We start from the raw sequence: 57,671 nt of genomic DNA, 5'->3' as shown, positions 1-57,671 counted from the left end.
TCTGTAATCGGTCCTGCTGGAACAATATCCGTGACTGCCGGTTTGCCCTCTGTAAGGGTGCCGGTTTTATCCAGGATCAGAACCTGAATTTTTTCCGCCTGCTCCAGCGCGACGGCATTTTTTACCAGCACGCCGGCTTGCGCACCGCGTCCTGCTCCCACCATGATCGCGGTTGGCGTAGCCAGCCCCAACGCGCAAGGGCAGGCGATGACCAGTACCGCCACAGCGTTGATGAGAGCAGGAACGAAATCACCTGCCAGCCACCACGTGATGATCAGCGTCAATATACTGATGATCACCACAACCGGCACAAATATGCCCGAAATGACGTCGGCCAATCGCTGGATCGGCGCCTTGGAGCCCTGCGCTTCTTCTACCAGATGAATGATTGCCGCAAGCTGGGTATGAGTCCCAACGCTGGTGGCGCGGCATTTGAGCAAACCCTGCTGATTCGTGGTTGCCGCGTAGACTTTCGCCCCCACCTGTTTTGCGGCAGGCAGGCTTTCGCCAGTCAGCATTGCCTCATTCACGTTGGAGGCGCCTTCGATGACAACGCCATCCACTGGCAGATTCTCACCTGGGCGCACGATAAAAATGTCGCCAACCTTGAGAGTACTTGCGTCTACCTCGACTATTTGTCCGTCGCGCTCTACCCGGGCGGTTTTAGGTTGCAGTTTGATGAGTTCTTCGATGGCGGCGGAAGTCTTGCCCTTGGCGCGCGCTTCCATCAGCTTGCCCAGCAGTACCAGCGTGATAATAGCCGCGCTTGCCTCGAAATAGACATGCTGATCCAGTGCCAGCAGCGTGACGACCGCACTGAAAAAGTACGCCATGCTGGTACCCAGCGCGATCAGCACGTCCATGTTGGCGCCACCGCCGCGCAACGCATTCCATGCCGCGATATAGAAGCGTTTGCCCACCCAGAACTGTACGGGGGTTGCTAGCAGCCATTGCAGCCAGCGCGGCAGGAACTCAGCATGATCGCCCCAGAACATGGGACCCATCTGCAGCATCAGCGGCAGGGTAAGCGCAGCTGAAACCCAGAACATGCGAAGTTCGGCATGGTACACCGCAAGCTTCCGGGCTTTTTCTTTGGCGCGACTGGCTTCACTAATTTCACTGGCGCCATAACCTGCCCTGGACACGGCAGCAATCACGTCATCCACTGACGCCGTACCAGGGCTGAAGCTGACGTGAGCTACCTCCGTGGCCAGGTTGACAGAAGCAGTGACTCCGGGAAGCTTGTCCAATGCCTTTTCTATACGCCCGCTGCATGCGGCGCAGGTCATTCCGCTGATTTGTAGTTGTACCGATTGCGGAACGACATGAAACCCGGCTTTCTCAATCGATCGGACCAACTCTTCAGGTGGAGTGGTAGATTCATCAAATTCCACGCGTGCCTTTTCGTTGGCAAAATTGACCACCGCACGAACGCCGGGCAGCTTATTCAGATTTTTTTCGATGCGCGCCGCACAGGCTGAACAGGTCATGCCTTCGATGGGCAGTTCGATTTGTTTAAGCGCAACCGAGTTCATGAATTTTCGTTATCTCGAAGATTAATAATATTTAGCTCAATTTCGCCCGCGATGCAGTCCATCCGACCACGCTTAGCGCTGACGGGTGGCGTCATTTGATTCAAGATAGTTATCCGCTGGCGTTATCTGCTGCCAGCGGGAGGATAGTGAGCTGAAGTCGCGTAGCCGGACCCGGTCAGTTTGAGTCCCCGGTCCGCCATCATCAGCCCCATCGCAATAACCAAAATGGCGGATGCGCGAACAAGCAGGTTGATTATGTCTCTTGATACAGAGCTTGCGATCAGACCAAAACTCAGGAGCGGTACCAGGGTGCCCAGACCAAAGAAGAACAGCATCGTAGCGCCTTCCTGCGCGCTACCGGTGCCGGCAGCCATGATGTACATGGCTTGCAAGGGACCGCAACCCAGCATTAAACCATTTAGAAGCCCGATGACCATGGGGCTGCGTCGCTGACGCAGTTCATTTGATACGCCTCGCACGAGAAATCGAGGTAAGCGCAAGGTGAAGTTACGTAAGATGGGAAACACATCCAGCATCTTCAGACCATAAACGATGACAAAAATGCTGGCTGCAAGCGTGCCAACGCCCCGCATATGCGGTGTAAAGGTCATAATGGAACCCAGCAAACCCAAACTGCCACCAATAAGCGTATAAGAAGCCGTTTTACCGGTGGCGTACATCAGATGAGCCATCGCCGTGGTGCCAGTGGAGCGCGGCTCAATGGCTTTCGCATAGCCCACTACAAAGCCTCCGCACATGCCGATACAGTGAAATCCGGTAAAAAATCCGATCGAAAACAGCATGGCATAACCGAGTTGAGTGTTCATTTCTCTCACCAAACCCGGAATCATGCTTTTGCCCCAGAACGTCACACCTCCCACCAACAACAGGAAGCACAAGAAAATCAGTCCGTTTCGTACATATTGACTTGAAGACTTGGATGCGCTTTCAAACTGATAGCCTTTTTCTTCAACTGCGCGGCGAATGCCGCTTTCTGCTATGGATTTGCTATCGAATTCGATATCGACAATTTGTTTGATATAGTCCGCTCGGACTTTTCGCACGCCGGGCAAGCAACCCACGGCGTTCTCGATGGTTTCCTCGCAGCCCGTGCAGTGCATGCCCTTAATTTTCAGATGTATCGACTTGGCAGCCACATATCACCCAACGTCTGTAGTAACAATATGAAATTGGAGGGAGTATTTAAGACAACCCGCATTGTCGAAACTATCGTATACCTGTATAGGGTATAAGTCAAGCATACCCCCAGGCTGTATACAGAATCAGTTCCGGTCAATGCACGAGGGCCCTTGATTCTCGCTGAACAAGGTCCCCTCGTGATTCAGGCCAGTACCGTTGCCTCTGCAAACAGAAAAAAGTTTTTATCCCATCCGATTACAGTCAAATCAAAAAGCTCAACCGAATAGCCCCCTTATGACTATACTTACCTATCTCCCTAGCAGTTAGCCCGGCTCCGGACGCGCAACCAGGAAGGAAAACATGATGACGCAGCCATACTCTCCATCCGTCAGTGTAGTGATTCCGACTTACCAGCAAGCAAGTTTCATCGGACGTGCGCTGGACAGCCTCCAGTCGCAAGTCCTGCCTGATTGGGAAGCAATAATTATCGACGACGGATCGCGGGATGCAACAGCGGAAGTGGTATCCACATACTTGAGCGACGGGCGCATCCGTTATTACCGGCGGGCAAAAAACCATGGGCTTGGACATGCCTTGAATGAAGCCATCTCCAAAGCGAAAGCGCCGCTTATCGCTTACTTGCCGAGCGATGATGTTTATTATCGGGATCATCTGCGCAATCTGAAGACATGCCTTGAGACGCAGACGGGAGCCGTATTGGCTTATTCCGGCGTATGCCACCATTACAACCGGCACACTGACGGCCAGATTCCCGGATTTCCCTTGCAACTGGTACAGTGCATGCATCGAAAAACTTCAGCTCGCTGGCTGGAGCGCAAAGAATTGGAATCGGATGACCTGGAACGGCTCTACTGGGGGCAACTGCGGCCCCTCGGCGTTTTTGCTCGCAGCAACAGCATCACCTGCGAATGGGTATCCCATCCGATGCAACGGCACAAGATCATGCAGGAGCCTGAAGGCGGCATTAATCCGTTTCGCTCGCATTACCGTGTCGACGAACCGATGCGCTTTCATACCTCGGTGGGCCATTCGATCGATGAGGCGAGCCACTATCGCACAATGCGCGAACGGCCGGATACGCCGGGAGCCAGCGATGGGCTGAAGATACTTCTGGTCGGTGAACTGGCGTACAACGCCGACCGCGTGCTTGCACTGGAAGAGCAGGGGCACAAGCTGTATGGCCTGTGGATGCAGAATCCAACCTGGTTCAACACGGTGGGACCCGTGCCTTTCGGGCATGTCGAGGATCTGCCGCGGGACAACTGGCGCGAAGCGATAAGGCAGGTCCAACCGGATGTCATCTACGCGTTGCTGAACTGGCAGGCAGTGCCGTTTGCACATGAGGTATTAATGGCAACTCCCGGCATTCCATTCGTCTGGCATTTCAAGGAGGGGCCATTCATTTGCCTGGAAAAGGGAACCTGGCCGCAACTGATCGACCTGCACCAGTGTTCCGATGGACAGATTTTCTCGAGCCCGGAAATGCGGGACTGGTTCGATACCATCGTTCCCGGCCTGTCGCTAAGCAAGCCGACCCATGTGCTGGACGGCGACTTGCCCAAGCGTGACTGGTTTGATCAGCTGCGCAGGCCACTGCGTTCCTCATTCGATAGTGACGGCGAAATTCATACCGTGTCGCCCGGCCGACCGATTGGCCTGCATCCGCATCATGTGACGGAGCTGGCCGCCCATGGCATTCATTTGCATTTTTACGGAGAGATAACGCATGGACTGTGGCTCCAGTGGATCGAAAAAATCCAGGCGCTGGCGCCCGGGTACCTGCATTTACATCCCAACGTAGACCAAAGCAGCTGGACTGCGGAATTTTCCCAATATGACGCGGGCTGGCTGCACCTCTTTGACAGCGGCAATAGAGGTGAAATCCGGAGGGTAAACTGGGACGACCTGAACTACCCGGCCCGGCTAAGTACCCTTGCGGCAGCCGGTCTGCCGATGCTTCAAAAGGCAAACGATGGCGCGCTCGTCGCCACGAAAACATTGTCGAAGCAGCTTGGTACCGGAATATTTTTTGATACGATGGATGAGCTTGCCGCCCAGCTACGGGACCGCGAAAAATTGAAAACTATCCGGGAGCGGGTTTGGCAGCAACGACACCTTTTCACGTTCGATCATCATGTGCCGGAACTGGTTAATTTCTTCCGTGGCGTAATAGGTTCAGCATCAAGGAAACCCGTGCGAGCAACAAGCGCGGCAGCGGAGTCGCCTCGCTTGCAAAGCCGCAAACTGGCAGAAATAAACAATACGTGAAAACACGGCGCCACTCGACTTCTGCCTGTTCTTTCCCGCCTCATTCAGCCATCCTTGTCCCTGGCGGCTCTATCTGTGTTCTACCGAACAGTAAAAATAGGGCTCATCTGTTAATCTGGGGTCCTGTTACATCATTACGCTAAAGGAGAACTGCGATGAATAAGGATCAGATTAAGGGTACTGCGAAAGATATCGCCGGAAAGGCCCAACAGGACATGGGCGAGTTGACAGGGAGCAAAGAACAGCAAGCCAAAGGGCTCGCCAAACAGGGGGAAGGCAAAATACAGAAAGGGGTTGGAGACGCCAAGGAATCGGTCAAAGACGCTGCCGACAAGCTCTAGAGCGTCGTTTGCCAGTTTCTTCTCCCCTCAAAACCCGCTCCGGCGGGTTTTTATTGCCTTGCTGTTCCATATTAAGTAGTAACACTTCCCTCCCCACTTCTACCACCAGGTCTCGCAAATACCGCACTAAAACTCGAATGTACTTTGTCCAGCAGGCAGCATTCCCCGAAATCAGTAGGCCTGACATCCAGCTCTACGACGGCCTTGGAAGAAGGAACCGCCCCCCTTTTGCAGCTTGAGACGCTAGCGTTTCTATTTCGAACGCCTTCACCATGTGCACGCATCCCATCTTTCAAGCCAATGTGTTTTTTGCCACTGATTTTGACGGGCTTATCTCCTGCGAGCTTTACTTGATTCACAATAAGAAATTATTTCGAGCGTTGTAGATCAAACATCATGATAAGTGCTTGTCAACCTGAGCTACAGCGGTTGTCATTTAGACCGCCCCCATTAAAGTTGTTTTTTTACTATTTCCCATCATGATTTATCTGATATTGGTCTGTTTTATCGTTCTCCTGGTTGTCGGGCCTTCCTACTGGGTGAAACATACGATGGAAAAATATAGTGAACCGGCTGATCGCTATTCATTCACGGGAGCACAACTCGCCCGCGATTTACTGGATCAGGCCAATTTGCAACATATCCGGGTGGAGGTAACCGAATCGGGCGACCACTATGACCCGTTGGAAAAAGTGGTCCGTCTCACACGGGACAAGTTTAACGGCCGTTCATTGACAGCCATAGCGGTTGCAGCGCATGAAGTCGGCCACGCGATCCAGGATCAGGATAACTATCCGCTTTTTGCCTTGCGTACCAGGCTGGTGCAATGGGTTGCGCCTGTGGAGAAACTGGGTGCCGGTATCCTGATGCTGACTCCTGTAATTATGACGATATTGCGATCTCCTGCGGCAGGATTGCTATTTCTTGTCGGCGGCATTCTGACACTGGGAAGTGCGACGCTTGTGCACGCGCTCACCTTGCCCATGGAATTGAATGCGAGTTTCGCCCGGGCTTTACCAATGCTGGAGCGGAAGCGTTATCTGATCGATGGGGATTTGCCGCACGCCCGACGTTTGCTAAATGCTGCGGCATGGACGTACGTTGCGGCTTCCTTGATGACACTCCTCAACATAGCGCGCTGGTGGGCGATTCTGCGCCGATGATGAAATTAAAATATGCAAAATGTGAACTTCAGAATGAGCGATCAGCCGAAGAATTCAATTTTTCTACCATAACTCCAGGGTTATATTTATCGGCAGGCCAGTTGGGGATGAGCGTCGCGGCAAACATGATGCACGCGCGCATCAGGCAAGCACAACGGGTCCAGATCGGCGAACACCGCATCGACCAGCGCAGCAGCTTCGGGCTAAGTGCTGCCCTAAGATCCCCAGGGACAGGCCACGTGGCCATCGGGCAAATCTTTTCCGCCCTGCCTGGCGATAGCAAGGGCTGATGAGAGGAATCTGCGTGGGTGCGAGGGTCGGGAAGCCAAGCGAGTTTCCGAGAGACCGAACCCGCGCTACTTCAGCGTCGGTGAAATCCTCTACACTTCCGGGGGCTCCAGGCTCAGGCCCGACATCACGACGATCTCCATCGGCGCAAGATGGCTGAGGCTGGATGCCCTTGCGATCACATCCTGTTCCTGCAGAAGCTGATACTGAAACACGTCCTCGTACATATCCTGAACCAGAAGGTTCACTACTCGCTTCGGCCACCCCATCATCCACCGGTTGGCGATCTCGATCCCGGTCTGCCCTGATTGCAATATCATTTCCCGGATCTGATCCGGGTATATATCAGGGTTGTATAGTAATTGCATTTTTTTCTCCTGATTCGTTTCAGGCGTTTTAACATACTGTGCCGGTTCTTGCTGAATGACATGTGGCCACTCCGTCATCGCATCTTCCACGAACCCCTGACTTCAATCGATCCATTTCCTCCCCGATGGCAGCAGAAGCCTCCTCCGTTTTCGGATTTCCGTCCGTAGCCGCGTCCTGGATAACCGTGCCGTTTGCGTTCCCCGCCATTAACAGCATGAGTAACTGTCTCCGGCTTGCCTCCAATACATAGCCCAGCGGTGCGCCCGGATGACTGGAAACTTCTACTATGATTGTCATATAGATTGATTAATTGCAACTATCAGTATTCGAAAACCGCCAACCCTGGGTTAGCCGGCCAAAACCCGCTCCTGACCAAGTGGGTTTTGCTTATCCCCAGATTGCGGCGCGACGCCCATGCTAGGGCCTTCACGGTTCGCCCAGAATACGATGTGCTCGGGGAAGCCAACGAGCAATTCTTTGTGAAAATAGCGATGTAAAAGATGGTGGGGATAATGGCTTGAAAAGTCTCTGACTCGCTCGATATATCCCGCGACGGTTCTCGTATAAATAACGTAGTTGGCCATACTTGCTCCTGGTTTTAGTGCTGGAGCGTCGAGTTTGACAACTGTTTGTTGCCGCACTGATGCAGAACCATGAATCTTTCGCGTACGTGACATTTTCGTGCTTTTATTGTGAGTCCATCCATAGTCGCGGATTTCTTACCCACGTGCATGGGTTTTTTTCTTGCCATCAGGAAATGAAACTCTCTCCCCTGCGTTCGCAACCACATGTATTGCAATGCTCGCGTTGCGATCATTTGTTGGTGATGCATTAAAGCTCGGTAGCCAACCTCATGGCGATACTCATCGCTATTCTTGCGGCAGGACCCAATGATGGTTTCGTTGTCACCAATGGTATTACGTGCGCTGAGACGGCTCACATGCAGCCAGAGCGGCGCAGCTTGGAATTTTTATGGGACGGTGGGTAAGCACGCGCAAAATGGTTATGATTACTGGGCTTCCTCCGCCATTTGCTACGAGCTTTCTCCATGCACATGTTTGCTTCCGCTGCTTGCTTATAACTGCTCTTCGAAGATGAGCGATAGATCGATTTGGATTGCTATTGGCCGCAATACCACCGCTATTATTGTGGCGTTCGTGTTCCGTTGCCTGTGAGGTACCTCAGCGCGATTTGTTCATTGGAAATCGTGTCTTATAGGCATAAGCAGTGGGTGTCTTCCGGAAAGCAAAATAACGACCATGCCCCTCTCCACGACTGATCTCCTTGCTTTGCTAGCTGCCATTCCATTGGCTGCACTGGGTGGAGAATTTTTTCTTAAGGGTGTGCTCGGCGTAGCGTCTTTGTGGCGCCTTCCTAAACTGCTGGTGGCCACTTCCCTGGCAGCTTTCGCAACCTCCAGCCCCGAACTGACTGTTTCGACCATGGCGGCAATAGCCGGCAGACCGGAAATTGGTCTGGGGGATGCATTGGGCAGCAACGTGGTAAATATCGCCTTGATTCTGGGGCTTGCACTACTGTTCGGGACACTACCCGCCCATCTCAACGAATTGCGCCGTGACTTCATCTTTGCCTTGGCTGTGCCCATCCTCCTGCTGGTACTTGCGGCCGACGGTACGTTGTCGCGTATAGAGGGAGCATTCTTGCTCATGCTATTCGCGTTCTGGCTGGTCTTGATTGCCAAGCAGGCGACCAAGCATCGTCGGGACACGACGAAGGCCGATACGGAATCACCAGGCAAGCCTACCCATGCTTGGCTCTTCCTTCTTGTGGGGTTAACGTGCCTGCTTCTGGCTGGGCATCTTTTTGTAACCGGCGCGAGCGGCATCGCCGCCGCACTGGGTATGCATAACTATGTGATTGGCGCGACAGTAGTAGCCATCGGCACCTCATTACCCGAGTTGGTGACCACACTACTCTCCCGCTGGCGTGGTCACGCCAATTTAGGATTGGGCATCTTACTGGGCAGCAACCTGTTCAATGGACTGGCGATCGTCGGCATCGCCGCCGTTATCCACCCTATCCAGGCACCCCCCAGAGAGGTCTCTGTTGCACTGGTAGTCGGTGTGCTGAGCGTGCTGCTGATCCTGCCGCGCAACGGTGTCATCTCGCGGCAACGAGGATTTTGCCTGTTAGCGGCCTACATGGCTTATGTGGTGGCGACTCTTACACGTTAACTGAGATATTTATACCAATGGTTGAGGATAGACTCGCCTAAGAAAACAGAAAATAAAGCATTGCCAAGCATGTTTGCGCATAAAAAAACTCAGGCTCGATCATTAAAATCTCCTTGATAATGAGCAATCCACCTCTCGGTAGTGAACAAAGCGAGCAACACAAGCCTGACTCATCAAAAATACGTGCATTTCTAGGGAAGCATTGACAAAAATATTCTATTGAGTGCGAAATACTCTACTTCGAAGCCTAAACCACCCTAACCCGACGGTTTTTTAGGGTCACTATCACAAAGAATTTACAGAAATTTAACGTTCTGTTCACCCCCAATCCGATACCTTGTATATGTGCTTTTTGCGCACGAAACCTTAAGGAAACGAATATCAACCGTGTGAGGGGTACATGGAAAAAAGCGACGGCAGGAAGGATAACGGGGCGGAAGAACATGTGACCAAACTATGGAACGAAGAGCTTGAGCGATCTTCTAAAATTTTAGCAAAAGTGATTCGAACGCAGCCCCCAGAAGTTGGTGAAGAACTTGCAAAGCTATTGCTGGCCCTTTCGAACGGGAATCTAATTCCAAAAGACCAGATCTGAACTACTACAACTAAAACCCGCTTCGGCGGGTTTTTATCGCCCTCACTCTACCGTCCCTGCGTCCAGAATCAGACGTTACCTTAATACAACAAGTAGCTCGCTATTCCAGTTTTTGTTTTCCCTCGCCCTCACCAGAGGGCTTTTTTGCGCCCCAATACCCACACCAGTTCTCCGATGTACTTTAGTCCAATACCGTCTTTCCCCTAGTTCATAACATAGTAAGTAGCGATGCGCGCACAGAATCCATGACACGCTTCATGTCGATGTGTTTATTCTGGAGCGAATATATCAAGTTATCGAGCTTTGAAGGCTCCGCAGCGTCCCAGGATGAATTGTTGCTGGGAGTCGTCGGGGGAGCCGGCAACATCTTAGGCGCTGCGATTAGTGCATTCTACGGGTTTGGAGTCTAGCTTTAAATCAAGCGGACGATTCCCCAGGTAAGTTGCCTGCCTTCATGTCACCTAAATAAAACAGATATGGAATCACTTCCTGTTCATCTCTTCAGAGATAGATTTGGTCCATTCCTGTTGCTAAATGAGCATGACCTGAAATACACCATACGAGAACAGCGCTCGGGTGTCTCGCTGGCTGCTTCGGGGATTATTGAGGTTCTGCTATCGCCATACATGTGGGGCGCCCTTTCAACAATAATTGTTGCATTCCTTAAATATCGAAGTAGCAGAAAAGTTATCATCACAACCATAGACGGCGACATCATTCAGGCGGAAGTGCTCAATCAGGAAGAGGTCGAGCGGCTGCTTAGGCGCGCGAAAAGCTGAACAAAGTCAGACGGATCATAGCAATACTCTGCACCCCACCGCCTCGTGCCGATTGCTCAACCTCTTCTGAATAAACGCCAGCCCTACCCTATCACCCCATAGCCAACCCTTCAATTATTGCCTCGATCGTATTTCGTTTGCCACCGAACAGATAAAACTCGTCAAAAGAGCATAATAAAAAATGTCAAATCAAAACGAGGAGAATCAAAATGACTCTCGGAACGATTCTTATAATTGTGCTGATACTTGCCCTGGTGGGTGCGATTCCAAGATGGGGTTACAGCAGCGGCTGGGGTTATGGACCGAGTGGCGGTATTGGATTGGTGCTGTTAATAGTGCTTATTTTGATTTTGTTGGGGTACATCTAGCTTGCTAAGTTGAAAGCGATGCATATTGCGTGTCAGCCGACCTGATTAATGTATGTTTTTCCATCTCATCGGTCATCTCTGCTATGGTAGGTCATGGGTCCCATCTAGGGTTCTATAGGCCGTGCCGCGAATCTCAATCACCACCGCTCCCGACACTTCAGGTCGTACCGAATTGCCCGATACCCGATATTGGCCCCGAAGTAACACAGCAACAACTTATACGCCCCTCGCCTTCCATGAATTCCGGAACCCAGCGCCTGGAATATCCTGCTCATCATCACTGTAACATTCTCAGGCTTTCATCATTCCCCCGAACCTCGCTGCAATCTATTCCCGGCAAGCCCGGATCCTCTAACGGTTCTGCTATTCCAAAGTTGATATATTGACCACGCAGGTCTGGGTCCATTTTTTTGTTTTTTGGACAGGAATATTGGGCGGACTATGCATGAGCGGATGGGGATTCACTCAATGGTATTATCAAATACAAAAGCCTAGTGACGAGCTGGCAAGAAAGAATTTGCCAAATTCTCGATTCCATAGGCCCAAAAGATCATCCCGTTTTAATGATAAGTAACCACGCTAATACCTGCCAATAATGAATCCCGATTCAAACCAAACCCAAATACGAGGATACCCCTGAGGGTCTAGAAATATACCTTCAGTGCCTGGCTTTCTATATTTTCCAGGCCGCCACAAAGCACAAAAAAATCACTGCCATCGAGAAAAATGTAATAAAGGCCGCCAAGTAATAAGCGGCCTTCTGCCGTCTGGACATACCTCTATAAGCCGTCTTGGGCGCTCCTCTTTTTCCTATTCCCATATCTCATGCTCCACAATACCCACGCTGAAACCTAGGTGTACCTTAGTCCAATACCACCGTTTCCTCCTGGTTCATAAGATAGCAAGCGGCAGCTCTTCAATGGCAGCCAATACTATCAATCCAACAACAAGAGGGAAAAATGGCGCTTTATAAGTACGTTCAACATTTAGATCAATCGCAGCATGCCAACTTCGATAAAGAGTACTCGCCTGGTGTAGCCGCGCCAGACCCGGGAATTTACAGATGCACAGGCTGTGGAGATGAGATAGGGATTGCGAAGGGCCACAACCTTCCTCCGCAAAACCACCACCAGCACTCCCCGTTCTCCGCCTCATTGATTCGGTGGAAGCTAGTAGTCTGCGCGGTAAGTATTAAGTAAGCTCTTTTTCGGCCTCAACGCTCGTTGGAGAATTATCTGCCATAAGATGAATTCGATAGTCGATTGGCGGATCAATCTCCCACCAGGTGGAGTAGGCGAAAAAATAGAGGGAGCGACTTTTGCAAGCGCTCCCGCTACCGCCATACGTTCTTCAGGCAATAACTCCCTTAGCATAAACTCCGCGACCTTCTGCACGCTTGGCTGTTGCTGGAAATCCTAAAGAATGTCCGGTTGTTCACCGCCCCAGGGGTTCACTGTGACAGCGCGCTTGATGGCGTTTCTTACTCATCGCTGAAGGCTGAAGCTGAAGGAAACAGAAGGACGAGTTCCCCTGTTGTCGCAGATCGAACTCAATGCAATCCTTGATGCCTGCCCAAATGAACATAGCAAAACTGCTATACGGCTAGCGGCCTATTGTGGATTACGCGCGGAAGAGATTCAGCGACTGAGGCCAGAGCACGTTAAGAAAGATCACTTGTGGCTGGCGTTCGAGCAGAAAGCTGGAGTGAACATAGAGACTGTACCATTACCCGGGAATCTCCAGTTGTCGCTCGGGTCACTACCAATCGGGATCAGTCACCGCATGATCTCTCGGTATTTCAAGCGCGCACTGGCAGAGATGACCTGAGGTTCCATGATCTCCGTCACGCTTACGGATCATGGTTGGTGCAGAATGGAGTGGACTTGTACCTTACTGGTAAACTGCTGCGCCACAAATCACTGGCGTCAACCAAGCGATATGCTCACTTTGCGGATGAGCAAAAACAAAATGCAGTCAAAAAAGTGTTCGGATGACTGCCGTATATTTGCGGTACAGTACGGTAAAAATAACCGTGGAACCACTCAAGAACCGCATGAATATTGGAGGCGGGGGTCGGAATCGAACCGGCGTCCACGGCTTTGCAGGCCGCTGCATAACCACTCTGCCACCCCGCCAATACTGAGCAACCTCAATAGGTCGCATCGCACCGTTGCAATGCAATAGCAAAAACTAAAAAGGGAAAACGGATTTCAGCAGAGGCGCATAATCTGCGAACAATGGCCTCATGCAAACGGATCCATTTTCCCAATAACTGGAGCGGGAAACGAGGCTCGAACTCGCGACCCCAACCTTGGCAAGGTTGTGCTCTACCACTGAGCTATTCCCGCAAAAAAACAATCTGGCATTATAAGGATGCTGCTATCTTTGTCAAGAAAGGCAAAGATTTAAAACCGTTTTCAGCCGTGCTTCACCCCTTGCGGGATTGCGACTTTAAGGTAGTATGCCATCGACCATAGGGTCAGTATTGCTGCCAGATAAATCAGCCACGTTCCCACTTCCTGCGCATTGAAGTTTTCACCTATTTTCTCGTGATACAGCAGCAGCGGAATGGCAGCCATTTGCGAGGTAGTTTTCAGTTTCCCCAGAAAGGAAACTGCCAGATTTTTTCCTTTGCCGATTTGCGCCATCCATTCACGTAAGGCTGAAATGGTGATTTCACGACCTATGATAATGAAGGCAATCAATGCGTCAAGTCGGCTCAAGTAGACCAGCACGATCAACGCCGCGGCCACCATCAGCTTGTCGGCGACAGGATCAAGAAACGCGCCGAAAGCCGAGGTCTGATGAAGTGCTCTCGCAAGATAACCATCCAGCCAATCGGTGATGGCGGCAACGGTAAAGATAACCGTAGCGATCAGGTTCTGCTCGGATTGAGACAACCAGGTGGGTGGAAAATAGAAAATACCTACAAAGAGCGGGATCGCAAGTATGCGCATCCAGGTAAGCACGTTGGGCAGGTTAAAAGGCATAAATCAGAATATGCCACCAAAGATAGTCAAATAAGTGCGAGCCTCCGCTTCGGATCGCCGGTTTGCCCTGCCTCTCCTGCCTTTTCCGGGTACTTCCTCGTACTTAAACAATATTCCCTTTCATCTCCGCCCCGCCACATGGCTCCAGCGTTCTCGTTCGTACCTGAGCCGCGATAAAGCCTGCCCGAGACTTCATTTCTGAAAGTGCAACAAGTGCATCCAATCAGTGTAATTCCCTGTAAATTTTCTCCGCCAGCGCACGGCTAATCCCATCAGCCTGCTGCAATTCTTCAATACTGGCAGTCTGTACGCCTTTCAGTCCCCCAAACCTCGCCAGGAGGCTTTGACGGCGCTTCGCGCCGATACCCCCAATTTGCTCCAGACTTGAACTGGTGCGCGATTTTCCAAGTTTGGCACGATGGCCATAAATGGCGAATCGATGGGCTTCATCTCGAATCTGCTGAATCAGATGCAGCCCTGGATGGTCCCTCGACAATTGTAACGGCTTTTCCACCCCCGGGAAAATCAATTGTTCCAGGCCGGGCTTGCGCTCCTCACCTTTGGCAACGCCTAACAGATTCGCGTCATTCAATCCGAGCTCGACCAACACTTCATGAGCAGCATTTACCTGCCCCCTGCCACCATCAATCAGAATCAGATCGGGAAGGCTTCCCTCGCCCTCGGCAACTTTGTAGTAGCGCCGCGAAAGGACGTCACGCATTGCAGCATAATCATCGCCGGGTGTAATGCCGGTAATATTGTAGCGGCGGTATTCACTGTTACGCATGGCGAAGTTGTCATAAACCACGCAGGATGCGATGGTAGCTTCACCTAGCGTATGACTGATGTCAAAACACTCGATCCGGCCAAGTCCCGTCATTTCCAGAGCTTGCTGCAAAGCCTGCAGCCGTTCCTCCTGGCTGGCCTGTCGGCTCAGCATCTGTTCCAGTGCAAGCCGCGCATTCTCGGTCGCCATATCCAGCCACATGCGGCGATCCCCAATGGGATTGGCATTGATAACAACCTTATGGCCCGATTGTTCGGCGAGCAAAGCCTGAAGTGTGTCCCGCTTGATTTTTTCCCCGACGATGATGAGATTCGGCGCGCTGCGATTGAGATAATGCTGGGTCAGAAAAGCCTCCATCACCTGGGGTGGATCATAGCCTTCCGCGTTTTGCGGAAAAAAACTCTTGTCCCCCAAATGACGCCCTCCCCTGACCATGGCAAGGTTGACGCAGACTCTTCCGCCACCGTTATTCTCGGTAACGCAGGCAACTACGTCGGCGTCCAGGGCCTTGCCGCTATCCACGAACTGTTTTTCGCGGATTTTACGTAGTGACTGAATCTGGTCGCGAAACAATGCCGCTTGCTCATACTCCTGAGAATTCGCAGCCACCCGCATTTTTCTGCCAATGCTTTCCAGCACCTCGGTTTGCTTGCCCTGCAAAAAAAGCTGAGCATCTCTCACATCTTCCCGGTAGGCTTCCGCCGTGATCAGATCGACACACGGGCCGCTGCAACGCTTGATCTGATAAAGCAGGCAAGGCCGGGTACGATTGCTGAATACGCTGTCTTCGCACGTACGAATTCGAAACACCTTTTGCAGCAGTTGTATGCTCTCTCTTACCATCCCCGCATTGGGAAAAGGACCGAAGTAATGATGCTTCTTGTCCAGTGGGCCGCGATAAAACCCAAGGCGGGGAAAGCGATGGCCGCTCAGCAGAACATACGGGTAAGACTTGTCATCTCTAAACAGTATGTTATAGCGAGGAGTTAAAGTCTTTATTAAGTTGTTTTCGAGTAACAGCGCCTCTGCTTCAGAGCGGGTAACCGTGGTTTCGACGCCGGCGATTTGCGATACCATTAACTTGGTTCGAGGGCCCAGACCGTTTTTCTGGAAATAAGAAGAAACCCGCTTTCTGAGATCAATCGCCTTGCCGACATAGATCACCTGGCCCGCCGAGTTCATCATGCGATAAACGCCTGGCTGGGAAGGCAGGCTGGAGCAGAATGCTTTGGCGTCGAAAGCAGATTCTGCCAGCAAGGCGCTCAGTCCTCCTTGCCCAGCAGAGTCCCTCCTATGGCCCAGCTTTCGTGGGGCAGCTCATCAAAAGCGATATAGGTATAGGACTTCGGCTTGTTTGCGACACGCTCCAGCGTATCGGTAATTTCCTGGGCAATCTGCTTCTTCTGCTCGCGGCTGAGCGAACCCGCAATGCGGATATTGACGTAGGGCATGGGTTAATCTCCAGTTTTCTGATGAAAAGCCAAATCAGTACAAATTTTGGCAAATACCTGCTCGAACATGTCCGTGGTCAGGCGTCTAGTTTGAGTATTGTAACGGCTGCAATGGTAGCTGTCATATAACGTCAAACCGGTGAGTTTCAAGCCAGATGTCAAACCGGCGGGCAAGGCATGAACAGCGCCATGGCCAAAACGATAATCCCTGTGCTTGAGCTCGAGTGCCATAAGCGCCGCCTGATGAGCGATAGCGCCGAGAGCGAGTAATGCGCTACCTCCTCCATTTATAAAGTCAGCAATCTCCGCCGAGAGATATCCGTTACATTGCCGGATCTCACTGGGCTCCGGCTTGTTTTCCGGCGGCAGGCATTTGACCGCGTTGGTAATGCGGCATTGCATGAGCTGTAAATTGTCTTCGGGGGAAGCAGAGCCTTCATGGCTGGCAAAACCAAATTTATGGAGTGTCCGGTATAGTAAAATACCCGCAAAATCGCCGGTAAAAGGTCTGCCGGTGCGGTTTGCGCCATGCATGCCCGGCGCCAGGCCGATAATGAGGAGCTTGGGCGCCGGATCACCAAAAGACGGTACGGGACGGGCGTAATAATCAGGATAGCGGGTTTTCACCTCATCCAGAAACCCGGCCAGGCGCGGGCATTGGCGGCAATCCGCCGAGAACCTTGATTGCATGGGATTATCGATAGCTTTTTGTAGTAAGATGCGCGCTTCTTGATCCATGGGAAAAATGATGGCCAAAGTTCTTGCAACCGAAATCCGCGTCGGCAACCTTATCGAATGGGACAAGCGTATTTGGCGCGTGCTGAAATGTTACCACGTCCATGTAGGCGGCCGAGGCGGGGCATTCATGCAGGTAGAGATGAAGGATATCGAAGCAGGCACCAAAACCAACCAGCGCATCCGTACCGAAGATAAAGTGGAACGCGCTTTCGTCGAGCCGCGGGATATGACTTTTCTCTACCAGGAGGGTGACAATTATATCTTCATGGATAAGGAAAACTATGAGCAACTGAGCCTGTCGCAGGAATTCCTTGAGGGTCAGTATGAATACTTGTTGCCGAACACCGATGTACAGGTCAATTTCCATAATGATCGTGCAATCGGCGTGCAGCTACCCGCCAGCGTAGTGCTGACCATCACTGACACCGAACCCAACCTCAAAGGTGCCACCGCCACCAGTTCCTACAAACCGGCCAAGATGGAGACAGGGCTTGTCGTCATGGTGCCGCCCTTCGTTCTGCAAGGTGAAAAGATCAAGATCAATACCGACAGCGGCGAATATATCGAACGTATGTAGCGCAACAACGTATCAATCCTGCCGTTTTGCGCCAGGAACTGGCAAAATCGGGACGCTTCTCGCCACGGTTTAAAAACTCAACTGGGTTCGGAAGGAAATTACGGACGGATTATCCTTGCGATTCCGCATGCCGGGACCTGCATTGCCTATTGCAGCCTCGGTCAAATAATAGTTGAGCATGAAGCGCAAGCCTTTCCGGACATACCAGTTGGCACCCAGCGTGATGATCTGAACCTCACATTTGGATGTACCCGTCCGGCATGGGCCCGCATCCAGGCTCTGGTCCATATTCTCCGCTACATCGTAACGTGCGGCCAGCTCCAGCGCGCCCCACTTGCTGATTGGCTTTGGTTTACCAAAGGCGCCACGGTCCTTTCGGTAAATAGCCCTCTCGCCCGTAACAAACCAGCTGACTTGTGCGTAACCTCCGCCGCAAACGTGGTTTGACGATTTTCGCCAGATGGACCCCCGCCGGCCGCATGATATCGCATTCGTGCGATAGCGTACTGAACCATGGAGAAACGCTCCCTATCATCGTTGCCACAGCAATGTTGCTGGGTCAACAAAAAAAGGAGCGGTCATGAAATTCTCTTCAATTTTAACCGCAAAATCGTTGGCATTGGCTAGCGCATTGGTATTCAGCGCGGCAGGCGCGGTACATGCCCAGGGTTATGATTCGGATAAGGACGATGGCATGCAGAAACCCGGTGATTCCACGCAATATCCAGGCACATCAGGGGGTTCCGATTATGGCACCAGCGGAACCGACCAACGTAGACGCGATGACCGAACCGATGGGTCAAGCGGTGAAGGGTATGGCGACCCTTATCAGGGATACAGCCGCGATCTCGATAGCGGCATGTACGACTGGACGGGTAACGACGGCACCGGTCCCAAGCTCAAAGGTAGATATTAAAGGGATTTTTAATAAGTTCCGGGCAGGGGTGGAACTGGTTAGCGGCATGATACCGAGAAAGACAAGGATGTGGGCAACGCAATCCCGAAGCGGGATGCTAGAAGCAGGGGCTGAGCGCCCCCACGGATGAGCAACCCCTCGCGTGACCCGCAACATTTGACGGGAACCCCGGAAAGCAGAACGCGGAACGCAAGCTCGCCCGAATTGCGGTAAATCAGCCTTTAAAGTCCGGCGGCGCAAAGCGCTCTGTTTCCATTCGCTTTCAATTAACATGAATTGAGGCGTTCACCGCTGACGAGTAATCTTCGTGTGTTACCGCACGGAAAGGCCGTGAAGCGAAACGTAATCTTTCCAACACAGCAATATCGCTGGATCAATAAGAAGGAACAGCCATGAAATTACTTTCTATGTCAATTAAACAGCCGCTGGCGTCGATACTAGCCTTGGCCAGCACTGCGATCTTTAGCGTGGCGGGTGTGGCCTATGCCCAGTATGGTGATAACACTTCCGGTCAGGGTAGTTCTGCGGGGCAAAGCGGAACCGCCGGCCAAAACGGCTCTGCCGGCCAAAAAAAACCTGACGAGGGTCCCTTCCCATATGACATCCTCGAAGACCCAGTGGATACCGGATATATAGATCAGCAGAAACGGCTGGAGCGGGCTCAAGACCCGGCATCACCTAGCAAAGATCCCCATGTACCGGACTTTCCCGTGGATAAAGAAGGAAAGCCGCTTAAGGACCCGATGTACGAGCAAGGCGGGCCTATCGGACCCAATTGACCTGATGGATAAGTTGCCGCGGCGATTCGGAGGGATATCCCGAATTGCCACGGCAATCCTGCAATAAAAATGCTCGCAGCCCGCTTGTATCCGTTTTCCGCGCCCTCCCTATATGATCAAGAAAAATGAAGCCATTAATTTATGTTTTTCTGATCGGATCAAGTCTCGCTCTAAACGTATCTTCGTTTGCGGAAAACGGTATTGCAAGCCGTGCTGTTAATATTAGGCTGGGCAGCACTAATGGCAGCATGGATAACGCAGCCTTGCAACTGGTTCGCGAAACTGTTGGAAACGCCATTGCCTCTGATATAGTCGACATATTCGACGTCTATAATCCCAGAGTGGGTGAATCTGCCTCAACCAGGTTCGGCTTGTCAGCCTGCGCGGAAGCAGGCGTTAATTCGACACCGAACAAATTTTACGACTTTGTCGATCAACTGCGTTCTATTCGTCCGAGAGCCGGGACTTTTCTCAAAGTGGAGCTTACGGAACGCTGTGAGGAAATAGAGCCAGTCAAACCATTGGACTGCGGCGGCGTTCTTGGAACGGAATGCCCAAGCGCGCAATACTGTGAAGTCGATGCAGGTCAATGCAAAGTCGAAGAGGCGCAAGGAACCTGCAAGGCCATACCCGGCATCTGTACCAAGGAACTCAGACCTGTTTGTGGTTGCGATGGCAAAACCTACGATAACGCATGCGAGGCAGCACGAGCAAGCATCTCCATTGATTACCATGCGAGATGCAGGTTGCCCGAAGAACTGGCTGATGATGGCGGTAAGCGGCAAAAAGCGCAATAAACCCGGAAGTGAATTAATACCAGAAACCGGTTTACTGGGCAGGTCTACGCCGGCTTACACTAACACTCAGTGTCCCCAGAGGAGAACGCGCCTCAACGGCGGTTCGGATAGCGGGTTCATAGTTTAGTATTCCGATATTTCCGATGCGCCGGTAATGTCTGCTCCTGTTGGTTCTCCCATTCATGGCCCCGGCGCCGTATTGATGTGGTTGGCCGGTGCGAGAGACTGGCGCAATCTCGTTGCGGCGATGCCTGCTATCACAATCAAGCCCATGCCGAGTAGGGCCAACTCTGTGACGGAGTCATAAAACACCAGCACTCCGTAAAAATAGGACCAGGCGATACTCAGGTACTGAAGACTCCCATTGACGAGTATGCGACCAATTGCGTAGGCACGTGTCATCAGCAACTGTGCGAGGGTTGCCAATAAACCCACGGCGAGAAGCATTCCCAGACCTCGCGCGGTATGGGCATGCCATTCGCTAAAAAGTGATGTTGCCAGGGCGCCAGCGGAGATGCTGGCAATCGAGAAATAAAATACTATCCGGACCTCCGGCTCACCGACTCGGCCAAGTGCCGCCACCTGCAGGTAAGCCAAGGCGGTAAGCAGACCCGACAACAGGCCCATCAGAGCGGCCCATAGCTGATCATGCTTCAGAGTGGGTTGAAGCATGCAAACCACTCCAGCGAAACCGACGAGTACCGTGCATGCCAACCGGGCATCCACGCCGCGCCTGCCGAGCAAGGCTGAACTGCAGATGAGCAGCACCGCCATCCAGATGGGGGAAATGTAATTCAGCGTCACAGCAGTTGAAAGCGGCAACTCTCCTATGGCGTAAAACCATAGGCCAAGCGCACTGACGCCAATCAGGCTTCTCCAGAAATGCATCGATGGCAGATCAGTGCGGAGCGCCACGCCGCGCGTACGCGCCAGCAGCAGCATCATTGCCGCACCTATGATGCCACGGTAGAACACGATTTCGCCGGTACTGTACTCCGACGAGGCAAACTTGACACACATACCCATGGTCGCGAAGAGCAACGTCGCTGCAATCATCAGCATCGGCGCGGATATTTTTCCCTTTCTCTTCCTGTTCGGGATCTCGTTAATCAACATTCAGCCTAAATCCGGTAGTTGGACGGGGTGGAGTGTGCGATCCGCCCCGTAGCGGAGCTCACCAAAGAGGTGGAGGTCAAGTTATGCGAAAAGTCTTTGTGGATCATTGCAAAACCCAAAAATGAGCAGTCAACTACCGGATTTAGGTTCAATATGACCTACAGATTCCCCGGAACTCCGCCTTGGCGATATAGTCAGGATATAAATCCCCCCTGTAAGATATTACAGCTATCCATGCTTTCCAAACCCTAGTTAAATAGTCAATAGAGCAAACAGTTCATGCCGGGATAGTAACAATTGTGTGGAGATAGAGTGAAGCCGGACAAGCGAGAGAACGACGTGCGCTCTACCATAGCAGCGGAGAATGCTCTGCAGGCCTCGGAGCAGGCCCTTGGGCCGGACCATCTCGACGTCGCCATCGCACGCAATAATTTGGCAGTACTGTATTATGCCGAAGGGAAATATGCTGAAGCCGAAACACTTCTGGAACAGGCGCTATTGTTCTGGAAACAGAGACATGACACATATGACCTCGATTTAGCCGCAAGCCTGAATAATTTGGCGGAGATACACCGCACACAGGGGCGCCTCGGGCTGGCCGCACCGCTCTTTATGCGCGCGATGGGAATCTGCGAGAAAGTGCTGGGGCCGGGCCATCCCGATATCGCCACATGTCTCCACAATCTGGCGGCACTCTACCGGGATCAGGCGCGATATGCGCAGGCTGAACAATTACTCAAGCGTGCGCTGGAGATTTCGGAAAAGGCATTTGGTCCTGATCATCCCATTGTGGCAACTTCCCTCAATAATCTGGCGGAGATGCATCGCGCACAAGGGCAACTTGAAGAGGCGGGCCCCCTTCTCGCACGGGCATTGGCAATTGGCGAGAAAGCCCTTGGCCCTGATCATCCCGATATTGCAACAAGTTTAAATAACCTTGCATTACTCCATCTCGCTCGGCAGCAGTACGTCCAAGCCGAGCCACTTCTCCGGCGTGCGCTAAGGATTTCACAAAAGGAGCTCGGCGCCGATCATCCTGATGTTGCCACCACCCTTCACAACCTGGGGGCGCTTTGCTCCGGCCAAACGCAGCATGCCCAAGCCGAGCGGCTCTACAAACGCGCGCTGAGGATAAATGAAAAAAGTCTCGGCCCGAATCACCCGAGCCTGGCTATAACTCTCAAGAGCCTTGCAACGCTATATCGGGATACACATCAACCAGAAAAAGCAGAGCCTCTTGAGAAACGCGCATCAGCAATATCGTCAAAAAATCGATAGATCTCACGTTCGACCCATATTCAATACTAACGCGTCAGCTGATATCATTAAAACTTCTGGTAGAGGCCGATTTAATACTGCAATGTCAGATTGCTTTCCGAAACACTTTCCAATCGTTCGCCAGACGTTCCAGCAACGGGCTCTTCAGTATAGAATTGCTGCCATGATGACTGCAGCCCCGCCCACGATAGATTTTACAGCCTCGTCGGTTGACGTGGCCCGTTCCCTCATAGGGGCCACCTTACTGGTCGATGGGGTTGGGGGCCGGATCGTAGAGACAGAAGCGTATGACCGCGAGGATCCTGCTTCCCATAGCTTCTCGGGCCCAAATCGGCGTAACAAGGTGATGTTCGGGCCGCCCTGCCGCGCTTATATCTACCGTTCTTATGGAATCCATTGGTGCCTCAATTTCGTTTGCCGTCCGGACGGGCATGGCGCAGGGGTATTAATTCGTGCTATCGAACCGCTTGCAGGGCTGGACATCATGCGTATCCGACGCGGAATGAGCAATGCACGCCTCCTTTGTTCCGGACCCGGACGAGTCTGTCAGGCCCTCGGTATCACGGATGAACACAGCGGTATACCAATCGATACGCCGCCGTTTCAACTCATACCACCCGCGGAACAGGTTGATGTCGTGACGGGTCCGCGAATCGGGATATCCAAGGCAAAAGATGCCCCCTGGCGTTTCGGGTTAGCCGGGTCCCCTTTTCTGAGCCGCCCGTTCCGTTGAGCCTTATTTCGCTGCAAGGCAATCATCAGGAAGCAAAAGAATTCAAATGACCTTTGAGTAACTCCCGCATGAGGTGCAACGATGACTCGTTCAGACCTCCAGCCGAGGTGGCGGTAAAAACGTTTTTGCCTCAACTCACTTTCTATATCACTCCAAGCGGATTGTATTTCCCCAAAACATTCTGAACAGGTCTTATTAAATTTTCGTCACGGTTAAATTCAGGCATCATTTTATTTATAATTCTCGCCTTGCCTATGGGGCGGTCTGCGTAACCCTCACTGATGAGAAAAGGCATCGCTTGAAACTGTTAAATTGGCGAATTACTGACCCACCTGAAATGGGGTTTTTTTCAACGTCAAACGGATAAACGTATTGGGGGCGGCCCGTTCTCGACACTATTCCGCAGAGAAGGCAAGAGCCTGATCAAACCTGAAAGGATAAATGAGTCTCCTGATTACCAAGCTCGGCTGGCTTACATTCGCCATTCTTGGCGCCTTCGCCTTCGCCGTCATTGCCCTGGGTCACGGCGAATCCATTGGCGCTATCTGGATCGTCATCGCCACGGTCTGCATCTACACCATCGCCTATCGGTTTTACAGCCAGTTCATTGCCAGCCGCGTGCTGCGGCTGGACCCGACCCGCATGACCCCGGCCTACAAGCACAACGACGGACTGGACTACGTGCCAACCAACAAATACGTGCTGTTCGGGCATCACTTTGCCGCCATCGCCGGCGCAGGCCCCCTGGTCGGGCCGATCCTAGCCGCACAGATGGGCTATATGCCCGGCATGCTGTGGCTGCTGGCGGGCGTCGTCTTTGCCGGCGCCGTGCAGGATTTCATCGTCCTGTTCATTTCCACGCGGCGCGACGGCCGCTCCCTGGGTGACCTGATCAAGTCCGAACTGGGGCAGATACCCGGCATGATCGCCCTGTTCGGCACTTTCTTCATCATGCTCATCCTGCTCGCGGTGCTGGCGCTGATCGTGGTCAAGGCGCTGGCCGAATCCCCCTGGGGGACCTTCACCGTCGCTGCCACCATTCCCATTGCCTTGTTCATGGGCGTGTATGCGCGCTATCTGCGGCCGGGCTCGATTGGTGAAGTGTCCCTGATCGGCTTTGTGCTGTTGATGCTGGCCATCGTCGGCGGGCAGTATGTGCAGGAAATCCCCGCGCTCGCCGCTCTGTTCACCCTGAGTGGCGAGCAGCTGACCTGGCTGCTGATCGGCTACGGCTTCATCGCCTCCGTACTGCCGGTCTGGCTCTTGCTGGCGCCGCGCGACTATTTATCCACTTTCCTCAAGATCGGCACCATTGTCGGCCTGGCCATCGGCGTCATCTTCGTTTCACCGCAACTCAAAATGCCGGCCTTCACCCAGTTCTTGGATGGCTCAGGCCCGGTCTGGTCGGGCAGTCTGTTCCCCTTCCTGTTCATTACCATCGCTTGCGGTGCGGTATCCGGTTTCCACTCACTCATCTCGTCCGGCACTACCCCTAAAATGATCCGCAATGAGCGCGATGCGCGTTTCATCGGCTACGGCGCCATGCTGATGGAATCGTTTGTCGCGATCATGGCGCTGGTTGCCGCGTCCACCATCGAGCCGGGGGTGTACTTCGCCATGAACAGCCCAGTCGCGATCATTGGCAGCACGGCGGAATCGGCCACGCAGGCCATATCCCAATGGGGCTTTTATGTCACCCCCGAGATGATCACGCAGACCGCGCGCGATGTGGGGGAGCAGACCATCATTTCCCGTGTCGGCGGCGCACCTACGCTCGCGGTAGGCATGGCGCAGATCCTCTCGGATGTGATCGGCGGTCAGGGTATGATGGCTTTCTGGTATCACTTCGCGATTCTGTTCGAGGCACTGTTCATTCTCACGGCGGTGGATGCGGGTACGCGCGCCGGACGCTTCATGCTGCAGGACCTGCTGGGCACTTTCATCCCGTCGATGAAGCGCACCGATTCGTGGGTTGCCAGCCTTATCGCCACCGCTATCTGTGTGGCGGGCTGGGGCTACTTCCTGTATCAGGGGGTGATCGATCCGCTGGGGGGCATCAATACCCTGTGGCCGTTGTTTGGCATCTCCAATCAGATGCTGGCCGGTATTGCGCTGATTCTGTGTACGGCGGTGCTGTTCAAGATGAAGCGCGACCGTTTTGCCTGGGTGACGATCGTGCCGGCCGTGTGGGTGCTCGTCTGTACGCTCACCGCCGCCTGGCAAAAGATATTCGATGCCAATCCACGAATCGGTTTTCTGGCGCACGCCAACAAATACCAGGAGGCGGTCGCCGAGGAAACGCTTCTGGCGCCGGCCAAATCAATCGGGCAGATGCAGCAGGTGATTTTCAACGACTATGTGAATGCTTCGCTCGCTGGCCTCTTCATGCTGGTGCTGATCAGCATGCTGGTATTCGGCATCCGGGCGGTGCTGCGCGCCCGCGCCATGGGCACGCCCAGCGCAAGGGAGGCGCCATTCGAGTTGTTGCCGCTCGATGCGGCGTCCGGAACGCGATGAATACGGGAGAATCGTGTTGATTAAAATTACCAGGGCGGTGCGCTATCTCGGGCAGAGCATGCGGTTGATGGTCGGAGTGCCTGAATACAGCACTTATGTTGATCACATGAAAACTATGCACCCGGATCAGCCAGTCATGTCCTACCGGGAATTCTTCAGGGAACGACAGGAGGCGCGATATGGTGGAAATGGGAAGATCAGCCGGTGCTGCTAGCAAGTCCGGAACACTAACTACGCGATAAGAGAAATCCCCACGCCATAGGGGGCAGGTTCGTTCGTCGCCTCGCTGCCCTACGCTCCACCTCTTCCGCCTGTCCTATCTGCCTAGATGGTGACCGGAACCCGGATCATACCCTCCTTGTTTTTCCTCCAGCTATCAAACCCTTCGATACCAGAGGATTGTTAAAAGCGCAAAAGACGCGCCTCACGGGTGCGTCTTTATCTTTTTGTCCGTTCGCTGATGTACCGAGAATGGAAAGGACACCTCTTATATTCTAGATTCAGCTATTTCGCTGAATGGAAGAATCACGATTTCATTTTCAATTTATCTTTCGTTTTTTAGGAGGTGTATATGAACAAGGTAACTAAACACGCACTTCTGGTGATGGCATGCTCAATCGGAGCTGGACTGAGCCAATCTTCGATTGCGGCCGACGGCACGGCTACGGTTTCCATCGATTGGAGCCAACTTCAAATCTCCGTTACAGGGGCGGATGGAACAGTCCCCAATGTAACGTTTTCAGACGAGTACACCAGTCTGAGCTCATCCGCATATGTCCCTAATGAAGGGAGCGAGCACAACTCGAAGTTGATCTATGACTGGACATCAACCATAGCTGCGAACGCGGAGGCAACTACGACCACTTACGCTAATGCATCGGCTTCACCGCTGAGCTTTTCAGCAAATGCACAAACCATGGGTGATGATAATGAATATTCATACTGGGATAATTCAAGCGCTTCATCTTCAGGGAGCCGGGGTGAATATTTTTCTTTTGATGGTCCCGGTGTGCTTACTGTAACAGTACCCTACACTCTAAGTTTAACAGGGGGAGATACCTTCGATTACTGGGACTCCACCTCTGCCTCGATCAACGCTTCCGCAAATTTTTATGGCTATGAAAACAACGGAAGTTTTAACTCTTATTCCAACGCCTCGTTTGACCTGAGCTCGTATTATGGAGAATCCCCTCAATCTCAATCGGGCAACCTGGTTTTCGGCATTTTTGCGGCCGGTCCTGGCAGTGGATCACTTAATTTCGATATCCACGCAAGTGCCCGGGGCGTTGGCATGATACCCGAGCCGGAATCTTACGCCATGCTGCTTGCCGGCTTGGGTCTGATGGGTTTAGTCGTGCGTCGCCGCAGCATAAAGAGAGACGCCTGAATCTTTTTCCGAGATCTGATAAATAGTGATTACCCGTTGCAACGATTGCCCATGGCCTCCTTCTCAAGACCATGGGCACGTCCGCCAGCTCACCTCTATCCTCTAAAGGAGAATCTAAAAGTTTGAGACGACTGTCAGGCGAAAGATACGAGGTCCCGGCAGGATATTGTTGTTGTGCGCCGAGGCAACATAATCGATATTGACTATTTTCTCGACGGCGCGTTATTTCACCGTTTGCATTTGCAATAAACAAGACACGGTTTTAATTTCATTTGCTGTAGGTCTTTAGTCCGGCGCTCGTTTTACTTTCTGATACCCGTAAGTTCAACCTTGTCGCCATTTGGAGACAAGGTTGTTTCTCTATAAATCAAGTAGTTATAGCTCAACAAGAGGAATGATTAGTCGCACTGCGACGACATTTGAAGAACTATCTTTTTAATTAACCTGTTGTATAAACGGTTATTCAAGCCTTAAGCGCCTCCGGCACGCTAAATGCTTGTCAAGATAAGCCGGGTATTCTCGGACCTCCAACTCGGGAAGGATTCTTGTGGAACAGGAGAACAAACGGCACGCGGAAAAATGACAATTTTTATTTTCCAATGCAATAACTTATCATTAGGAGAAAAAGAAATGAATAATTTGTCTAAGTTAGTTATAGCCGCTTTAGCTTTTGGAGGTTCTATTTCCACCGCATCCGCCGCAGGCGTTATTACCGACATAACGGCGAGTGGGGAAGGTATGGGAACGTTTAACATTCTCAGTAACACTACCGATCCCAACGTACTGGATCTTACCAAAAGCTTTGAAAGTGTTAATCCAATCGTCCTGACTTTTACTGTCGCCCACACCGACGGTCCAGGCAATCCCTATACCGTGACAGAGGCGGTCACCAACAATACTGGCCAGTCCTGGATCGACTTTCACTATAGTATTCAAGAACCAGAGCAAGGCCAAGGGGTCGTGTTTACCGAGCACGCCAGCTCGACACTTTCAGGTTTCACGCTTGATCAGTCCAGCGGTCCGCGCAACCTCAACTTTACCGGAAATCTAGGGGATGACGGGATTGCCAATGCATCATTCATGCTGAGTCCGTTCGATCCAGGCGCGGGGAACACCACCACCTTCACTCTCACGCAGGTTCCGACAATTCCCGAACCGGAAACGTACGCCATGCTGCTTGCGGGACTCGGTATGATGGGTTTTATGGCAAGACGCAGGAACAGTAAGCAGAACGGTTAATACGTAATCATCGTATACACCCACCCCGCCCTGTTCAGGGCGGGTTCTTGGCAAACCGCTTTCTCTCTCGGTAATACTACAAGTGCTGCGCCTGCCTCAATTCTATTATTTATCGCGTCGCAATCCCGCCAAATTCGTAGCCCAGTTTTTGGCAGGATTCTTATGTACTTTTACCTTCCTTCGATTTCTCCACATGAGATAGCCGGTAACAAATAGGACAAGAGGTGAAAAGCCAATAATTACTTGCAGTATTCGCGTAGGCAGTCCACCTATTACCCCAACGTGTATAGGGTAAAGAATATTATAAATGCGGGTTCCTGAGGGAGCGTTCAAGACATTTTCGACACGCAATACTTCACCGGTGTATTGATCGAAATAGATGAAACTCTTCCCGTTAGGGTGCGATTCTTCGGACAATTTTTTTCGCACCACCAGAGGTGCCTGCGGCGTTTGCGGAAAAGTAATCCATGTGGTGGGCGCGGGCAGGATGCGGTCTGCTCGATCCAGCAACGAATCCAATGAAATTGCTGCTCCCATTGCTCCGGATGGATCGGAAAGGGGTGGTGCAGGTCTTGGCTGACTGACTGTCACAAAATTGATAAGGTCGACTACGGTTTTGTTGAACACCAGAGAAACGCCGGTGAAGGCAATAATCAGAAGGAAAAGGGATGTATAGATGCCCGATGCGCGGTGCAAATCAAAGATCACCTTTTTCCATGGGGCGGGCCAATCGATTTTGAAGCCTCGGGAAATCTTTTTAATTCCATTGGGTGGCCACCACAGGAAGAACCCCGTGATACTCATGCAGATTAATAGCAAAGCGCTCACACCAAGAATAGTTTTACCGTCCTCGCCCATCAGAAGTTCGGTATGCAGGAGGCCGACCCACCCAATAAAGGTATCTTCCTGTCTATGCGCACCGAGCACTTCCCCACTGTAAGGATTCGCATACACGAACAAATCATGGGCGCTATTCATCTTGAACAAATAAGTTTCCTGCGGCGCGCGAGGCATCCGCATAAAAACTGGCTTGTCTTCCGGATACGCCCGCTTGACCGCGTTCAGCACCTCCTGGACAGGAACACGTTCATCGCGTACCGCTGTTTTCATCAATTCCGGATGCATGAGTTCTTCGATCTCTTCCCGAAAAACAATCATGCTCCCGGTTAGTCCGCTCAGAACTAGAAACAACCCGGCAGCAAGCCCAATATAAAGGTGAAGATTGAAGACAACTTTACGTGTTCTCATGATTAAGACCTTGAATAGACCTGCTAACCGAGAAGGCCCGAGTTCTCCGGAACTCGGTCTTCACCCCTCGGAATAGGGTCAATCAAAACTCGACCCGAGCTACCGTTTTGGCCATGATAGGAGCACCTACGCCAAGCAAACCATTACCCGCGGTACTCCAGTAATTGCTGTTGGTTGCGTTGTCCACCACTGCCTGGATCGTGGTACGCTTCCCAGCTATGCGAGTCGCATAGCGCGCATTAAGGGACAATATCGCGTAGTCATCCACGAACGCCTGGTTTTCCGTATTGACGGGCCGTCTCCCCACGTAGTGCACGCCCCCTCCGAGCGCCAGTCCGGGAACGCTCTGCAAACGGTATTCGGCGAAAAGGCTGGCCGTACGCTCGGGCGTGTTATCCGGTATCCGGCCAAAGGTCGCAGGATTGTCTCTGTTTAACTGCTTGGCCTCCATGAACAGAGCTGATCCGATAAGGGACAATTGTTTCGTCACTTCTCCGGCGAGCGACAGTTCAAATCCGCTATATTGTGCCATTCCATTCAGAACGAAGCGATTGGCCGCGTCTATGGTAGTCGAGGCGCGCTTGATGTCGAAATAAGCGACCTGGAGCAATATACCTTGCGCAAGGATTGCTTTTACCCCAGCCTCCTTTTGGATTGATACTGCGGGCGCCAGAATCTCGCCGGCGTTGGCGCGGTTGGCGGGTGCCTGCCCGCTTTCCTCAACCCCCTCGATGTAACTTCCATATAGCGAAACGTTGGGGATGATCTTGTACAGCAGTGACAGCGACGGGTTGATGTTGGTCGCCTTAAAGTGGGTATTGGTCCCAACACTCTCATAGAAGCTGCCACGCACTCCCAACATCACTTGCAGTCTATCCGCAATCAAAATGCGGTCGGACAGATACACGCCCAGGTCCGTTATTTTCGAGAAGTTCGAACTGAAGGGCATGGTGGGAGATTGCCGCGCGATCTGATTGGGATGAAAGAGGTTCTGCGCAACAGTGACATTGGACGAAGTGCGAGGATCCTGGCTGCGCTCGCTACCGGTAAAGCCCAGGGATATTTCATGGGTAATGTACTGGCCGGGCAGACGTCCGAAAACTTCCGCGCGGAGATTTTCGTTATCCCAGACCTGGCCTCGGTTAAAGAATATTTGTAGGTCTCCTTGTCCTGTAGCAAGGTTGTAATTCTGGAACTGGGAAAAATTACGGTCGCGCATGGTACGCGCCTTGCCGGCTTCAAACAGGAGCGCCCAGTTGTCGCTCAGCGCATAATCAGCACGAAGCAGCAGATTGGTCGCTTCGGCATCATATTTCTGCCACTCTCCCGCAAGGTTGCGACGGGCATTTGGAACAGGCGGCAGCGTTATCACACCATTCACCGCCGCGGGGGCTTTGATTGCCGCTTGTTCGGAAACTTCCTTGCGGTAATGTTCCACATCAAACTTGATGGAAAGCCTGTCGGTGACGCGCCAATCAAAGGCACCCGACATCAGCGCACGGTGGCCAGAAAAATTGTCGATGCCGATATCTTCGCGCCCGGCGACAAGATTGATGCGTGCTCCAAATTGCTGCGTGTCTCCAAAGCGCCGCCCCAGATCGATATGAGTGTTGGCGCCGCCATAGATATTGGCCATTAACGAGACATTGGAAACAGGGTCCTTGCCCGCGCGCTTGGTCACCATATTGACGATGCCCGACGGCGGTACAAAACCATAGTACAGCGACGAAGTGCCCTTTAGCACTTCGACACGCTCCTTGTTCTCCATCGGAATATCGATGAGGTTGATGACCGGCAGCGATCCGTTGAGCCGGTAATTGCTGCGATTCTCCACGAGAATGCCGCGGATCGAGAGATTGTCGTACGTCGAACCGTTCAACTGCGCCCGCGTCACACCGGCTGTGTTACGCAGAGCCCCAAACAGGCTGGTTGTCGCTTGTGCATCGAGTACCTCTCGTGTAACCACATTACTGGTCTGTGGCACGTCGAGCGGCGCCATATCCCGGAACGTCCCGACCTGAACGGTATCGGACTTATAGCTCCCTGTGCGCTCTCCGGTCACAGTCACAGCGGGAAGCTTCTTACCGGGCTCAGGCTGGCCCGAGGTCTGGGCGCTTGCTTGCTGAATCCAGGACGCCAGCGAAAGCGCCACGACTGCCGATGATAAATTCAGCTTCATGATACTTCTCCATGAACAATACGGCCGTACCCAGCTGCGGGGCCTCAGGAAGAAGATGGCGTTCAACTGGTTACTCATGACGATAGGTCCCGATACCGTAACCTTCGGGCAGCGGCGGTATTGGATGGGATCAAGAACATCGGATGATGGCGAAATGATTATGTGTCTCATAGTTATTTTTCTTTTTTTAGTCTGTTTGCTCATAAAGTGATCCTGCAATCGATTACTGAAACAGTATTACCTGGAAAAAAATATATTATGAAGTATCGATAGTAGCCGGCAGCATGAAATTGCCGGTGCGTGGTGAAAGGCGGCAGCATACCGGATAGCGGTCGAAAAGCCCCATGTTATACATCCATACCCCGGGGTGCATCCGGTTCACCGGCCGCTTCCGGTATCTTGGCTGCATCCCGACCCGGACGGCACCAAAATACCGGGGAGGATAACATCATTTTATCCTGCAGCAACGGTACAGAGATATTGCAAATTGGTAATGGAGAGGGAAACAGATGCCGGGTTGTTTTTGGCGGGTACAGGTCTCCCGCTCTGGCACGGCGCACAATCTCATGGGGATCCACAAGATAACCTTGCCTGGACGCGTCTACCCTCACGTAACCGTAGTCGAGCAGCAGGCAGGGAACATACTTCAGCCCGAGCTGGAGAGCCGCCTGTAAACGGTGGTGACCATCCATCACAGCCAGGCTTGTGCGTTCCACCGCAATCGGGACACGCCACAGCTGTTCTCGTAAAATAGTTTCAGCCAAAGTAATCGCATGCTGGGGATAATGGCACTCATTCGGCCTAATCTGCTTAGCGCGTACAAAGTGAACAGGAAACGAGCAGAGCATCATCAGTTCCTTTTTTAACAATTGTCCAGAAACACGCGTTCAGGATGAGGATGGCTCAAAAAATCGTGATGCGAGATGTGCCAGCCATACGCACCGGCCAACAGGAAGACGACACGATCACCCGCCCGCAGACGTTCGACCGTAACATCACGCGCCAGGATATCCTTGGGGGTGCACAGTTCGCCGCACAGCGTGACCTGCGCATCATGTACCCCTGGGCGTGAAAATGGGTAACACCAGCTATCGCGCGCCAGTACCACGAAGGGATGGTTGTGCTGCCATGAAACCGGCAACCGGAAGTGGTGCGACCCGCCGCGCAGTATAGCGAAATGTTTGCCGTAGGTAGTCTTCACATCAGTAACCTCCGCCACGTAGTAACCACAATCTGCGGCAAGAAAGCGTCCACACTCGAAAACAATCTGGAAGCCGGGGCGACGCCGTGCGATGAGCATCGATAGCCCCTTGCAAAAACTATCCCAATCAAATGCCGCGTTCGGGTTGGCATAATTTACGCCAATGCCGCCGCCGACATTGAGCCAGTCAAACTCCAGCCCATAGCCGCGTTGCCAGGCTTCTGCCAGGTTAAAGTAATGCTCCATCAGAGCAAGATGGGTTTGCGCATCCAGGTTGTTGGAAATCGCGTGAATGTGTAGACCTTTGAGGCGGATGCCCGGCAGTGTACGGATAAATTCGAACATGGCGGGAATCTGCGTTTCTTCGATGCCAAATTGTGTGGCTTGCCCACCCATACGCAACGTTGCCTGCTGTGGCACGCTTGCGGGGTTGACACGCAGCAGAATGTCCGCCACCTGGTTGCGGCATCTCGCAATCCAGTCGAGGCGCCGCAACTGATGCTCGCTTTCCACATGAATCAGCATGATTCGTTCGTCAAGAGCACCTTCCAGTTCGGCATCACTTTTGCCGGGGCCGCCGAAAACGATAGTAGCGGAGTCATCAATCGCCCGCACATGCCGGATTTCGCCCAAAGACGCTACTTCGAACCCATCGATATGGTTGAGCAGCGCTTTCAGTATCGGCTCGTCACTGTTCGCTTTAATTGCGTAAAAAAGTTTGCACCGCGAAGGCAGGCTTTGTCGTAGCCGGTCAGCACGCTCTCGCAGATGCGCCAGATCGTATAAGTAGGCGCACACCGGCTGCGTGCGGGATTCGGTTCGGCCCTCCAGGTAATTGCGCAGCCGTTGCAAATTCATTGCCCGTTGACCTTAATTTGATACTGGCCGAGATGAGCCGCCATTGCACGGCGTGTAATGCCCCGGTCATCCCCCAGAATGAACATCCGAACTTCGTCCCGATACCAGTACGTAAAATCCTCGGGTGCTCGCGGCAGCGCGCAGAATATTTTGTTATGGCGCTGTGCGGCGGCACGAATACGGGATACTGCCGCACGCACCTTCGAATGGCGTGTTTGCCAGGGCAGGCCGAACGCTTGCGAGAGATCCGCCGCGCCCTCCAACAGCACGTCCACCCCCTGCACCGCCGCGATTTCCTCGACATTGTCCAGTCCTGCCTGGTCTTCGATCATTATCACTACCAGTGTGCGTTCTCTTATCGCATCCATGGAGGCCCCGAGGTCGTCACGTCCATAACCGCTATGCCAGGTGGTGTTCAGGCCACGCTCGCCAAGCGGCGCAAAACGACAGAGACGCACCGCATCCTGTGCGGCCTGCACCGAGCGAATACGCGGAAATACAATGCCTTCCGCGCCAGCGTCAAGTGCCTGCAGCGCTTGATAGTCGGCTGCCACGCGCACAAGTGGCGCTACGCCGCTTGCCCGCGCCGCTAACAACATTGCCCCCAGCTGTTCGGCGCCGATCAGCGTATGCTCCAGATCAATGAGGACAAAATCATATCCGGCTGCAGCAATCAGCTCTACACTCAGCGCGGCGGGAATGGAGCAAAACAGGCCGTAAGCCGTATCGTTCTTCTCCAAACGATATTTCAGATACACAGCGGTTCCTCGATCCGGGCCAGTGGATTAGGCGCATGCCGCGTGCGCAGCCTCGTTTCCGGTTGGAAACGTCGGCTGGCAAGCAGCTCGATACCCACCTCGTCAGCGAAGCAATCGAATAGCGAATAACGTGCTGCACCTTTTGGGTTGCGACTTTGATGCGCGTGCAGTACTTCGCCAGTGACCTGCCAGAACCGCTTTTCTTCCATGTCATAGTTGCGCAGGAACAGCCATGACAATTCCGCCAGGCTGACAAAGAAAAGCGCATCGAACGTGAAATCCCGTAGTTCGTCGGCACTTTCGGTTTCCAGGAAAGAGTTGGGGTTGATCTGCAAATGCTCCGACGGGGGCGCCGTGAGTATAGGCGCCGGGCCGGATAACAGCGCTTTGCTGAAGCGTACTCCGTCGTGGAAATCCTTGAGCGCTACCCGTGCCGGCAAGCCGTCTTCCAGCAGTAGAATCATGTTCTGCGCATGTGATTCCAATGCGGTCCCATGTTCCCAAAGCAGATGCAGCACCGGCAGATATGCCCGCTCCACCAATCGCCTCAGCCATTGTTCTGGACCATGGCGTCGCACCCATGGATCGATGAAGGGCCTTCCGTCGATATCGATATGCGTTACGGCGGTCATCGGCACCGCCCTTTCCCCCGGGCGCAAATAAGCATGCACGCTTTCGCGCCAGATACACGACAATGCTCCATATTGACCGCTGGCCGGAGCCAGCGGTGTGAAGCTCACCCCAGCCACTTCGCGGAGCAGCACGGGGCGAACCATGGGTAATGGCCAGTCTGTGCGTTCCGCCAATCCATGCAGCCAGTCGCTGATGACGGGTGCGTTCTGGACAGTGTGTGGCGCCAGCACTCGCGAGGTGGAAGTGTTGATGAGATTCATCGAGAGCTTGAGCGACAGGCGATTCACGTCGGTCAGATTCCCCAGGGTACGGATCGATTGCTGTGGCAGGTATTGATCGGCTAACGGGCCGATTGCCAGGAGCTCACCCCGTGCCAGAGCTTGATGGTAACCCGGCAGAACGACTTCATCCCATTGCCAGGGATGAACCGGCAGCGGCAGATAGTCGTCGGGCTGCAATGCGAGACGGGCTAATTCGTCACGGAAATCCTGCCAGCCGGGTTTCCCCAGCAACACGGATCCCCTACTTTCCTCCAGATTCAGCCCGTTGCTCACCGCCCAGCGGCAACGATCGCGTCTTACGGCCAGCAATAACGGCGTCACGGAAGACGCTATCTCCGGCGAATAGGCGTCGTTGTCTCTCAGCGTAAAGCCCATCCTTGACTTATAGGCGGGATGATAGAGGTGGCCATCGGTCAACCTTGCTTCCACCACGTCATAGTCGGCCTCGCGCAACAGCTTGCCGCTATGCGCGTTTAATGTTTGCGCATGCTTGATTTGGGTTGCCAGGAGTTCGAATGCAAACTGACCGAGCCGGGCCTCGTCGGAGACCAGCCATGGAGCGATTTCCGACAGGAATAGCGCGGGATCGCTGGCTTCGTGAGCTGCCCCATTGTCAATTCGCAGTAGCGGCGCCGTGATACGCACGCGGCCAAAGCTCATGGTCTGCCGTGCCTGGCATTGATAACTGACTGGTATGTCGTCGGCGCGAAGTCCGGGCAAAGTCAATGTTTCTTCATCCCAGGTGCAGTGCGGCACGGCGCCCTCGAATAACAGCGCCTCCAGGAGCTGCCGCAGCACGCGTCGGCTAGCCTCGCGATATGCCAAACTATTTATCAGGTTTTTATAATCGAGCGGATGCATGGGCTTGTTGTAGGATCATCGGATTGGGTATCTCGACCCATAACGGAGATTCGCCGTGTTGATAAAAGCTGCTGAGCATGTTCGCTTTGGCCGGCAACGTGGATTGGACGAACAGATTCCGCACCAGCGGGTCATCGGTTGCCGCATCCAGCATCCTTGCCGTGTCACGCCATAATGTTGCTTCGGTGGTCAATCCAGTACGAGCCAGGCACGCAATGGCATGGCCGATATGATTGACCAGAACGTAATACTGGAAGCGATGCCAGGCCTGTCCATCGTCATAGAGCGCCGGACTATCGTCCGGGAGGCAATCGAGAAAGGGGAAGCGCGTGCGGCTGATACTGACTCCCTCCATGTCTCGTGCGTAACCGCGCACGGGCCAGCCATTGCGGAAGGCTATCAGTGTATTTTGCAGATGTGCTTCCAGGCTGATACCGTATTCGAGAAACAGACGCAGCAACGGTAGCAGCGTGACGCCAAGATAGCTTTTCCACCACTCTCGAATCAGTTCCTCGCAGAGCGGTTGGCCTTCAGCGGACAGTCTCAATAGGGCTAGTAGTGGAATTTCCCCTTCGACCGGCTCTTCCAGCACCGTTACGACGGGCTGCACTTGCTCGGCCTCGGTTGCCGGCATCGCCAGCCGGTAAATCACCGCACAGGCAGCGCGTAGCGCTTCATCCGTAAACTTAAGTGTTTGACTGGCCAGTTCCGGCAGAATACAGAATGCCGTTTGTTCAGACACATGCCGCGGTAGTAAAGATAGCGCCAGACTGGCATCCAGCGCCCGCCTGACCTGGTCGGACGGATTGTTGCGTATGAAATTGGTGATACGAATATTGAGCGATAGCTTGAGGAATAAATTCTGCCGGGGTAACCAAACTGTACGCACCGACGAAGTAGGCCATGCCACTTCGCCCAGTGGCCCGAGCGAAATTAACATGCGGCTTTTTATCATTGCGCTGATTTCTGGCAGACCCAGCAGATAATTCGCCTGCCATGGATGACAGGGCAATAACCGGTAATCGCCATCGGCAAGCAGATCCTCGGCAAACGACGCTATCTCCGGATCAATTGAGGGATGCTCGTCGTTTATAGCACGGGTCTCCAGCATGCTGGCCGCCACCGCAAAGTAATGCAGGCGAAACGAAGCGCCGAGCTCAGGGGCGTAGCGTTGCATGTCTTCTTCGCTAAAACCTTCTGCGGCCTTGGAGGTAACATGAAAAACATGTCCAAAGCGCAATCCTTGCTCTGCAGTGACGAAAGGCGAGCGTCCCCCTGTGGGCTTACTCTGGTGGAAGCGGCGAACTTTGGTTACGCTGTTGCGCATCAATGATCGCAGGCGGTGACGGCTGAGCTCTGCCACTTCCGTGGGCTGGTTGCTGATTGCGGCGAGCGTATCGGCGATCAGATCAACAAGTGGCGTGGCGTTATCCGTCAAGGGTTGCCAATCACCCTGCCGCCCCATCCATGCAAATGGTGCCAGCCGGTGATAACCTATTGGCGAGAAATAGGAAAATGCGCCGGCTAACTGGTAGCCCGTCCGTGTAAACAGCACAAGATACGGGATCAGTCCGGCGCCTCGCCAGGCTTTAATATGTGAACGAAGTTCAATTGGTCCCGCCTCGTCCGTTGCGAGACGCGGGTCGAAACAACCGGTTTCCCGGCAATAGGTATTAAGGTACTGCTCCACCAGGCGTCGCTCTATCGGCGCCATTTCCAGCAAATTGGAGGGCATCGGGATCATTTCTTTAACTCTGCAAGGGAAAAGCTCACTGTACGATCGCTAAAGACCAGCAATCCGCTGGTGAAAAACAGTACGGCAATCGGCCAGATGAGGCTGACCGGAGAAAGAATCGGCAGCAGAAGCATAATGAGTAATGGACCCAGCAATTGGCCGGCGACCATGAAGCTCCTGCTTAATCCCGTCACATGGCCATAGGCCGCGATAGGCAGTTGACGGCTGCAGGCCAGCAATACCGACTGCATCAGTGCGGCATAACAGGCGCCCTGGCCTATCCGCAGTAGAGCCACAAGCCAGATCTGATCGGTTACTATCAGCAAGCCGATCGATAGCGCGCAACCCAAGGCGGCGAAAGTAAAATAGCGTCGAGGTTCACCGCGATCGTTCAGACGGCCCCACAGTGGACTGACCAGCATGGTCGCCATCCAACCCAGCGCATGCAGCAGACCAATCTTGCTGGCCATTGCCTCGGCGGCTGGAAAGCGAGCCGTCAGGTAAAGCGGGAATACGTTGACGAACGCGAACGCGGCAGCCTGAATCAAAAAGGCGGCAAGCATCCAGTTGCGCAGATTGCTATGGCCAAGCACGGTACGCAGACCGGAAAAAGATAAATCCGAGAGCGGTATTTCTTTTCGTGGCTCGGTGAGCTGGCTCCACAGCAGTCCGCCTGCAACAGCCGTAAGCACGGCGCTGGTGATCAGTAGCGGTTTAAGCGACCAGTGGTCCAGCATTATGCCGCCCAGTATCGGACCGGCCAACGCCCCGCAGGCAATGGCGCTTTCCTGCAAGCCCAGAGAGCGCCCGCGCGATATGTCATCGCTGATATATCCGATATAGGCGGTGAGCACCACGCCAATTGTGCTTATGCCCTGGAGCAAACGGCCCAGCATGAAGCCGTGCATACTCGAGCTTAATGCCATTAGCATTATACTGGCAATGAATACGATTAGCGATACCAGGAGCATCCGTCTATAGCCGAAACGGTCGCACCATTTGCCGGCATAAGGAGCCAGGCACAATGTACCCACGGCTGGCGCAGCCAGCGCAAGACTGCTCCAGTGCGCAACATCCTCCGCGTCCACCTGCGTCAGCGTCGCGATATAAAGCGGCATGATCGGTACAAACACCATCAGTCCAAGAGTAGTAACAGCCTGGCAGACCAGTAGCAGCGTGAGGTTATGCATGCGTGATATCACGCCATCCATCTCCGGGACCCGATGGACTCGTGGCTAACAGGGGATTAATCACACGCCCCATGGCGCTGGGCATACCTGTGCCAAAACTCGTGACGCCAAGCAGCGGTGCAAGCAGTTGCTTGAAAGGCCACTCGGCTTCCTTCAGCAAGAGGTTTTTCGTCTGATCCGCAATCTCGGCCGGCAGCGGTATAGATTCCAGACATGTTTCGAGCACGTTGCGGACAATGCGCCATCCATACGCTTCATCCCGGCCATAGTGAGTGGCCAGCGCAGCGAGAATGGCGTACAGATTGACCTCGATGGCCAACGTTTGCAGGTAGGCCAGCAGTTCCGCAGGAGTACTCAATTCCAACGTATTGGGTGTACTGCGATCGATAATATAGTCCGGCGCCGCCACACCCTGAGCCTGCATCAGCGGGCGGCAGATACGCAAGGTGTCATGATCACGGAGCATAAGCGCAACAATGCGGCGCTCGCTGAAAGCCAGCAGTACATTCTGCCCGTGCAACTCCGGCATCACACCCTGCGCAAAACAACGCAATCCCAATTCCAGTAATGCTCGGGTTATGTCACCAAATAGCGCCCACGCGGCTTCTTCTTGATTGGCGGATCCCGTCAAGTGATTGAATGCAGGCAGTTCGCCGTCAGCGGCGACGACTGGCAATGCCGCCATTGGGACCAGCGTTGCGCCGGGCAATACCGGATAGCGCCGGATCATGCAGGCCAGTTCGCCTGGTTCGGATTCAAGTGTAGCGCTGCCACTCCGCTGGCTTAGCGCCCACCACCGATTCTCGTCGCACAATAGCAGGTGGGCTCCAAGCCAGTCGTCGCGTTTGCGCAAGAATTCCAGACAAGTGCTAGCCAGTATGCCGTTGTGCAGATATCGTGGCGGCAACGCGCGTATTGCCCCCAGCGTGCGAACAGAGAGTGCGAGCTTGAGATGCATGCCCGGGCTTGCAGTGATTGCAAGCGAGCGTAGCGAAGCGGTTGGAATCGCTGCCCCCGGTCCTGAACTCAGGTCGATGCATCCACTCAGCTCAGGACAAGTTAACCGGTTGAGCCAGGCCCATTGCCATGGATGGACCGGCAACCACAACCAGTCATCGTTATCGGCACCGCAGGCGCGAGCGATCCGGGCCAAAGTATCTTGCTGCGCAGGCTCGAGCAGATTCTCGGCCAAGGGTTGACCGGTGACTGTGACGTCTCCTTTTGCTCTCACTATTCGATCTCGCGGCACCGCGACCCAATGCAGTAAAAGCGGCACCATTGTTTCAGCGGCATAGGCATAGCCGTCGCTTTCGTGCCAATCCTTGGCCCGGGCCAAGGGATGAAATGGCCGGTCTTTCAAACAACTCAAGGCTTCCCAAGACAGCAAGTCATCGGGAGCATCTATAAAACGTGCCATGATGTTGTTTTCATGCGCTGCCGTAAACGCAGCCTGGTCGTATGCCAGATTGAAGAATCGTGCGAAACGCCCTGTCTTGTCACTCCACCAGTCTGCCGTTTGCAATGCCTCGATAGTCTTGCCGATCTCAAGATCTGCCGTGTGCGTATCGCTGTGCAGCACTGCGCGCGGACTCAGCACCCGGAATGGCCGCAAACCATCGGCCCCCTGCCCATGCAAGCGTAATGACCGCATGCTGTCAAGCGCGATTTCCAGCATCGTTTTGCCTTCATCCGCCGGGTGCATCGTGCAGTGGGCGCGGAAACCATAAAGATTTTCCAGCCAGAGCGCATCGAACAAATCCTGAGCCAGGCGGTTCGCATACGGATGAGGTGTCATGATCTGCATGCGATTCAACCGTATAACGGCAACTGCGTGCCAATTCCACGCTCATTTGCAAGGCGGTAAAAATGGCGAGCGCAGATGATGTCGTCTAGTGCCATACCCATGGGATTGAGTAAAATGATTTCATTATCGTTTTCCCGGCCGGGCCTGTCGCCGATAACAATTTCCCCAAGTTCCGCATGCAGCCGTTCGCGGCTGAAACGTCCTTCCAGCACCAATTGATTGATGATCTTTTTTTCGCGGTTAGACTGGTCCCAGTCGTCCACCACTACCTTGTCAACCTTCTCGTAAACATCCTTGTGAACATCCATAATGGATACATTGCTGATGAAAACGCCTGATTTGAGCCATTCGTACGCCAGGTAGGGTGAATCGGTTACCGTACAGGTTACAACGACGTCGGCTGCGCGCACTGCGGATTCCGCCGAGGCCGCGCAGGGGAAATCCACATCCGGATAGCTCTCGGCGAGCTTTGCGGCCAAGGCGTTGGCAGCACTGCCGGATAAATCAAACAGATGAATACGCGCGATACTGGGGAATTGCTCCAGCAGCGTCCGCATTTGCATATGCGCAATCGGGCCACAGCCGATACAGGCTGCATCGGTAAACCCGGTGCGTGCCAAATAACGGGTCGCTACGGCAGTAATGGCCGCTGTGCGCATACCACTGATCAACCCGCCCTCAAGGATTGCAATCGGATAATTGGTTTGCGCATCATTCAGCACAATGACCGCGCTGGCGCGCTCAAGACCAAAGCTAACGGGATTGTGTTGGCGGCTGCCTACCCATTTGAGACCCGCAACCGGCTCCTCGCCCCCCAGGTAGCATGGCATGGCGATAATGCGGTCGGCGATGTGATCTGCGCCGGCCCAGCGCAGGTAGGGTTTGAGCGGCTGCACATAGTCACCGCGCGCGTGCGACGCCAGTCCATCAACTATTGCATCGACATAGGGTTGGGAATGGGCGCCGCCCAATGCAGTTATATCGCTGCGGCTGAGATAGAGCAAAGTGGGGGAGGAAGTTGAAGTGCTCATACTGTTTGTCCAACGGGAGTATCGGTGAATCTCTTTGCTATGCGGGAAAAATGACGCTCCTTCATGCGTAACAGCCACTGGTCGCTGTACACCGTATCCAGATAACGCTCGCCACGATCCGGCAGAATCGTGAGGAAACGTGCAGGCTCCATCAAATGAGCAGAGAGACGCTGAATAGCGGCGATGACAGAGCCGGATGAGGCTCCGGCGAAGATTCCTTCATGCTTTACCAATTGCCGGCATGCGATCGCGGACTCATAATCGTCTACCAGGATGACCTGGCCAAGTTCATCGCGCTTCAATAATTCCGGTACACGGCTCGCGCCAAGCCCGGGCAACTCGCGGGCAGCGGGTGGAGTACCAAAGAGTACCGAGCCAAACGCATCAACCGGGATGACTTTCATGCCGGGCCAGGCCTCGCGCAAACGACGGGTAATGCCATGGATGGTGCCGGAGGTGCTGACGCCCAACACCAGATAGTCTACAGGCCGGTCCAGATCGCGCAGGATTTCCTCGCCCTCACCGTTGTAATGGCTTTGCCAATTTCGCTCATTGGCATATTGATTCGTCCATATTGCATCAGGCTGCTCGCGTAGCATGCGCTTGACCCGATCGATGCGGGTTTCCAGATAACCGCCCTGGCGATCCTTCTCGGTAACAAGCTCAATATTGCCGCCGTAACATTGAATAATCTGACGATTCACCGGTGAAAGATTCGGATCTACCACCGCTGTAAATTGCAACCCGTGTATTCGGCAAATCATCGCCAGTGCAATGGCAAAATTGCCGGAGGAGCTTTCGATAATATGCGACCTTGGAGTTATGGAACCGTCGGCCAATCCATGCTCGATAATATAGTGTGCGGGCCTGTCTTTGATGCTGCCCCCCGGGTTGACCATTTCCAGCTTGGCCAACACCTCACACTGCGAATCCTTGAATAGGCGGGAGAGGTTAACGATAGGGGTTCCACCTATACAATCAAGAATATTGCGAAAGACCATGTAGCACCTCCAGCTGTCAGTTAATAATGATCATTGCGGCAAGCAGTTTAATAATGAGAGGAATAAGCATTCGCAACTGTTTTCAAAACCCCTTCCTTTCGGTCGCCAATCCAGCAATCAAAGATTAACCTCTATAAGACCTTGGCAGGCTTACTCCGATCAGTGTTTTCACACGCGATCGCGCCGGCATGCGACGGCGGCGCTCTAGTATCTTTAAATTTTTTTCGCGGACTGTGGTCGATAACAAGGTATAACGGTGCATTTTTCTTATTTCACAGCCGGTAATTCGGGAACCGGGTAAAAGGTCCTTGCCCGGAGCGGCTGGACCTCTCAAATAAAAAAATGGCTGGCTTGCCCAGGATGGGCTGGCGGGCTAAAAGCCACCGGGAAAGGAGAACCCAGCGGCAACGGATAGTTTATATAATGGCTTTTTAACTGATTCTGGGCAATTTCTACTCGACGCGATTCAGAAAAGTACCACATACCGATTTTTTCTGTAAAGCTTTTCTGTAAAGCATTACGCTACTCATGCATAACCGCCGAGTGTCTGAAAATATTATTTCCAAACGGAATAATAATGATTCTCATTATACTTAACAATGATGGAAAGGCAACTATTTTTTTGACGTCAAGCCGCAGCAGTTCCGCAATCTCCATCCAATTGCTTTCAGAAATGCACGTTCTATCGTTCTAACCTCTCCCGATTCCCGAAAAAAAATTTACGATTTTTCCACCTAAATCGCTTTACGAAAAGTCAGGTTTATCCGATGTACACCCGACAAAGGATGGTAGCCTTCCTTGACCGGCAGGATGCCGTGATACCGGAGTCTGGCCGGTCCTCCCCATACCATCACATCACCATGGGTCAATGGTATGCGCACCGCCTTATCCTCACGCCGAGAGCCGCCCCACAGAAAAACGGCTGGAATACCTAACGAAACCGAAACGATAGGCGCACTGAAGCCGCGCTCGTTCTTGTCCTGGTGTAATGAGAGCCGCGCCCCTGCCTCGTAACGATTGACAAGGCACACATCGGGCTCAAAATCATCGAAGCCACCGTTCGCCGCAGCCGCTTGCGCCAGGTTCAGAAAGACATCAGGCATGCGAGGCCAGGGCTTATTGCTTTCCGGATCTATTGCGTCATAACGATAGCCGGCGCGATCACTTACCCAACCATAGGAACCACAATTCGTCATAGCTACGGACATGCGAAAACCACCCGGTGTAATCAGATGACGAAACGGCGCCTGAGTTACAATACAGGCCAACGCTTCAAAAATGGCAGCTTCATTCGGTGCCGCAAAACCACGCAGCAGGGTGGCGCCAGGACATAGTTCTTCCCGCCGTGCCTGGTATAGGGCGGCATCTTCAAATAGACTCAAGGTCATCTTGCTCGTCCTTCCCTCTCAGGTTGCATCGTGAAATATAATGCCAACGGTGTGACGATGACCTGACCGGAGGCGGCTTACGCCGTGCCGCAAGTTGACGCGGTATATTCCGCGCGTACCCTGCACCGGCCGATGGTGCACGGCAAACGCTACGGCGTCTCCCTGTCGGAGAGGAACGACCTCCGGGCGCGACTGCATGCGCGGACGCTGCTCGGTCAGCACGAATTCGCCGCCCGTAAAGTCCCTGCCCGGCTCGGACAGGAGTATGGCGATCTGGATCGGAAATGCATGCTCCCCATACAAATCCTGATGCAGGCAGTTGTAATCACCAGGTCCGTATTGCAACATCAGCGGCGTCGGATGAAGTTGACCGGCGTCGTGACAACGCTCAAGGAAATCAGCGTGTTTGAGAGGATAACGCACGTTAATGCCCATTACCTCATTCCACCGATTGGCGATCGGCACCAGTTGCGGAAATATCGACGTCCGCAGCTTAGAAATGATGGCAGGCAGTGGATAGCTAAAATACTTGTATTCCCCGCGGCCGAAACCGTGACGCCCCATTACGACCCGGCTGCGAAAAACGTCATCCCGGGGATACAGCACGACCAGTGCATCGCATTCATCAGCCGAAGCAAGCTTTTCAATCACCGCACAACCCTGTGCATCCAAGTCGCCCGATATCTGCCCCCAATTGAGAGACTTCACCCGGCTTACAATGTCCGCAACAGGGGCGACACAAAGCGATTTCCCCCTCGGCGTATTCATGCTTTCAATTCCACTTCCGTCTCTGCTTCGAGAAGGCTGCGCTTGCGCTCGATGCCCCAGCGGTAGCCGGACAAAACACCATCCTGACGCACTACCCTATGGCATGGAATGGCAACTGCCAGCATATTCGCTGCGCATGCCTGTGCCACTGCCCGCGCTGCGTTTGGCGAACCGATACGCCTGGCAATCTCAGTGTAGCTTGCAGTCTGGCCTATCGGAATATCACGCAAGGCCTGCCACACGCGCTGCTGAAACGCGGTACCGCGCACATCCAGCGGTAGATCAAAACCAATGCACGGCCCTTCAATAAAGCCAATCACCCTGGCGACCAGCTGCTCGAAATCAGCATCGCCCCCGATCAGGTTGGCGCGGGGAAAACTATCCTGCAGGTCGCGTACCAGCTTGTCAGGATCGTTGCCCAGGAGAATGGCGCAAATGCCACGGTCGCTTTGTGCAACCAGGATCGATCCCAGCGAACATTCCCCAATGGCAAAGCGGATTTCCGTATCGGCCCCGCCAACTCGATAGTTGCTCGGCGTCATGCCGAGAACCTTGTTCGACTTCTCGTAGAAACGGCTGCTGGAGTTGTAGCCGGCATTAAAAATAGCGCAGGTCACCGTACGGCCACGGTCGAGTTCAAGGCGTACCTTTTTCTCGCGCTGTGCCATGGCATATTGCCTCGGCATCAATCCCGTAACTTGCTTGAAAACGCGATGGAAGTGATACGCGCTCATGGCCACCTCCCTTGCGAGGTCTTCCAAGACTGGAACAGTCTCTGACGCTTCGATAAGGCGGCAGGCTTGGGTGACCTTCGCCGCATGTTGTTCGGCCAGTGAAGGCCGGCTCGGCTGACAGCGTTTGCAGGGTCTGAAGCCCGCCTCCTCGGCCTCTTCACACGTCGTGTAAAAACCGACGTTCTCGGGCCTCGCCGGACGGGCTGCGCATGAAGGACGGCAGTACACGCCGGTGGTCTTGACCGCGTAATAAAACTTGCCGTCGGCGTCAGGGTCGCGCGCGCCAACGGCGGCCCAACGGGGGTCCCTGATCGTTTCGGCGGCGAACGTTCCCTTTTTCGCTGACGTAGTCACGACGCGCTCCTTTTAGTAGTTTGCGTGTTGATAACGAATACCAATTTATCAACGTCAGCAACCTGCCGCACCCCGAGTCTTGCTTTCGAATTCCATGATCGATTCCTGAATGGCCGACCTGATTGATAATCGGCCCATACCCATGATCGTTCGCATCTGTACCTCGCCTGCGAGATCCATAACGCGGAATACGGTCCGCATTTTGCCACCAGATGAGCTACTCAAACGCAGGCATTTTTTCCCAGTTATTTAAATGAAATCAGCGTCCAGAACCACCCTATAACGCGCCTTTCCCGTGGCAAGATGATCAATCGCATCATTCACCTTGCGCATCGGAAAGTGTTCCACCTGCGGTGCAATATTGTGCCGTGCGGCAAACTCCAGCATAGTCGATATTGTTGCGGGTCCTCCCGTTGGCGATCCGGAAACGCTTTTCTGTCCCATAATGAGGTCGAACGCAGGAATTGCCATTGGCTCCAACACCGCGCCTACCACATGCATGCGCCCGTTCGGCTTCAGCGTCTTGAGCAGCGAGGCCCAGTCGAGAGGCGTATTAACAGTGATAAACAGAAAATCAAGCGAATTGACGGCCTGGAGAATCTCGGCACTATCGCGGCTGGACACTATGCGATGCGCGCCAAACTTCCGTGCTTCGTCAGCCTTCGAGGGGGTCGACGTAAAAGCGGTCACCTCGCAACCCCATGCATTGGCGAATTGAAGTGCGAGATGGCCGAGCCCGCCGATGCCCACTACCCCAATCCGGTCCGTAGGCTTGACTCCAAACGTAACCAGCGGCGCAAAAACGGTGATGCCTCCGCATAGCAATGGACCGGCGGAAGACATGTCGACTGCATCAGGCAGCGGGATTGCCCACAACCAATGCGAGCGAATTTTGTCCGCAAATCCTCCGCGATGCCCCACAATTGTTGGCGTTGCTTTCTGGCAGAGATTGTTATTACCTGTTATGCACTCATGGCAATGCATGCAGCTATCGGCATTCCAACCGACACCGACGCGCTGCCCGATCTGCAATCCCTTAACCTGACCACCAGCCGCGACGACCCTGCCTACTGCCTCGTGCCCCGGCACAACAGGATATTGGGACAAACCCCAGTCATTGTTGAGAATAGAAAGATCGGAATGGCAAAGTCCGCAATACTCGACCGCGATCTCCACCTCTTCAGCACCGAGCGACCCGGCATCATAGGTATATGGTTCGAGATTCTGTTTTGCCCCGTGCGCAGCCCATCCGTGAATATCCATCATTTACCCTCTTTAAGTTGATGTGCGTCACAATATCTTGCGCACCCGGGTTAATCACCAAAAAAACTTTTACGCAGCTTGCACGCAGGGAGGTATGGTCTATGTTTTTTTAAAAAAACACAACGGTGCGCAAGCGCACGCTAATGGAAGCCGTCCATGCAGAGTCAAACGTCCCGTTATTTTGCTTCCTTCAAGATTTTCAGCATTATGATGCTGGTAGCATTGGCAATCTTTTACGCCGCAGTGATTTCAATTACAAACTGGACGGGCATCGGCATTTAGGCTTTACCATCTTAAAGCTCGTCCAACAGCAAAGAGGGCCGCAGTGACCAAGCGACAGGGACAACTTTATTTCGTCGTCTGCACATTGCTCATGGCGGCAAACTTTATTGGCATGACGATCCACAGCCATACTCGCTTCGCTGAAATCACCGATGAAGATAAACTCACCCCGGAAGAGCGATTGCCCATTGCTCTGCTGGATGTTCCACGAAATTAATAAGGACGTAAGCCACATTTCAGATGACAGACGCACCAATAACAGATACAGGCGCTCGCGCTGATTTTTACGACCAGGCTATTGGTCATCTTAGGCTGATTGACGACGACTGGGCGCAGCTCATTACCGCGATCGGGCCATGCATGCATCAATCGAACCCCGTGCGTGAACCTTATGAGGCCCTGATCAGAGCTGTGGCCTACCAGCAGTTGCATGCGCGAGCAGCCGACGCAATTATCGCCAGATTCCTGAACATGTATCCGGAAAATAGGTTCCCGTCTCCCATTGAGCTATTGGCGACTCGGTTCGAAGATCTACGTTCGTGCGGATTTTCAGTACGTAAAATCGGCACTATAAGGCATATAGCGGAAGGCGCATTAAGCGGCATAGTACCGCCTCGGGATCGTGCGGCGCGCATGCATGATGATGAGTTGATTACCCAGCTCGTCGAGCTGCCGGGCATAGGCCGCTGGACGGTCGAAATGCTGCTGATCTACACGCTTGAGCGAACGGATATCATGCCCGCCGATGATTTTGGCATTCGTGAAGGATATCGTTTTCTCAAATCTCTCAATGATGCCCCCAATCGCAAGGAGATGGAACGTGCAGGCCTGCTTTGCAGCCCTTATCGAACCGTAGCGTCCTGGTATCTGTGGCGGGTTCCGTCTCTGCCCCATTACATGAAGAAGACGAAGGCCAAATAGAGCTTTTTTTGATGTGATCGACCAACTAACCCCCGGTTTAATCCGTCCGGGCGCTCATCCCCACATTTTTACCGTACTTTAGCCAGTTGGCGGCTGTTCTTAATCAGCATTATGATCACGAAGCGCGTGGCTGGTTTAGAATGGGCATTTTTGCCAGAAAAATCCCATTGCACTTGAGCATTGGACATGTGCCGAATCGGCTCGAGCGTTTTTACGGAGAAAATGAATGCTGTTTGAGCGCGTCAAGTCCCTGGATCACATACTTGAATCAGCCGAAACTAGGGGACTCAAGCGGCAACTGGGGGCATTTGACCTGACCATGCTGGGTATCGGCGCGATTATCGGAACCGGTATTTTCGTATTGACGTCGGTGGCCGCGGGCAAAGCCGGGCCAGGTATGATGTTTTCGTTCGTCATTGCCGGATTCGTCTGTGGATTGGCGGCGCTGGTATATTCCGAGCTTGCCGCGATCGTTCCCGTGGCTGGGTCGGCGTATACTTACTCTTACGCGGTATTTGGCGAAATGACCGCCTGGATGGTCGGCTGGGCGCTAATCCTGGAATATGCGATCGCCGCGGCCGCGGTAGCTGTGGGTTGGTCCGGCTACATCAATGGCTTTCTGCATGAGATAGACTTTGGATTACCATTGGCCCTGACTGCGGGACCGGCCGACACGATTTTGTTGCGGGACGGCACAATCGTTGCAGGCGGTTTCAATTTGCTGGCGTTTTTGATATCCGTTTTCGTTACTTTTCTGTTAATTATAGGCACTGCAAAAAGCGCCAGATTTACCGCTATTCTGGTGGTTGTAAAAATTATCGCCCTGACAGCATTTATCGTTCTCGCCCTCCCTGCCGTAAATTCCACCAACTTTGAACCCATGCTGCCCAATGGCTGGGGCACGCCGCTTTCCGGAGTTGGAGTTCTCGGAGCGGCCGCGTCCATTTTTTTTGCGTACGTCGGGTTTGATGCCGTTTCGACAGCGGCCGAGGAAACCGCCAATCCCAACCGCAACGTGCCGATCGGGCTGATCGGTTCATTGACCATTTGCACGGTTTTTTATTTGATCGTCGCCTATGCGGCAGTGGGTGCTGTCGGCGCGCAACCGGGAAGCGAATTGTCGTTATCCAAAGAGCCCCTGGCTTTCGTACTGCGTGAAGTGGGTTACCCCATCACTGGTAACTGGGTAGCTACCGCCGCTATCATCGCCTTGCCGTCTGTGGTGCTCATGATGCTTTACGGCCAGACCCGCGTTTTGTTCACGATGTCGCATGACGGACTCATGCCCAAGTTTTTCTCCCGTGTGCATGATCGCTTTCACACCCCGCATGTCGTCACTCTCGTTACCGGCATCACCGTGGCCTTCTTCGCTGCGATGTTCCCCGTGGGCATGCTGGCTGATATCTCTAACACCGGCACGTTATTCGCATTTTTCATGGTGTCTTTAGGCGTGATGGTGCTGCGCCGGCGTGAGCCTGATCGGCATCGACCTTTTAAAACACCAATGATCTGGATTGTCGGCCCGCTCGCAATGGCCGGGTGCGCACTGCTATTCGTCAGCCTGGGGTGGGCCACGATAAGATTATTTCTGTTTTGGGCCGTTATAGGCCTCGTCGTTTATTTCGGTTATGCCCGCAAGCACAGCCATCTGGGAAAACAGCGAGCAGCAAGTTGATCAGATTTTCAAGAATTTTCGAAAACAAAGGAGCCTCCATGAACATACCTGAATTTTCCAGGCGTAACGTAGTTTCCGCTATCCTTCTCACAGCGATGATTTCACCTGCCATTGCCTTTTCGGCCCAACCCGACAGGCCATTGAAAGGGAGTTTCGTAACGCAGGAGCAAGCCGGATTCAGGCCGGACTGCCCCTCTAAATTTGGTGGCACCACGACCGGGACGGGGACAAGCACGCATCTTGGCAAGGTTTCCTTCACTGCCATCGATTGCATAATGCCAATAGAGAAAGAGAATTACTTCACCTTTACGGGGAGGCTCACACTTACTACCGCTAACGGCGATAAGCTAACCGGAAATTACAGCGGATCATTCAAACCCGTGGATTCTGGATCCCTGTATGCCCTTTCGGATGCGAAATTCGAGATAAAAGGCGGAACAGGACGTTTCGCGGACGCCGAGGGAACCGCAGGGCTTAAGGGAAACCAGGACATACTGACGGGTAAAGGGAAAATTGAATTGGACGGCACGATTTCTTATTAAAGCTTCAGTCAATTCACTCCGTGTCCACGTGGCGAAAAATCTCGCCACTTTAAGTTCTCTATACACCCTTGTAATTCATAATTCTTAATCCACCGAAATAGCGAGTCTTGGTTTAACTCAGATTTATTTCGGCTAATCGCTTAGGATGCGGTCAGCACGCTCAGCTACTAGTTCCGGCACCCCACCGTCGGAATACCTGATAAATAGCCAAGCGATATCCAGTATTAAAGCAGATGCACGGTTTTGTTCTAGCTGTTTGATTGCCATCGTTGGCAAGTCCCTTATGCCTCTCGGGCTTCCTGTAGCGGTCAAAGATAAGTGATGAGCACGCCGGCCGCCTGTGGGTCCACTTTTAGTCTCTACTGAACAGGCGTGTCTGCTCCAGGTACAGCCCTTTTTGCAGACGCACGAATGCGGTTCTAGTGCAAACGCGTTATTCTTTCGGTTTCCCGGGCTCGCCCAAAAATAGCGATTTGAATCCGAGGTAGCGCTGGGGTTCCTCCTCGGGGATAATTTCGGGAGTCAAGCTGGCAATTTCAGCTTCCAGTTCAACGATGCGTCGCTCCAGCCCTATCTTGTCCTGTTCCAGACGCACAACCTTCTGGCGAAGGCGGGAATGTGTCCATCGGCTCTTTATCATACTGGGCGATGACATCAGTCCGGCAATGAGCACGCCCAGACCAAGTGCGAGCAGCAACACCAGAGCCAGCGACCCCTCGAAATTCCACATAGCCAGGGTTACCGTCACCGGTACATTATTTTGTAGAGCAAACCCTACAACACATATAGCGAGAGCAACACCGATTATTAAAAGCAGATGCATGGCTTTATCCTGCTATTTGACTGCTATCGTTGGCAAGCTCCGCACTATCCCGGCTTTCCCGCCATGAAGAACAAGGAAATTGGCGCTGTCGGACATTTCCTTGAATTTTTGCTATTTTATTAATTCAGAGTTTACCGTCTCCCGTCTTGTCCGCTTGAGAAAGGCTTTTTTCGTTATCTTCCGTTATATGAAAAAAAACTTCATCCTCCTTGATCATGCCCAATTCACTGCGAGCCCGCTCTTCAATGGCTTCATAACCCTGCTTGAGGTCGCGTACTTCCGCGTCCAGCGCAGCATTGCGGCTCTTCAGTTTCTGGTTGATTTCGTGCTGCGTCATGACCTGCTGGTCCACTTCCCATACTTTAAGCCAGCTACCCTTGCCCAGCCATAGCGGATATTGCAGCAGGACAATCAACGCAGTGAGTATAAAGCTCAATACTTTCACTTGAACATCTCTCAAGACCACAGTTCGCGGGAAACTGCTACTTGTGACTTTCCCCACTTGGCGGGCATCGCGTTCAATTATATGCGTGCTTCAAATTTCTTCTGGTGACGTGCTAGAAAAAATAAGTCGAAAAACCCGCCTTGCTCAGCATGTCGAGCTTTGCGCAGCCTTCATCTCAACTGGTAGAAAGCATCCCGCCCTGGATAGTTTGCGGCATCACCCAGATCTTCTTCGATGCGCAGCAACTGGTTGTACTTTGCAAGACGATCAGAGCGGGAAAGTGAGCCGGCCTTGATCTGCAACGTATTGGCGGCTACGGCGAAATCCGCGATAGTGGTATCCTCGGTTTCACCGGAGCGGTGGGAAACCACTGAGGTATAGCCTGCGCGCTTCGCGCTTTCGATAGCGGAAAAAGCTTCCGTAAGCGTCCCGATCTGGTTGAGTTTGATGAGTATCGAATTGGCTATGCCTTGCGCGACCCCTTCTTTCAGAATGCTGGCGTTCGTCACAAAGATATCATCACCGACCAGTTGCACGGATTTTCCCAGCCTGCTCGTGAGGAGCTTCCAGCCGTCCCAGTCGTGTTCGCTCATGCCATCTTCGATACTCAGAATAGGATACTTATCTATCCAGGTGGCGAGGTAATCCGCAAATTGTCCTGAATCCAGGCTCAATCCATCCGATGTCAGATGATATTTGCCATCGCGGTAAAATTCCGAACTGGCGCAGTCCAGCCCGATGGCGACATCCGGCCCCGGCAGGTAGCCCGCTTTCTCAATAGCCTCAACGATCAGCTGCAATGCCGCTTCATTACTGGCCAGATTGGGCGCAAACCCGCCCTCGTCACCCACGGCGGTATGCATTCCCTTGCTGTCGAGCAAACCTTTTAATGTATGAAATATTTCGGCACCACAGCGCAAGGCTTCACGAAAGCTCTGCGCTCCCAACGGGATGATCACGAACTCCTGCATGTCGATGTTATTGTTGGCATGTGCGCCGCCATTGATGACATTCATCATGGGTACGGGCATCGACATCGGCCCTGCGCCACCCAGATAGCGGTATAACGGCAGCCCGGACTCCTCTGCCGCCGCTTTCGCCACCGCAAGCGATACCGCAAGGATTGCATTGGCGCCGAGTCTTGATTTGTTGCCGCTACCGTCCAGATCAATGAGCGTCCGGTCGATAAAATTCTGGTCCATCGCATCCAGACCCATGATGGCTTCGGAAATTTCGGTATTCACATTTTCCACTGCTTTCAATACGCCTTTTCCGAAATAGCGCTGAGCAGCCCCATCGCGTAATTCGACTGCCTCCCGGGTGCCAACGGATGCGCCCGAAGGCACAGCTGCCCGTCCCAGCACGCCGGATTCAAGCAATACATCCGCTTCCACGGTAGGATTTCCGCGCGAATCAAGAATTTCGCGGGCGATGACATCTACAATTGCACTCATGCTATTTTTCCCTGGTTCATTTATTTATAAGTTATTAAAAACTGCTTTGCTAAGTATTCAGGCTTCGTCGCGAGACGCAATGAAGATAAAAAGGAAAGGAAATCGCTGGCATGTTTGCCTAAAGTCAGCCATATACTGGGATGGGTTAATGCCTTATTTTGATTTTGATCATGAAGGAATCTTCAGCCGGAAATTGGAATTTTCCCGGACCAGCTCCAGCAAGACCTGGTTCTTTCTATTGGATGGCGCTTATGGCAATGTTTTTCACTTTACCGGATGGCGGTGCTTCAGCTGCGAGGCCCTCGGCTGAGAAGCGCGTGCCGGCAAAAATGGTGGCAGCCTCAATGAATGCCGTGAATAGCGGATGCCCCGCTTTGGGGGTGGAGGTAAATTCCGGATGAAACTGGCAGGCGACAAACCAGGGATGCTCGCTCTCCGGCAATTCAACCATCTCACATAAGCCTTCTCCTGCTGAGGCAGCGCTTACGCGCAGCCCAGCCTTTTCCAATCGGGGGATATATTCATTGTTGACTTCATAACGATGGCGATGCCGCTCGACGATTTTATCCATTCCATAGATTTTTCGGACAAGCGAATCCTCCTTCAGTAAACATTCCTGTCCGCCCAGACGCATGGTGCCGCCGAGATCGGATGTGGCGTTGCGAGTTTCCAGCTGACCTTCACGGGTACGCCATTCCGTGGTCAGAGCAATAACGGGATAAGGTGTGTCGGGATTGAATTCGGTGCTATGCGCGCCTTCCATTTCGGCTTTATCACGGGCATATTCGATCACTGCCAACTGCATGCCCAGGCAGATGCCGAGATAAGGAATGCGGTTTATCCGCGCATAGCGGATGGCCATTATCTTGCCTTCCACCCCGCGCTTGCCAAAACCGCCGGGAACCAGTATCGCGTCCATACCTTTGAGGCAGTCGGTTCCATCCTTCGCGATATTTTCCGAATCCGTATAATGGATGTTGATTTTGCTGCGAGTATGAATTCCAGCGTGTATCAACGCTTCCGACAAAGACTTATACGATTCCGTCAAATCCACATATTTCCCCACCAGCGCAATTTCTATCGTGCGTTGGGGATGCTCCAATGCATGCACCAGCTTTTTCCAGATACTCAGATCGGCGGCCTTCGCGAGAATATGCAGCTTGTGGCAGACAATTTCGTCCAGCATCTGTTCGTGCAGCAGCGCGGGAATCTTGTAAATGCTGTCTACATCCAATGCCAGAATTACCGCTTCTTCCCGAACATTGGTAAACAGTGCAATCTTGTGGCGTTCATCTCCCGATAGCTCACGGTCGGCACGGCACAGCAGCACATCCGGCTGAATACCGATTTCGCGCAACTCTTTTACTGAATGCTGAGTTGGCTTGGTTTTCAACTCTCCCGCTGACGTGATATAGGGCAGTAAGGTGAGGTGGATAAAACAGGTATCCTCGCGCGGAAGCTGCACCGCCATCTGCCGGATCGCTTCGAGAAACGGCAGGGACTCTATATCGCCGACCGTTCCGCCGATCTCGACGATGGCTACCTTGGCATCGCCTGCACCAGCCTTGATGTGCAGTTTGATTTCGTCTGTGATGTGCGGAATAACCTGTACCGTGCCGCCCAGGTAGTCTCCGCGCCGCTCCTTCTTGATCACACTCTCATAAATCTGGCCGGTGGTGAAATTATTGCGCCTGCTCATCCTGGCACTGATGAAACGCTCGTAATGCCCAAGATCGAGGTCGGTTTCCGCTCCATCCTCGGTTACGAATACTTCACCATGCTGAAAGGGACTCATCGTGCCGGGATCCACATTGATATAGGGATCCAGCTTGAGCATCGTCACTTTGATGCCGCGAGTTTCGAGGATAGCTGCGAGAGAGGCCGCGGCGATGCCTTTTCCCAAGGAAGATACGACGCCACCTGTCACAAATACATACTTTGTCATGGCTGCTTATGATACCGGAAAAGGCCTTCCCGGACAAATTGACCGGAATAGCGAAGCGGGTGTTTTACCGAAAAACAGACTCGGTCATACTGCGACTCATCCTTTTTATACCCGGTTTTTATTACAGGGAGCATATCGAAAGGAGATATCGGTTTAACGGCAGTTTCGGATAAAAAATAATAGTCGGAAATGATAGGATAGCAGGATTTTGTCTACGCACTTGGCACACATCTCATCCCTGCCCATCCAGTGCTCCGCGAGGATTTATTTAGAGAAATACTGAAATTGGCAAAGTACCACGCTGTGCTGATGGTTGTGGCGTTTGCTGGGCGCCCGAGCGCGATGCCGCGTAAGAGCTGTCGCAAAAAACACTAGCGAAAAGAAAAGACCACCATTGACCAGCTTATGCAGATGGTTAAAGCGTAGCGTAACCCTTCAAACATCGTTAATATCAACCCCTGTTCCGGCCTGCACCAGATCAAACAATTCAAGTAAGTCGTTGTTATGCATACGAATGCAGCCGATGGAACCGGGTTTGCCCATTTCGACACTATCCGGACTGCCATGAATATAGATGTAGCGGCGCATGGTATCCACCTTCCCCATACGATTGAAGCCAAGTTCACATCCTGAAAGCCAAAGAATGCGCGTTAAAATCCAATCGCGTCCCGGAAAGCTTGTACCCAGTTCAGGCGTATAGATTTCCCCGGTTGGCCGGCGTCTTACGAATACCGTATTGACCGGCTGGCCCTTGCCGATCTTCGCGCGAATGATGTGTTTCCCCAGCGGTGTGCAAAAACTGCCGTACTGCTGCCCCACCCCTTTTCCAGCTGAAGAAATGCGATATTGTTCGACAATACTATTGTTATTATCGTATAAATCAAGCTGTTGGGATGGGATATTAATGACAATTCTCATCAATGTCCTGCGCTGCTGTTACCCTTGTTTTTCGGCGTTTTTCAAAAAATTGCTTTAACTTTCCGCCCCCCTCCTCCGCGAGGATACCGCCGTTCATTTGCATGTGATGATTCAATCTCAGCTCTGCCGTTAAGTCGATCACGCTCCCGCACGCTCCCGTCTTAGGGTCCGCCGCTCCGTAAACGAGTCGCGCAATACGCGCATGAAAAATCGCTCCTACACACATGGCACAGGGTTCCAGCGTCACATAAAGCGTGCAATCCGCTAAACGGTAATTACCGAGAGATCGTGCAGCGTCCCGCAGCGCCATTATCTCCGCGTGGGCGGTGGGATCTGCTGTCGAGATTGGACGATTATAACCACGTCCGATGATCGCTCCATTCTTCACTACCACCGCGCCTACGGGCACCTCGCCTGCTGCTTCTGCCTCCTCTGCAAGCTCGAGCGCCGCACGCATGAAGTCAATATCTCCGTTGCTCGTGCTCATTCACGTTCCAGGTCGCGGTAAAAATTCTCGTGGAAAGCCCAACCTGAGCAGCTGGGCTGTCCCTCGTCTTACGCCGTGCGATAAGCGACTCACCACGATTTCGTCTGGCCGCGGTCTGGCCGCGGTACTTGCAAACCCGCACACGCTTCATTCAGGTTCAATAATAAAACCGACCGCGGGTCGAGGTTATCTTCTCCAGCTTTATCTAGCCGCGCCCAATATTCAGTCTAATTTGGTGCTGAACGCTGCATGGCGGCCGCGTAGAGTCTGGCCGAGCCGATTGGCGCATCTGATAATTTCAATGTAATAACCAGCTGCCAAATGCTGTATCAATAGGACGCATTCTACGATAAAGACGTCAAAAGATAATCCTACCTATTATTTTTACGGTTATCGTGCTTCGGACATCCTCTGAATCGCTGCAAACGCCCTCTAATTCGAATCAGGAAGCTGACCATCGCCCCGCATTCCTGGAGCAACTCTCGCACAGATTTATCGAACTTATCCTCCTTGCTATTAGGCACA

Annotated in this window: 55 protein-coding genes and 2 tRNA genes (1 of these 57 only partly in view); 23 read left to right on the top strand and 34 right to left on the bottom strand. The window is 53.1% G+C overall.

Features of this window, described 5'->3' with window-relative positions; all coding sequences use genetic code 11:
* Together CRO05_RS08855 and CRO05_RS08850 are read right to left on the bottom strand one after the other, a co-directional pair.
* Window positions 1-1,535: the 5' portion of a heavy metal translocating P-type ATPase gene (locus tag CRO05_RS08855; RefSeq protein WP_097066873.1), read on the bottom strand. The gene continues 859 nt to the left of window position 1, outside the view; the window shows 1,535 of its 2,394 coding nt (coding positions 1-1,535); the start codon lies at window positions 1,533-1,535; its stop codon lies beyond the left edge, outside the window.
* A gap of 122 nt (window positions 1,536-1,657) precedes the next feature.
* A complete protein-coding gene (locus CRO05_RS08850) occupies window positions 1,658-2,656 on the bottom strand; it encodes a sulfite exporter TauE/SafE family protein (RefSeq protein WP_097066872.1) in 999 nt (332 codons plus the stop codon).
* 379 nt (window positions 2,657-3,035) lie between these two features.
* Here CRO05_RS08850 and CRO05_RS08845 point away from each other — a divergent pair, with 379 nt between their 5' ends.
* From CRO05_RS08845 to CRO05_RS08830, 4 genes are all read left to right on the top strand, one after another.
* Complete coding sequence (locus tag CRO05_RS08845) at window positions 3,036-4,964, top strand: glycosyltransferase family A protein (protein WP_235001361.1); 1,929 nt, start codon at window positions 3,036-3,038, stop codon at window positions 4,962-4,964.
* Window positions 4,965-5,119: 155 nt separating this feature from the next.
* Window positions 5,120-5,305 (top strand): CsbD family protein, encoded by a 186-nt coding sequence (locus CRO05_RS08840; RefSeq protein ID WP_097066870.1) that lies wholly within the window; start codon window positions 5,120-5,122, stop codon window positions 5,303-5,305.
* Window positions 5,306-5,784: 479 nt separating this feature from the next.
* Window positions 5,785-6,468 carry a zinc metallopeptidase gene (locus CRO05_RS08835; RefSeq protein WP_200814343.1) on the top strand — a complete coding sequence of 228 codons (684 nt, stop codon included), beginning with the start codon at window positions 5,785-5,787 and terminating at the stop codon, window positions 6,466-6,468.
* Complete coding sequence (locus tag CRO05_RS08830) at window positions 6,465-6,758, top strand: hypothetical protein (RefSeq protein ID WP_097066868.1); 294 nt, start codon at window positions 6,465-6,467, stop codon at window positions 6,756-6,758. The genes CRO05_RS08835 and CRO05_RS08830 overlap by 4 nt, the downstream gene beginning before the upstream one ends.
* A 90-nt stretch (window positions 6,759-6,848) precedes the next feature.
* Here the strand turns inward: CRO05_RS08830 and CRO05_RS08825 are convergent, their stop codons facing one another.
* The 3 genes from CRO05_RS08825 to CRO05_RS08820 are packed head-to-tail and all read right to left on the bottom strand — an operon-like array spanning window position 6,849 to window position 7,709.
* Window positions 6,849-7,124 carry a hypothetical protein gene (locus tag CRO05_RS08825; protein ID WP_143860902.1) on the bottom strand — a complete coding sequence of 92 codons (276 nt, stop codon included), beginning with the start codon at window positions 7,122-7,124 and terminating at the stop codon, window positions 6,849-6,851.
* Window positions 7,125-7,152: 28 nt separating this feature from the next.
* A complete protein-coding gene (locus CRO05_RS15315) occupies window positions 7,153-7,422 on the bottom strand; it encodes a hypothetical protein (RefSeq protein WP_143860901.1) in 270 nt (89 codons plus the stop codon).
* Between the two features lie 50 nt (window positions 7,423-7,472).
* A complete protein-coding gene (locus CRO05_RS08820; protein ID WP_097066866.1) occupies window positions 7,473-7,709 on the bottom strand; it encodes a hypothetical protein in 237 nt (78 codons plus the stop codon).
* A gap of 675 nt (window positions 7,710-8,384) precedes the next feature.
* On the opposite strand from CRO05_RS08820, the gene CRO05_RS08805 reads away from it, so the two are divergent.
* The 5 genes from CRO05_RS08805 (at window position 8,385) to CRO05_RS16115 (ending at window position 13,056) form a co-directional block, all read left to right on the top strand.
* Window positions 8,385-9,320: a calcium/sodium antiporter gene (locus CRO05_RS08805; protein ID WP_097066863.1), complete on the top strand. Its 936-nt coding sequence runs from the start codon at window positions 8,385-8,387 to the stop codon at window positions 9,318-9,320.
* Window positions 9,321-9,720: 400 nt separating this feature from the next.
* Entirely contained in the window at window positions 9,721-9,915 is a 195-nt protein-coding gene (locus CRO05_RS08800; RefSeq protein ID WP_097066862.1) for a hypothetical protein, read from the top strand.
* Window positions 9,916-10,391: 476 nt separating this feature from the next.
* Window positions 10,392-10,694, top strand: coding sequence for a hypothetical protein (locus CRO05_RS08795; RefSeq protein ID WP_097066861.1), 303 nt, complete (start codon window positions 10,392-10,394; stop codon window positions 10,692-10,694).
* A gap of 209 nt (window positions 10,695-10,903) precedes the next feature.
* Complete coding sequence (locus CRO05_RS08790) at window positions 10,904-11,062, top strand: DUF3309 family protein (RefSeq protein ID WP_090877527.1); 159 nt, start codon at window positions 10,904-10,906, stop codon at window positions 11,060-11,062.
* Between the two features lie 1,676 nt (window positions 11,063-12,738).
* A complete protein-coding gene (locus tag CRO05_RS16115) occupies window positions 12,739-13,056 on the top strand; it encodes a tyrosine-type recombinase/integrase (protein ID WP_097066859.1) in 318 nt (105 codons plus the stop codon).
* 67 nt (window positions 13,057-13,123) lie between these two features.
* Here the strand turns inward: CRO05_RS16115 and CRO05_RS08775 are convergent.
* From CRO05_RS08775 to CRO05_RS08750, 6 genes are all read right to left on the bottom strand, one after another.
* Window positions 13,124-13,197: transfer RNA gene (locus CRO05_RS08775), tRNA-Cys, on the bottom strand.
* 138 nt (window positions 13,198-13,335) lie between these two features.
* Window positions 13,336-13,410 (bottom strand) — tRNA-Gly (locus CRO05_RS08770).
* Between the two features lie 69 nt (window positions 13,411-13,479).
* Window positions 13,480-14,052 (bottom strand): CDP-diacylglycerol--glycerol-3-phosphate 3-phosphatidyltransferase, encoded by a 573-nt coding sequence (gene pgsA, locus CRO05_RS08765; RefSeq protein ID WP_090877518.1) that lies wholly within the window; start codon window positions 14,050-14,052, stop codon window positions 13,480-13,482.
* A gap of 223 nt (window positions 14,053-14,275) precedes the next feature.
* The gene (uvrC, locus tag CRO05_RS08760) at window positions 14,276-16,093 is read right to left on the bottom strand and encodes an excinuclease ABC subunit UvrC (RefSeq protein ID WP_097067891.1); all 1,818 of its coding nucleotides are present in this window, start codon (window positions 16,091-16,093) and stop codon (window positions 14,276-14,278) included.
* Between the two features lie 8 nt (window positions 16,094-16,101).
* Window positions 16,102-16,290: a 4-oxalocrotonate tautomerase family protein gene (locus tag CRO05_RS08755; RefSeq protein WP_090877516.1), complete on the bottom strand. Its 189-nt coding sequence runs from the start codon at window positions 16,288-16,290 to the stop codon at window positions 16,102-16,104.
* Between the two features lie 3 nt (window positions 16,291-16,293).
* Window positions 16,294-16,980 carry a uracil-DNA glycosylase gene (locus CRO05_RS08750; RefSeq protein WP_097067890.1) on the bottom strand — a complete coding sequence of 229 codons (687 nt, stop codon included), beginning with the start codon at window positions 16,978-16,980 and terminating at the stop codon, window positions 16,294-16,296.
* 55 nt (window positions 16,981-17,035) lie between these two features.
* Here CRO05_RS08750 and efp point away from each other — a divergent pair, with 55 nt between their 5' ends.
* Window positions 17,036-17,605 carry an elongation factor P gene (gene efp / locus CRO05_RS08745; protein WP_235001360.1) on the top strand — a complete coding sequence of 190 codons (570 nt, stop codon included), beginning with the start codon at window positions 17,036-17,038 and terminating at the stop codon, window positions 17,603-17,605.
* Between the two features lie 69 nt (window positions 17,606-17,674).
* Here the strand turns inward: efp and CRO05_RS08740 are convergent, their stop codons facing one another.
* On the bottom strand, window positions 17,675-18,067 hold the full coding sequence (locus CRO05_RS08740; protein WP_255405933.1) for a porin: 393 nt from the start codon (window positions 18,065-18,067) through the stop codon (window positions 17,675-17,677).
* 118 nt (window positions 18,068-18,185) lie between these two features.
* Here CRO05_RS08740 and CRO05_RS08735 point away from each other — a divergent pair, with 118 nt between their 5' ends.
* The 3 genes from CRO05_RS08735 (at window position 18,186) to CRO05_RS15695 (ending at window position 20,097) form a co-directional block, all read left to right on the top strand.
* Window positions 18,186-18,521, top strand: a complete 336-nt coding sequence (locus CRO05_RS08735) for a hypothetical protein (protein ID WP_097066858.1) — start codon at window positions 18,186-18,188, stop codon at window positions 18,519-18,521.
* Between the two features lie 407 nt (window positions 18,522-18,928).
* Window positions 18,929-19,300, top strand: coding sequence for a hypothetical protein (locus CRO05_RS08730; protein ID WP_235001359.1), 372 nt, complete (start codon window positions 18,929-18,931; stop codon window positions 19,298-19,300).
* 125 nt (window positions 19,301-19,425) lie between these two features.
* Window positions 19,426-20,097 carry a Kazal-type serine protease inhibitor family protein gene (locus CRO05_RS15695; RefSeq protein WP_200814340.1) on the top strand — a complete coding sequence of 224 codons (672 nt, stop codon included), beginning with the start codon at window positions 19,426-19,428 and terminating at the stop codon, window positions 20,095-20,097.
* Window positions 20,098-20,277: 180 nt separating this feature from the next.
* Here CRO05_RS15695 and CRO05_RS08720 read toward each other — a convergent pair whose 3' ends face one another.
* The gene (locus CRO05_RS08720; RefSeq protein WP_235001358.1) at window positions 20,278-21,213 is read right to left on the bottom strand and encodes a DMT family transporter; all 936 of its coding nucleotides are present in this window, start codon (window positions 21,211-21,213) and stop codon (window positions 20,278-20,280) included.
* A 312-nt stretch (window positions 21,214-21,525) separates the two neighbouring features.
* On the opposite strand from CRO05_RS08720, the gene CRO05_RS08715 reads away from it, so the two are divergent.
* From CRO05_RS08715 to CRO05_RS08690, 6 genes are all read left to right on the top strand, one after another.
* On the top strand, window positions 21,526-22,491 hold the full coding sequence (locus tag CRO05_RS08715; protein WP_097066856.1) for a tetratricopeptide repeat protein: 966 nt from the start codon (window positions 21,526-21,528) through the stop codon (window positions 22,489-22,491).
* A 163-nt stretch (window positions 22,492-22,654) separates the two neighbouring features.
* A complete protein-coding gene (locus CRO05_RS08710; RefSeq protein ID WP_235001357.1) occupies window positions 22,655-23,224 on the top strand; it encodes a DNA-3-methyladenine glycosylase in 570 nt (189 codons plus the stop codon).
* A gap of 441 nt (window positions 23,225-23,665) precedes the next feature.
* Complete coding sequence (locus CRO05_RS08705; protein ID WP_097066855.1) at window positions 23,666-25,741, top strand: carbon starvation CstA family protein; 2,076 nt, start codon at window positions 23,666-23,668, stop codon at window positions 25,739-25,741.
* Between the two features lie 13 nt (window positions 25,742-25,754).
* Window positions 25,755-25,955 (top strand): YbdD/YjiX family protein, encoded by a 201-nt coding sequence (locus tag CRO05_RS08700; RefSeq protein ID WP_097067886.1) that lies wholly within the window; start codon window positions 25,755-25,757, stop codon window positions 25,953-25,955.
* Window positions 25,956-26,312: 357 nt separating this feature from the next.
* Complete coding sequence (locus tag CRO05_RS15825) at window positions 26,313-27,128, top strand: PEP-CTERM sorting domain-containing protein (protein ID WP_097066854.1); 816 nt, start codon at window positions 26,313-26,315, stop codon at window positions 27,126-27,128.
* 630 nt (window positions 27,129-27,758) lie between these two features.
* Window positions 27,759-28,367 (top strand): PEP-CTERM sorting domain-containing protein, encoded by a 609-nt coding sequence (locus tag CRO05_RS08690; protein ID WP_097066853.1) that lies wholly within the window; start codon window positions 27,759-27,761, stop codon window positions 28,365-28,367.
* A gap of 105 nt (window positions 28,368-28,472) precedes the next feature.
* On the opposite strand, the gene CRO05_RS08685 is transcribed toward CRO05_RS08690, so the two are convergent.
* From CRO05_RS08685 to CRO05_RS08610, 15 genes are all read right to left on the bottom strand, one after another.
* Window positions 28,473-29,615: a PepSY domain-containing protein gene (locus CRO05_RS08685; RefSeq protein WP_097066852.1), complete on the bottom strand. Its 1,143-nt coding sequence runs from the start codon at window positions 29,613-29,615 to the stop codon at window positions 28,473-28,475.
* 82 nt (window positions 29,616-29,697) lie between these two features.
* Complete coding sequence (locus CRO05_RS08680) at window positions 29,698-31,794, bottom strand: TonB-dependent siderophore receptor (RefSeq protein ID WP_097066851.1); 2,097 nt, start codon at window positions 31,792-31,794, stop codon at window positions 29,698-29,700.
* A 347-nt stretch (window positions 31,795-32,141) separates the two neighbouring features.
* Window positions 32,142-32,642 carry a ParB N-terminal domain-containing protein gene (locus CRO05_RS08670; RefSeq protein ID WP_255405932.1) on the bottom strand — a complete coding sequence of 167 codons (501 nt, stop codon included), beginning with the start codon at window positions 32,640-32,642 and terminating at the stop codon, window positions 32,142-32,144.
* A 14-nt stretch (window positions 32,643-32,656) separates the two neighbouring features.
* Window positions 32,657-33,853, bottom strand: coding sequence for a type III PLP-dependent enzyme (locus tag CRO05_RS08665; RefSeq protein WP_097066848.1), 1,197 nt, complete (start codon window positions 33,851-33,853; stop codon window positions 32,657-32,659).
* Window positions 33,850-34,611: an HpcH/HpaI aldolase/citrate lyase family protein gene (locus tag CRO05_RS08660; protein ID WP_097066847.1), complete on the bottom strand. Its 762-nt coding sequence runs from the start codon at window positions 34,609-34,611 to the stop codon at window positions 33,850-33,852. The genes CRO05_RS08665 and CRO05_RS08660 overlap by 4 nt, the downstream gene beginning before the upstream one ends.
* The gene (locus CRO05_RS08655; RefSeq protein WP_097066846.1) at window positions 34,602-36,386 is read right to left on the bottom strand and encodes an IucA/IucC family siderophore biosynthesis protein; all 1,785 of its coding nucleotides are present in this window, start codon (window positions 36,384-36,386) and stop codon (window positions 34,602-34,604) included. The genes CRO05_RS08660 and CRO05_RS08655 overlap by 10 nt, the downstream gene beginning before the upstream one ends.
* Window positions 36,367-38,121 (bottom strand): IucA/IucC family siderophore biosynthesis protein, encoded by a 1,755-nt coding sequence (locus CRO05_RS08650; protein WP_097067885.1) that lies wholly within the window; start codon window positions 38,119-38,121, stop codon window positions 36,367-36,369. The genes CRO05_RS08655 and CRO05_RS08650 overlap by 20 nt, the downstream gene beginning before the upstream one ends.
* Before the next feature lie 5 nt (window positions 38,122-38,126).
* Complete coding sequence (locus tag CRO05_RS08645) at window positions 38,127-39,323, bottom strand: MFS transporter (RefSeq protein WP_235001354.1); 1,197 nt, start codon at window positions 39,321-39,323, stop codon at window positions 38,127-38,129.
* Window positions 39,304-41,106, bottom strand: a complete 1,803-nt coding sequence (locus tag CRO05_RS08640; protein ID WP_235001353.1) for an IucA/IucC family protein — start codon at window positions 41,104-41,106, stop codon at window positions 39,304-39,306. The genes CRO05_RS08645 and CRO05_RS08640 overlap by 20 nt, the downstream gene beginning before the upstream one ends.
* Window positions 41,107-41,120: 14 nt before the next feature.
* Entirely contained in the window at window positions 41,121-42,146 is a 1,026-nt protein-coding gene (gene sbnB / locus CRO05_RS08635) for a 2,3-diaminopropionate biosynthesis protein SbnB (RefSeq protein WP_097066843.1), read from the bottom strand.
* On the bottom strand, window positions 42,143-43,147 hold the full coding sequence (gene sbnA / locus CRO05_RS08630; RefSeq protein ID WP_097066842.1) for a 2,3-diaminopropionate biosynthesis protein SbnA: 1,005 nt from the start codon (window positions 43,145-43,147) through the stop codon (window positions 42,143-42,145). Before sbnA ends, sbnB begins: the two co-directional genes overlap by 4 nt.
* A 734-nt stretch (window positions 43,148-43,881) precedes the next feature.
* Window positions 43,882-44,535, bottom strand: a complete 654-nt coding sequence (gene alkB / locus CRO05_RS08625) for a DNA oxidative demethylase AlkB (protein WP_097066841.1) — start codon at window positions 44,533-44,535, stop codon at window positions 43,882-43,884.
* Between the two features lie 18 nt (window positions 44,536-44,553).
* A complete protein-coding gene (locus CRO05_RS08620; protein ID WP_097066840.1) occupies window positions 44,554-45,303 on the bottom strand; it encodes a 2OG-Fe(II) oxygenase in 750 nt (249 codons plus the stop codon).
* Entirely contained in the window at window positions 45,300-46,391 is a 1,092-nt protein-coding gene (gene ada, locus CRO05_RS08615; RefSeq protein ID WP_097066839.1) for a bifunctional DNA-binding transcriptional regulator/O6-methylguanine-DNA methyltransferase Ada, read from the bottom strand. Before ada ends, CRO05_RS08620 begins: the two co-directional genes overlap by 4 nt.
* Before the next feature lie 249 nt (window positions 46,392-46,640).
* A complete protein-coding gene (locus tag CRO05_RS08610) occupies window positions 46,641-47,657 on the bottom strand; it encodes an NAD(P)-dependent alcohol dehydrogenase (protein ID WP_097066838.1) in 1,017 nt (338 codons plus the stop codon).
* 322 nt (window positions 47,658-47,979) lie between these two features.
* Between CRO05_RS08610 and CRO05_RS15510 the strand changes: the two genes are divergently transcribed.
* The 4 genes from CRO05_RS15510 to CRO05_RS08595 all read left to right on the top strand — a co-directional run bounded on the left by CRO05_RS15510 (window position 47,980) and on the right by CRO05_RS08595 (window position 51,074).
* A complete protein-coding gene (locus CRO05_RS15510) occupies window positions 47,980-48,153 on the top strand; it encodes a hypothetical protein (RefSeq protein ID WP_159462712.1) in 174 nt (57 codons plus the stop codon).
* Between the two features lie 23 nt (window positions 48,154-48,176).
* Window positions 48,177-48,857, top strand: coding sequence for a DNA-3-methyladenine glycosylase (locus CRO05_RS08605; protein WP_097066837.1), 681 nt, complete (start codon window positions 48,177-48,179; stop codon window positions 48,855-48,857).
* A 226-nt stretch (window positions 48,858-49,083) separates the two neighbouring features.
* The gene (locus CRO05_RS08600; RefSeq protein ID WP_097066836.1) at window positions 49,084-50,532 is read left to right on the top strand and encodes an amino acid permease; all 1,449 of its coding nucleotides are present in this window, start codon (window positions 49,084-49,086) and stop codon (window positions 50,530-50,532) included.
* Between the two features lie 38 nt (window positions 50,533-50,570).
* On the top strand, window positions 50,571-51,074 hold the full coding sequence (locus CRO05_RS08595) for a hypothetical protein (RefSeq protein ID WP_097067884.1): 504 nt from the start codon (window positions 50,571-50,573) through the stop codon (window positions 51,072-51,074).
* Window positions 51,075-51,507: 433 nt separating this feature from the next.
* Here the strand turns inward: CRO05_RS08595 and CRO05_RS08590 are convergent, their stop codons facing one another.
* The 6 genes from CRO05_RS08590 to tadA all read right to left on the bottom strand — a co-directional run bounded on the left by CRO05_RS08590 (window position 51,508) and on the right by tadA (window position 57,146).
* Complete coding sequence (locus tag CRO05_RS08590) at window positions 51,508-51,897, bottom strand: lipopolysaccharide assembly protein LapA domain-containing protein (protein ID WP_097066835.1); 390 nt, start codon at window positions 51,895-51,897, stop codon at window positions 51,508-51,510.
* A gap of 124 nt (window positions 51,898-52,021) precedes the next feature.
* The gene (gene ftsB / locus CRO05_RS08585) at window positions 52,022-52,342 is read right to left on the bottom strand and encodes a cell division protein FtsB (protein WP_097067883.1); all 321 of its coding nucleotides are present in this window, start codon (window positions 52,340-52,342) and stop codon (window positions 52,022-52,024) included.
* Window positions 52,343-52,512: 170 nt separating this feature from the next.
* Entirely contained in the window at window positions 52,513-53,796 is a 1,284-nt protein-coding gene (gene eno / locus CRO05_RS08580; protein ID WP_097066834.1) for a phosphopyruvate hydratase, read from the bottom strand.
* A gap of 235 nt (window positions 53,797-54,031) precedes the next feature.
* Window positions 54,032-55,741 (bottom strand): CTP synthase, encoded by a 1,710-nt coding sequence (locus tag CRO05_RS08575; RefSeq protein ID WP_097066833.1) that lies wholly within the window; start codon window positions 55,739-55,741, stop codon window positions 54,032-54,034.
* A gap of 435 nt (window positions 55,742-56,176) precedes the next feature.
* Window positions 56,177-56,659, bottom strand: a complete 483-nt coding sequence (locus CRO05_RS08570) for a L,D-transpeptidase (protein ID WP_097066832.1) — start codon at window positions 56,657-56,659, stop codon at window positions 56,177-56,179.
* Window positions 56,643-57,146, bottom strand: a complete 504-nt coding sequence (tadA, locus tag CRO05_RS08565; RefSeq protein ID WP_097066831.1) for a tRNA adenosine(34) deaminase TadA — start codon at window positions 57,144-57,146, stop codon at window positions 56,643-56,645. Before tadA ends, CRO05_RS08570 begins: the two co-directional genes overlap by 17 nt.
* Between the last annotated feature and the right edge of the window lie 525 nt (window positions 57,147-57,671).

Source organism: Nitrosovibrio sp. Nv4, from assembly GCF_900215485.1.
In the GTDB taxonomy this organism is placed as follows: domain Bacteria; phylum Pseudomonadota; class Gammaproteobacteria; order Burkholderiales; family Nitrosomonadaceae; genus Nitrosospira.
Note: the sequence above shows the minus strand (reverse complement) of the source record. Positions and strands in the feature narration are given on the sequence as shown.

Excerpts from the sequence above, each read along its gene's own strand:
- CRO05_RS08655 (WP_097066846.1), bottom strand. The coding sequence starts at position 36,386 with ATGCATCCGCTCGATTATAAAAACCTGATAAATAGTTTGGCATATCGC.
- CRO05_RS08805 (WP_097066863.1), top strand. The coding sequence starts at position 8,385 with ATGCCCCTCTCCACGACTGATCTCCTTGCTTTGCTAGCTGCCATTCCA.
- CRO05_RS08800 (WP_097066862.1), top strand. The coding sequence starts at position 9,721 with ATGGAAAAAAGCGACGGCAGGAAGGATAACGGGGCGGAAGAACATGTG.
- CRO05_RS08790 (WP_090877527.1), top strand. The coding sequence starts at position 10,904 with ATGACTCTCGGAACGATTCTTATAATTGTGCTGATACTTGCCCTGGTG.
- sbnB (WP_097066843.1), bottom strand. The coding sequence starts at position 42,146 with ATGAGCACTTCAACTTCCTCCCCCACTTTGCTCTATCTCAGCCGCAGC.
- CRO05_RS08590 (WP_097066835.1), bottom strand. The coding sequence starts at position 51,897 with ATGCATCTGCTTTTAATAATCGGTGTTGCTCTCGCTATATGTGTTGTA.
- CRO05_RS08840 (WP_097066870.1), top strand. The coding sequence starts at position 5,120 with ATGAATAAGGATCAGATTAAGGGTACTGCGAAAGATATCGCCGGAAAG.
- CRO05_RS15695 (WP_200814340.1), top strand. The coding sequence starts at position 19,426 with ATGAAGCCATTAATTTATGTTTTTCTGATCGGATCAAGTCTCGCTCTA.
- CRO05_RS08835 (WP_200814343.1), top strand. The coding sequence starts at position 5,785 with ATGATTTATCTGATATTGGTCTGTTTTATCGTTCTCCTGGTTGTCGGG.
- CRO05_RS08730 (WP_235001359.1), top strand. The coding sequence starts at position 18,929 with ATGTCAATTAAACAGCCGCTGGCGTCGATACTAGCCTTGGCCAGCACT.
- CRO05_RS15315 (WP_143860901.1), bottom strand. The coding sequence starts at position 7,422 with ATGACAATCATAGTAGAAGTTTCCAGTCATCCGGGCGCACCGCTGGGC.
- CRO05_RS08705 (WP_097066855.1), top strand. The coding sequence starts at position 23,666 with ATGAGTCTCCTGATTACCAAGCTCGGCTGGCTTACATTCGCCATTCTT.
- sbnA (WP_097066842.1), bottom strand. The coding sequence starts at position 43,147 with ATGGTCTTTCGCAATATTCTTGATTGTATAGGTGGAACCCCTATCGTT.
- CRO05_RS15825 (WP_097066854.1), top strand. The coding sequence starts at position 26,313 with ATGAACAAGGTAACTAAACACGCACTTCTGGTGATGGCATGCTCAATC.
- CRO05_RS08755 (WP_090877516.1), bottom strand. The coding sequence starts at position 16,290 with ATGCCCTACGTCAATATCCGCATTGCGGGTTCGCTCAGCCGCGAGCAG.
- CRO05_RS08670 (WP_255405932.1), bottom strand. The coding sequence starts at position 32,642 with ATGCTCTGCTCGTTTCCTGTTCACTTTGTACGCGCTAAGCAGATTAGG.
- CRO05_RS08620 (WP_097066840.1), bottom strand. The coding sequence starts at position 45,303 with ATGAATACGCCGAGGGGGAAATCGCTTTGTGTCGCCCCTGTTGCGGAC.
- CRO05_RS08680 (WP_097066851.1), bottom strand. The coding sequence starts at position 31,794 with ATGAAGCTGAATTTATCATCGGCAGTCGTGGCGCTTTCGCTGGCGTCC.
- CRO05_RS08735 (WP_097066858.1), top strand. The coding sequence starts at position 18,186 with ATGAAATTCTCTTCAATTTTAACCGCAAAATCGTTGGCATTGGCTAGC.
- efp (WP_235001360.1), top strand. The coding sequence starts at position 17,036 with ATGATGGCCAAAGTTCTTGCAACCGAAATCCGCGTCGGCAACCTTATC.
- CRO05_RS08795 (WP_097066861.1), top strand. The coding sequence starts at position 10,392 with ATGGAATCACTTCCTGTTCATCTCTTCAGAGATAGATTTGGTCCATTC.
- CRO05_RS08665 (WP_097066848.1), bottom strand. The coding sequence starts at position 33,853 with ATGAATTTGCAACGGCTGCGCAATTACCTGGAGGGCCGAACCGAATCC.
- alkB (WP_097066841.1), bottom strand. The coding sequence starts at position 44,535 with ATGACCTTGAGTCTATTTGAAGATGCCGCCCTATACCAGGCACGGCGG.
- CRO05_RS08575 (WP_097066833.1), bottom strand. The coding sequence starts at position 55,741 with ATGACAAAGTATGTATTTGTGACAGGTGGCGTCGTATCTTCCTTGGGA.
- CRO05_RS08685 (WP_097066852.1), bottom strand. The coding sequence starts at position 29,615 with ATGAGAACACGTAAAGTTGTCTTCAATCTTCACCTTTATATTGGGCTT.
- CRO05_RS08830 (WP_097066868.1), top strand. The coding sequence starts at position 6,465 with ATGATGAAATTAAAATATGCAAAATGTGAACTTCAGAATGAGCGATCA.
- eno (WP_097066834.1), bottom strand. The coding sequence starts at position 53,796 with ATGAGTGCAATTGTAGATGTCATCGCCCGCGAAATTCTTGATTCGCGC.
- CRO05_RS08720 (WP_235001358.1), bottom strand. The coding sequence starts at position 21,213 with ATGTTGATTAACGAGATCCCGAACAGGAAGAGAAAGGGAAAAATATCC.
- CRO05_RS08850 (WP_097066872.1), bottom strand. The coding sequence starts at position 2,656 with ATGCACTGCACGGGCTGCGAGGAAACCATCGAGAACGCCGTGGGTTGC.
- CRO05_RS08595 (WP_097067884.1), top strand. The coding sequence starts at position 50,571 with ATGAACATACCTGAATTTTCCAGGCGTAACGTAGTTTCCGCTATCCTT.
- CRO05_RS08690 (WP_097066853.1), top strand. The coding sequence starts at position 27,759 with ATGAATAATTTGTCTAAGTTAGTTATAGCCGCTTTAGCTTTTGGAGGT.
- CRO05_RS08640 (WP_235001353.1), bottom strand. The coding sequence starts at position 41,106 with ATGACACCTCATCCGTATGCGAACCGCCTGGCTCAGGATTTGTTCGAT.
- CRO05_RS08610 (WP_097066838.1), bottom strand. The coding sequence starts at position 47,657 with ATGATGGATATTCACGGATGGGCTGCGCACGGGGCAAAACAGAATCTC.
- CRO05_RS08570 (WP_097066832.1), bottom strand. The coding sequence starts at position 56,659 with ATGAGAATTGTCATTAATATCCCATCCCAACAGCTTGATTTATACGAT.
- CRO05_RS08710 (WP_235001357.1), top strand. The coding sequence starts at position 22,655 with ATGATGACTGCAGCCCCGCCCACGATAGATTTTACAGCCTCGTCGGTT.
- CRO05_RS08650 (WP_097067885.1), bottom strand. The coding sequence starts at position 38,121 with ATGCCCTCCAATTTGCTGGAAATGGCGCCGATAGAGCGACGCCTGGTG.
- pgsA (WP_090877518.1), bottom strand. The coding sequence starts at position 14,052 with ATGCCTTTTAACCTGCCCAACGTGCTTACCTGGATGCGCATACTTGCG.
- CRO05_RS08825 (WP_143860902.1), bottom strand. The coding sequence starts at position 7,124 with ATGCAATTACTATACAACCCTGATATATACCCGGATCAGATCCGGGAA.
- CRO05_RS08605 (WP_097066837.1), top strand. The coding sequence starts at position 48,177 with ATGACAGACGCACCAATAACAGATACAGGCGCTCGCGCTGATTTTTAC.
- CRO05_RS08750 (WP_097067890.1), bottom strand. The coding sequence starts at position 16,980 with ATGCAATCAAGGTTCTCGGCGGATTGCCGCCAATGCCCGCGCCTGGCC.
- CRO05_RS08600 (WP_097066836.1), top strand. The coding sequence starts at position 49,084 with ATGCTGTTTGAGCGCGTCAAGTCCCTGGATCACATACTTGAATCAGCC.
- tadA (WP_097066831.1), bottom strand. The coding sequence starts at position 57,146 with ATGAGCACGAGCAACGGAGATATTGACTTCATGCGTGCGGCGCTCGAG.
- CRO05_RS08845 (WP_235001361.1), top strand. The coding sequence starts at position 3,036 with ATGATGACGCAGCCATACTCTCCATCCGTCAGTGTAGTGATTCCGACT.
- CRO05_RS08820 (WP_097066866.1), bottom strand. The coding sequence starts at position 7,709 with ATGGCCAACTACGTTATTTATACGAGAACCGTCGCGGGATATATCGAG.